Annotated in this window: 45 protein-coding genes and 2 tRNA genes (1 of these 47 only partly in view); 12 read left to right on the top strand and 35 right to left on the bottom strand. The window is 71.9% G+C overall.

Annotated features, from left to right (window positions below):
- The 15 genes from ACG83_RS15525 to ACG83_RS15455 form a co-directional block, all read right to left on the bottom strand.
- A protein-coding gene (locus ACG83_RS15525; protein ID WP_369812889.1) for an Rne/Rng family ribonuclease crosses the window boundary here: on the bottom strand, positions 1–3,727 show its 5' portion. 236 nt of this gene lie to the left of the window's left edge; the window shows 3,727 of its 3,963 coding nt (coding positions 1–3,727); the start codon lies at positions 3,725–3,727; the stop codon falls past the left edge of the window.
- Positions 3,728–3,957: 230 nt separating this feature from the next.
- Positions 3,958–4,719 (bottom strand): TIGR03936 family radical SAM-associated protein, encoded by a 762-nt coding sequence (locus ACG83_RS15520; RefSeq protein WP_054566913.1) that lies wholly within the window; start codon positions 4,717–4,719, stop codon positions 3,958–3,960.
- Complete coding sequence (locus ACG83_RS15515; RefSeq protein ID WP_054566912.1) at positions 4,703–6,739, bottom strand: TIGR03960 family B12-binding radical SAM protein; 2,037 nt, start codon at positions 6,737–6,739, stop codon at positions 4,703–4,705. Before ACG83_RS15515 ends, ACG83_RS15520 begins: the two co-directional genes overlap by 17 nt.
- 99 nt (positions 6,740–6,838) lie before the next feature.
- Positions 6,839–8,074, bottom strand: a complete 1,236-nt coding sequence (gene rodA, locus ACG83_RS15510; RefSeq protein ID WP_054566911.1) for a rod shape-determining protein RodA — start codon at positions 8,072–8,074, stop codon at positions 6,839–6,841.
- A gap of 111 nt (positions 8,075–8,185) precedes the next feature.
- Positions 8,186–10,492, bottom strand: a complete 2,307-nt coding sequence (mrdA, locus tag ACG83_RS15505) for a penicillin-binding protein 2 (RefSeq protein ID WP_054566910.1) — start codon at positions 10,490–10,492, stop codon at positions 8,186–8,188.
- Entirely contained in the window at positions 10,489–11,025 is a 537-nt protein-coding gene (gene mreD / locus ACG83_RS15500) for a rod shape-determining protein MreD (RefSeq protein WP_054567254.1), read from the bottom strand. Before mreD ends, mrdA begins: the two co-directional genes overlap by 4 nt.
- A 7-nt stretch (positions 11,026–11,032) precedes the next feature.
- Positions 11,033–12,025 (bottom strand): rod shape-determining protein MreC, encoded by a 993-nt coding sequence (gene mreC, locus ACG83_RS15495; RefSeq protein WP_054566909.1) that lies wholly within the window; start codon positions 12,023–12,025, stop codon positions 11,033–11,035.
- A 112-nt stretch (positions 12,026–12,137) separates the two neighbouring features.
- Positions 12,138–13,169, bottom strand: coding sequence for a rod shape-determining protein (locus ACG83_RS15490; protein WP_006542689.1), 1,032 nt, complete (start codon positions 13,167–13,169; stop codon positions 12,138–12,140).
- 542 nt (positions 13,170–13,711) lie between these two features.
- A complete protein-coding gene (ndk, locus tag ACG83_RS15485; protein ID WP_006542688.1) occupies positions 13,712–14,125 on the bottom strand; it encodes a nucleoside-diphosphate kinase in 414 nt (137 codons plus the stop codon).
- A gap of 199 nt (positions 14,126–14,324) precedes the next feature.
- Positions 14,325–15,674, bottom strand: a complete 1,350-nt coding sequence (locus tag ACG83_RS15480) for a folylpolyglutamate synthase/dihydrofolate synthase family protein (RefSeq protein WP_054566908.1) — start codon at positions 15,672–15,674, stop codon at positions 14,325–14,327.
- Positions 15,675–15,872: 198 nt separating this feature from the next.
- The gene (gene clpX, locus ACG83_RS15475; RefSeq protein ID WP_006542686.1) at positions 15,873–17,168 is read right to left on the bottom strand and encodes an ATP-dependent Clp protease ATP-binding subunit ClpX; all 1,296 of its coding nucleotides are present in this window, start codon (positions 17,166–17,168) and stop codon (positions 15,873–15,875) included.
- A 391-nt stretch (positions 17,169–17,559) separates the two neighbouring features.
- Entirely contained in the window at positions 17,560–18,204 is a 645-nt protein-coding gene (locus ACG83_RS15470; RefSeq protein WP_006542685.1) for an ATP-dependent Clp protease proteolytic subunit, read from the bottom strand.
- A gap of 72 nt (positions 18,205–18,276) precedes the next feature.
- Positions 18,277–18,918, bottom strand: coding sequence for an ATP-dependent Clp protease proteolytic subunit (locus tag ACG83_RS15465; RefSeq protein WP_035953188.1), 642 nt, complete (start codon positions 18,916–18,918; stop codon positions 18,277–18,279).
- Positions 18,919–19,215: 297 nt separating this feature from the next.
- Positions 19,216–20,694, bottom strand: coding sequence for a trigger factor (gene tig / locus ACG83_RS15460; protein ID WP_054566907.1), 1,479 nt, complete (start codon positions 20,692–20,694; stop codon positions 19,216–19,218).
- A gap of 55 nt (positions 20,695–20,749) precedes the next feature.
- Positions 20,750–20,822, bottom strand: a tRNA-Pro gene (locus ACG83_RS15455).
- Between the two features lie 48 nt (positions 20,823–20,870).
- On the opposite strand from ACG83_RS15455, the gene ACG83_RS15450 reads away from it, so the two are divergent.
- From ACG83_RS15450 to ACG83_RS15440, 3 genes are all read left to right on the top strand, one after another.
- Positions 20,871–20,941 (top strand) — tRNA-Gly (locus ACG83_RS15450).
- A gap of 973 nt (positions 20,942–21,914) precedes the next feature.
- On the top strand, positions 21,915–23,912 hold the full coding sequence (locus ACG83_RS15445) for a class I SAM-dependent methyltransferase (RefSeq protein ID WP_235497923.1): 1,998 nt from the start codon (positions 21,915–21,917) through the stop codon (positions 23,910–23,912).
- Positions 23,913–24,042: 130 nt separating this feature from the next.
- Complete coding sequence (locus tag ACG83_RS15440; RefSeq protein WP_235497922.1) at positions 24,043–24,870, top strand: L,D-transpeptidase; 828 nt, start codon at positions 24,043–24,045, stop codon at positions 24,868–24,870.
- A 28-nt stretch (positions 24,871–24,898) separates the two neighbouring features.
- Here the strand turns inward: ACG83_RS15440 and ACG83_RS15435 are convergent, their stop codons facing one another.
- From ACG83_RS15435 to ACG83_RS15425, 3 genes are all read right to left on the bottom strand, one after another.
- On the bottom strand, positions 24,899–25,927 hold the full coding sequence (locus tag ACG83_RS15435) for a M48 family metalloprotease (protein WP_054566906.1): 1,029 nt from the start codon (positions 25,925–25,927) through the stop codon (positions 24,899–24,901).
- 8 nt (positions 25,928–25,935) lie between these two features.
- Positions 25,936–26,487, bottom strand: a complete 552-nt coding sequence (locus ACG83_RS15430; RefSeq protein ID WP_054566905.1) for a BlaI/MecI/CopY family transcriptional regulator — start codon at positions 26,485–26,487, stop codon at positions 25,936–25,938.
- 172 nt (positions 26,488–26,659) lie between these two features.
- Entirely contained in the window at positions 26,660–27,367 is a 708-nt protein-coding gene (locus tag ACG83_RS15425; RefSeq protein ID WP_054566904.1) for a hypothetical protein, read from the bottom strand.
- A gap of 233 nt (positions 27,368–27,600) precedes the next feature.
- Between ACG83_RS15425 and ACG83_RS15420 the strand changes: the two genes are divergently transcribed.
- Positions 27,601–28,008 (top strand): molybdopterin-binding protein, encoded by a 408-nt coding sequence (locus ACG83_RS15420; protein WP_054566903.1) that lies wholly within the window; start codon positions 27,601–27,603, stop codon positions 28,006–28,008.
- 109 nt (positions 28,009–28,117) lie between these two features.
- Here ACG83_RS15420 and ACG83_RS15415 read toward each other — a convergent pair whose 3' ends face one another.
- Together ACG83_RS15415 and ACG83_RS15410 are read right to left on the bottom strand one after the other, a co-directional pair.
- Positions 28,118–29,134 carry a dihydroorotate dehydrogenase gene (locus tag ACG83_RS15415; RefSeq protein ID WP_076825393.1) on the bottom strand — a complete coding sequence of 339 codons (1,017 nt, stop codon included), beginning with the start codon at positions 29,132–29,134 and terminating at the stop codon, positions 28,118–28,120.
- A 40-nt stretch (positions 29,135–29,174) separates the two neighbouring features.
- On the bottom strand, positions 29,175–30,584 hold the full coding sequence (locus ACG83_RS15410; RefSeq protein WP_054566902.1) for an MFS transporter: 1,410 nt from the start codon (positions 30,582–30,584) through the stop codon (positions 29,175–29,177).
- A 205-nt stretch (positions 30,585–30,789) separates the two neighbouring features.
- Here ACG83_RS15410 and ACG83_RS15405 point away from each other — a divergent pair, with 205 nt between their 5' ends.
- Entirely contained in the window at positions 30,790–31,395 is a 606-nt protein-coding gene (locus ACG83_RS15405; RefSeq protein WP_054566901.1) for a TetR/AcrR family transcriptional regulator, read from the top strand.
- A gap of 143 nt (positions 31,396–31,538) precedes the next feature.
- On the opposite strand, the gene ACG83_RS15400 is transcribed toward ACG83_RS15405, so the two are convergent.
- From ACG83_RS15400 to ACG83_RS15385, 4 genes are all read right to left on the bottom strand, one after another.
- On the bottom strand, positions 31,539–34,367 hold the full coding sequence (locus ACG83_RS15400; protein ID WP_054566900.1) for an ATP-binding cassette domain-containing protein: 2,829 nt from the start codon (positions 34,365–34,367) through the stop codon (positions 31,539–31,541).
- A 183-nt stretch (positions 34,368–34,550) separates the two neighbouring features.
- A complete protein-coding gene (locus ACG83_RS15395) occupies positions 34,551–35,408 on the bottom strand; it encodes a DUF1206 domain-containing protein (protein WP_054567250.1) in 858 nt (285 codons plus the stop codon).
- A 208-nt stretch (positions 35,409–35,616) separates the two neighbouring features.
- Entirely contained in the window at positions 35,617–36,351 is a 735-nt protein-coding gene (locus tag ACG83_RS15390) for a dihydrofolate reductase family protein (RefSeq protein WP_152991421.1), read from the bottom strand.
- A gap of 10 nt (positions 36,352–36,361) precedes the next feature.
- The gene (locus tag ACG83_RS15385; RefSeq protein WP_235497921.1) at positions 36,362–36,742 is read right to left on the bottom strand and encodes a hypothetical protein; all 381 of its coding nucleotides are present in this window, start codon (positions 36,740–36,742) and stop codon (positions 36,362–36,364) included.
- A gap of 125 nt (positions 36,743–36,867) precedes the next feature.
- Here ACG83_RS15385 and ACG83_RS15380 point away from each other — a divergent pair, with 125 nt between their 5' ends.
- On the top strand, positions 36,868–37,758 hold the full coding sequence (locus ACG83_RS15380; protein WP_054566897.1) for an exodeoxyribonuclease III: 891 nt from the start codon (positions 36,868–36,870) through the stop codon (positions 37,756–37,758).
- A 632-nt stretch (positions 37,759–38,390) separates the two neighbouring features.
- On the opposite strand, the gene ACG83_RS15375 is transcribed toward ACG83_RS15380, so the two are convergent.
- From ACG83_RS15375 to ACG83_RS46040, 4 genes are all read right to left on the bottom strand, one after another.
- Entirely contained in the window at positions 38,391–38,963 is a 573-nt protein-coding gene (locus tag ACG83_RS15375; RefSeq protein WP_054566896.1) for an Hsp20/alpha crystallin family protein, read from the bottom strand.
- A gap of 538 nt (positions 38,964–39,501) precedes the next feature.
- Entirely contained in the window at positions 39,502–40,263 is a 762-nt protein-coding gene (locus tag ACG83_RS15370; RefSeq protein ID WP_054566895.1) for a DUF4230 domain-containing protein, read from the bottom strand.
- 171 nt (positions 40,264–40,434) lie between these two features.
- Positions 40,435–42,264 carry a PP2C family protein-serine/threonine phosphatase gene (locus ACG83_RS15365; RefSeq protein ID WP_054566894.1) on the bottom strand — a complete coding sequence of 610 codons (1,830 nt, stop codon included), beginning with the start codon at positions 42,262–42,264 and terminating at the stop codon, positions 40,435–40,437.
- Between the two features lie 244 nt (positions 42,265–42,508).
- Positions 42,509–42,991, bottom strand: coding sequence for a GlsB/YeaQ/YmgE family stress response membrane protein (locus tag ACG83_RS46040; RefSeq protein ID WP_063793093.1), 483 nt, complete (start codon positions 42,989–42,991; stop codon positions 42,509–42,511).
- Positions 42,992–43,751: 760 nt separating this feature from the next.
- On the opposite strand from ACG83_RS46040, the gene ACG83_RS15355 reads away from it, so the two are divergent.
- Positions 43,752–44,834 carry an ATP-binding cassette domain-containing protein gene (locus ACG83_RS15355; RefSeq protein ID WP_054566893.1) on the top strand — a complete coding sequence of 361 codons (1,083 nt, stop codon included), beginning with the start codon at positions 43,752–43,754 and terminating at the stop codon, positions 44,832–44,834.
- Positions 44,831–45,616, top strand: coding sequence for an ABC transporter permease subunit (locus ACG83_RS15350; RefSeq protein WP_054566892.1), 786 nt, complete (start codon positions 44,831–44,833; stop codon positions 45,614–45,616). Before ACG83_RS15355 ends, ACG83_RS15350 begins: the two co-directional genes overlap by 4 nt.
- Before the next feature lie 129 nt (positions 45,617–45,745).
- On the opposite strand, the gene ACG83_RS15345 is transcribed toward ACG83_RS15350, so the two are convergent.
- A complete protein-coding gene (locus ACG83_RS15345; RefSeq protein ID WP_054566891.1) occupies positions 45,746–47,749 on the bottom strand; it encodes a hypothetical protein in 2,004 nt (667 codons plus the stop codon).
- A 299-nt stretch (positions 47,750–48,048) separates the two neighbouring features.
- Positions 48,049–49,566 (bottom strand): lipopolysaccharide biosynthesis protein, encoded by a 1,518-nt coding sequence (locus ACG83_RS15340; protein WP_054567249.1) that lies wholly within the window; start codon positions 49,564–49,566, stop codon positions 48,049–48,051.
- 363 nt (positions 49,567–49,929) lie between these two features.
- On the opposite strand from ACG83_RS15340, the gene ACG83_RS15335 reads away from it, so the two are divergent.
- The 3 genes from ACG83_RS15335 to ACG83_RS45410 all read left to right on the top strand — a co-directional run bounded on the left by ACG83_RS15335 (position 49,930) and on the right by ACG83_RS45410 (position 52,875).
- A complete protein-coding gene (locus tag ACG83_RS15335; protein ID WP_054567248.1) occupies positions 49,930–51,630 on the top strand; it encodes a glycosyltransferase family 4 protein in 1,701 nt (566 codons plus the stop codon).
- A 16-nt stretch (positions 51,631–51,646) separates the two neighbouring features.
- Positions 51,647–52,570, top strand: a complete 924-nt coding sequence (locus tag ACG83_RS15330; RefSeq protein WP_054566890.1) for a HEAT repeat domain-containing protein — start codon at positions 51,647–51,649, stop codon at positions 52,568–52,570.
- A 143-nt stretch (positions 52,571–52,713) separates the two neighbouring features.
- A complete protein-coding gene (locus ACG83_RS45410; protein ID WP_158230723.1) occupies positions 52,714–52,875 on the top strand; it encodes a hypothetical protein in 162 nt (53 codons plus the stop codon).
- A 340-nt stretch (positions 52,876–53,215) separates the two neighbouring features.
- Here ACG83_RS45410 and ACG83_RS15325 read toward each other — a convergent pair whose 3' ends face one another.
- The gene (locus ACG83_RS15325; protein WP_083473272.1) at positions 53,216–53,899 is read right to left on the bottom strand and encodes a TetR/AcrR family transcriptional regulator; all 684 of its coding nucleotides are present in this window, start codon (positions 53,897–53,899) and stop codon (positions 53,216–53,218) included.
- Between the two features lie 128 nt (positions 53,900–54,027).
- On the opposite strand from ACG83_RS15325, the gene ACG83_RS15320 reads away from it, so the two are divergent.
- Positions 54,028–55,242: an MFS transporter gene (locus ACG83_RS15320; protein WP_054566888.1), complete on the top strand. Its 1,215-nt coding sequence runs from the start codon at positions 54,028–54,030 to the stop codon at positions 55,240–55,242.
- Positions 55,243–55,257: 15 nt separating this feature from the next.
- On the opposite strand, the gene ACG83_RS46700 is transcribed toward ACG83_RS15320, so the two are convergent.
- The 4 genes from ACG83_RS46700 to ACG83_RS15300 all read right to left on the bottom strand — a co-directional run bounded on the left by ACG83_RS46700 (position 55,258) and on the right by ACG83_RS15300 (position 57,533).
- Positions 55,258–55,392, bottom strand: coding sequence for a type II toxin-antitoxin system HicA family toxin (locus tag ACG83_RS46700; RefSeq protein WP_235497975.1), 135 nt, complete (start codon positions 55,390–55,392; stop codon positions 55,258–55,260).
- 96 nt (positions 55,393–55,488) lie between these two features.
- Positions 55,489–55,695, bottom strand: coding sequence for a type II toxin-antitoxin system HicB family antitoxin (locus tag ACG83_RS15315; protein ID WP_054566887.1), 207 nt, complete (start codon positions 55,693–55,695; stop codon positions 55,489–55,491).
- Positions 55,696–56,156: 461 nt separating this feature from the next.
- Positions 56,157–56,552, bottom strand: a complete 396-nt coding sequence (locus ACG83_RS15305; RefSeq protein WP_054566885.1) for a DUF2267 domain-containing protein — start codon at positions 56,550–56,552, stop codon at positions 56,157–56,159.
- 168 nt (positions 56,553–56,720) lie between these two features.
- Positions 56,721–57,533, bottom strand: coding sequence for an NUDIX domain-containing protein (locus tag ACG83_RS15300; protein WP_054567247.1), 813 nt, complete (start codon positions 57,531–57,533; stop codon positions 56,721–56,723).
- Positions 57,534–57,671 lie beyond the last annotated feature (138 nt).

The following is a 57,671-nucleotide window of genomic DNA, read 5'->3' as shown; positions in this document are numbered from 1 at the left end:
CGTCGAGGCCCTCGGCCGTCGGCGCCGCTTCCGGCCGCACAGCCTCGTGCCCCGGCACGGAGCCCTGGTCGGCGCCACCGGCACCGGCACCGTGCGCGCCGTCGGGTGACGCCGGCTGCGCCGCCGGGACCGCGGACGGCGTCGCCGTCTCCACGTGACCGTCAGGCGATGCCGGCACCGCGGCGGTGCCGGCCGCGGCCGCGACCATGGCCGGGCCGCCGCTCTTCGCCGCCTGCCTGCCCCGACGCCCGGCCGGAGCGCTCGCCTGCGCGGGCGGTGCGGGCACCTGCTGGGGTCCCGCGTGCGCGTGGGCGCCGTCGAGGTGAATCGTCACGCCGCGCCCACTGCAGTGCGCGCAGGGCTCGCTGTATGCCTCCAGCAGGCCCTGCCCCACCCGCTTGCGCGTCATCTGCACCAGACCAAGGCTGGTCACCTCGGCGACCTGGTGGCGGGTCCGGTCCCGGCCCAGGCACTCGGTGAGCCGCCGCAGCACCAGTTCGCGGTTGCTCTCCAGCACCATGTCGATGAAGTCGATGACGATGATGCCGCCGATGTCGCGCAGCCGCAGCTGCCGGACGATCTCCTCCGCGGCTTCCAGGTTGTTCTTGGTGACCGTCTCCTCGAGGTTCCCACCCTTGCCGGTGAACTTCCCGGTGTTGACGTCGATGACGGTCATCGCCTCGGTGCGGTCGATCACCAGTGAGCCACCTGAGGGCAGCCAGACCTTGCGGTCCAGCGCCTTCGCGAGCTGCTCGTCCACCCGGTACTCGGCGAAGACGTCGCCGGTGCCGACATAGCGGCGGACCCGGTCCCGCAGGTCGGGAGCGACCGTGTCGACGTACTCCTCGACCGTCGCCGCCTCGGTCGAACCCTGGACGATCAGCTCGGTGAAGTCCTCGTTGAAGACGTCCCGGATGACCCGGACCACGAGGTCGGGCTCCCCGTAGAGCAGCGATGGCGCGCTCGCCTTCTGCGCCTTGCGCTGGATGTCCTCCCACTGCGCGACCAGCCGCTCGACATCGCGCTCCAGCTCGGCCTCGCTCGCGCCCTCCGCCGCGGTGCGGACGATCACTCCACCGTTCTCCGGGGTGATCTTCTTGAGGATGCTCTTGAGCCTGGCCCGCTCGGTGTCCGGCAGCTTGCGGCTGATACCCGCGTTCTGCCCGTCCGGCACGTACACCAGGTAACGGCCGGGCAGGCTGACCTGGCTCGTCAGCCGGGCGCCCTTGTGCCCGATCGGGTCCTTCGAAACCTGGACCAGGACCGACTGGCCGGACTTCAGCACCTGCTCGATCTTGCGCGGACGCCCGTCGAGGCCGGAGGCGTCGTAGTTGACCTCACCGGCGTACAGGACGGCGTTGCGGCCCTTGCCGATGTCGACGAAGGCCGCCTCCATGCTGGCCAGCACGTTCTGGACCCGGCCCAGGTAGACGTTGCCCGCGTACGAGGTCGAGCTCGCCCGCGTCACGAAGTGCTCGACCAGGACGCCGTCCTCGAGCACCGCGATCTGGGTGCGGTCGCCGTGGTGCCGGACAACCATTCGCCGCTCGACCGACTCGCGCCGGGCGAGGAACTCCGCCTCGGTGACGATGGGCGCCCGGCGACGGCCGCTGTCCCGGCCTTCCCGCCTGCGCTGACGCTTCGCCTCCAGCCGGGTCGAACCGCTCACCCCGCGGACGAGGTCGTCGTCCTTACGGGTCTCACGGACATGGACCACGGTGTTCGGCGGGTCGTCCGCCATCGGCGCGGCCTCACCGACCCCGGACCGCCGCCGACGACGGCGCCGCCGGCGGGAGCCGCCGGCCTGCTCGTCGTCGGACCCGTCGTCGTCGGAGCCGTCGTCGGCGGAGTCATCCGCGCCGTCCTCGACGGTGTACGCGGCGTCCTCGTCCGCGTCCTCGTCGGCGCCGTGCTCCGCCTCCGCGTCCGCGGCGCCCGAGCCGTCGTACGACCCGCGCGTCCCGGTGCGCCGGGAGCGGCGACGGCCAGGCGTGACCTCGCGCTCCTCCGCCTCCGCGTGCTCCCGGTCCTGTTCGTCCGGTTCGCCGCCGTCGTCCTCGGAGGTCTCGCCGAACTCGTCCTCGCCTCGGGCCCGACCGCGACCGCGGCGGCCACGGCGGCGGCGACGGGTTCCACCGAGACCGGTCTCGTCGGCGTCCGACTCCAGGTCCGTGTCGGCGGACACGAAGGCATCGTGCTCGAACGCGTCCGGCTCGTCCTCCGGAGCCGCGTCGGTGGCGGTGAGCTCATCGAGGTCGGTGGCCTCCTCGGCGGCCACATCGTCGGGCGCGGAATCGTCCTGCGCCGCGATCGCGCCACCGTCGCCAGCCCGGCCCAGGCCGGTCGCGGGTGCCTCGTCGCTCGTGGGCTCACTGCGGCCTCGGCGGCGCGTCCACTCGTCGAGCGCGGCCACCTCGGGCTGCTGGAACATGATCATGGCAACCGGTCGGCGGGCCGGTGTCTTGGCTGCCGCAGCGGGGATCTCGACCTCGGCGCCGCTGGTCCAGGTCGGGGTGACCGGCCGCGAACGCCGACGCGCCGGACGCTGGGCCGTCTCCCCTGCCGTGGCCGGCTGCGGACCAGCGGCCGCGAACGCGTCCGCGGCCGCGGTGGCCGGAGGAGCGGTCGTGTCGCCACCGGCGCTGACCTCGTCGGGCCCGGCCTCGCCGGACCCCGCCTTCGCGGCCGGCCCAGGCTGGACCACCGAAGCGGTCACGGCGTCGGCCGCGGCCGGCGCCATGGACTCGTCGGCCGGGCCGCTCTCGCCCGCGGGCGCCTCGGCGCTGATCGGTGCGCCGGTGCTGACAGTCGGATCGGTACTGACGGGCGCTTCGGTACCGGCTGTGTCGGCAGCTCCGACCGGTGCGGCCGGCTCGGCGACCGCGGATGCCTCGGCATCCGACGCCGCCACCACGTCGGACCCTCCGCCCGATGTCGCCGACGGACCGCCGGCGCCCGGCTCGGACGGCTGGGCCGGTTCCACCGGCTCGACCTTCGTGGCAGTGCGACGAGCACGGGAACGCCGGGGCTTGGTCACGGCGGGGGCGACCTCACCGCGCTCCGTAGTGTCAGCAGACGCAGCGTCAGCAGACGCAGTGTCAGCAGACGCAGTGTCAGCAGACGTCTTGGAAGCCGCGGATGCCTCGGGAACCGCGGACGACTCGGACGCAGCAGCAGCAGCCGCGGCGTCGGTGGTCTCGCCGCCGTCGCTGCCCGCGGGCGGCTTGCTCGTGCCCGCTTCGGCAGTGCCCGATGACCGGGCTGCTCGACGGCGGGTCCGGGTCGGCTTCTCGGCCACGGCGACCGGTACGGCATCAGCGGTCGGACCCGCTCCGATACCAGCGGTCGGACCGGCATCGATGGCGGCGGTGGAGGAGGCGGACGTGGCGGCCGGGTCGGAAGCCGGGGCGGGTCCGGCGGCCTGGTCGGCTGCGGCGGCCGGGTCGGCGGAACCCACCACGGCCTCGCTGACCGCGCGGGACGCCCGCCGTGGCCGGGTGGCCGCGCGTCGCGCCGGCTTGGCTGGCGCCGCCTCCGGCGTCGGGCCTGCGGTGTCGTCGGCTGGCTGGGATGGTGCCGTCGGCGTCACCGCGGCATCGTCGGCCGGAACCGACGCCGCGGGCTCGGACGGCGAGATGGCCGCAGCGGCCTGGCCGGCAGGCGCCGCTGCGCTGGACTCCCCGGAGCCGGCCGGGACTGTCTCCGGCTCGGCTGCGGGTACGGGCACGGCCGCTTCCGGTGGCGGCCCAGCGGGCCGGCCGGCGGCACGTCGCCGACGTGTCGGCCGCACGGCTGCGGACTCGGACGCGGTCTGCTCTTCGGTGGTCTGGTCTTCGGCGGGCACGGGTTATAAAGCCTTTCGGGCTCCCGGGCGCGCTGCGTCAGCAGTCGCGACCGCGCAGAAGCCGCTGTCTCGGTCCGGCGGTTCGCACCGCCGGCAATCCTGCGACACCCTCATCACGCTTCGAGTCGACCTGCCGGCCGGGCAGCCTCATCGCGGTCCGGCGCCAGCGGGTCCGCCAGCGTTCCATCCTCGCGCAATCGGCCCTGTTCGAGCCGTGTCGGCTCGGGTGGCACCGGAACGCTGAGAACAGCGACCGCGGAAAGGGCGGTCAGCACATCGTCGGGTCGAACGGCGGGCGTCGTGTGCCGTACGACCACGTCCAGTATCGCACAGGTGTCGTTCTCTGCACGGCAAACGGCCCAGACCACGGCCCCGCGCACATCAACTTCACGCTTGCCGTCCTTGGTCACCCGCTCGACGACCAGCGATTCCCGCGCCAGGAGCGCAGGAACGGCCACGCCCAGCTCTGCCAGAGCCACGCCGGGTAGCCGAAGCTGCCAGCGTGAGGCGTCGACGCGGTCGGGAAGCGCCCGCCCCTGCGCCTCGACGCAACAGACCACATCGAGACCGGGCGGAAGTGCCGCGTCCAGCGCCTCGTGCACCCACCTCGGAGTGACCGGCGCGGAGAAGGCGATCTCGACGTACTCCGCCTCGCTGGCCGCACCGGTGGGCGCGGCACCAACCCAGGAGAGCCGGGGATGGGGGCTGAAGCCGGCGGAGAGCGCGACCGGCAGCCGCGCCCTGCGCAGGCCACGCTCGAAGGCCCGGGCGATGTCGCGATGGGAGAGGAAGCGCAGCCTTCCCCGCTTGGCGAAGCGCACCCGGATGCGTGCCACGACCGGGGGCGGCGGTGGGCCCTCAGGTTGACGAGGCACGGGCCGGCACCATGCTCGAGGGGGAGGCAACCGAAGAGGAAGCGTCCGAAGGTGAGACAGCCGAGGCTGTTGTGGAGGCCGCCGGGGCAGGGGTGCTCGCCACCGAGACCACCGGGAGCAACGTGCGCCCGGTGGGGCCGATCTCGTTCGCGGTGCCCATCGTCGGGCAGACACCGCAGTCGTAGCAGGGAGTCCACCGGCAGTCGTCGAGCTCCGCCTCGCGCTGCGCGTCCTGCCAGTCGGCCCACAACCAGTCCCGGTCGAGGCCGGAGTCGAGGTGGTCCCACGGCAGGACCTCGCGCTCGTCGCGCTCCCGGGTGGTGAACCAGTCCAGCGAGACGCCCAGCGGGCCCAGCTCCGCCTCGCACGCGGCCTCCCAGCGCGCGAACGAGAAGTACTCGCTCCAGCCGTCGAAGCGGCCCCCCTCGCGCCACACCCGCTCGATCACCCGACCGACCCGGCGGTCACCGCGGGCCAGCAGGCCCTCGATGATGCCCGGACGCCCGTCGTGGTACCGGAACCCGATCGCCCGCCCGACCTCACGATCGGCACGCACGGTGTCCCGCAGCAGCTTGAGGCGGTGGTCGGTCACCTCGTACGAGGCCTGACCGGCCCACTGGAACGGAGTATGCGATTTGGGGACGAATCCCCCGATCGACACGGTGCAGCGGATGTCCCGGTGACCGCTGGCCTTCCGGCCCGCCCGGATGACCTCACGAGCGAGGTCCGCGATCTCCAGCACGTCCTCGTCGGTCTCGGTGGGCAGACCACACATGAAGTACAGCTTCACCTGGCGCCAGCCGTGCGCGTAGGCCGTGCTCACGGTGCGGATGAGGTCCTCGGCGCTGACCATCTTGTTGATGACCTTGCGCAGGCGCTCCGAGCCGCCCTCGGGGGCGAAGGTGAGGCCGCTGCGCCGACCGTTGCGGGAGAACTCGTTGGCCAGCGTCACGTTGAAGGCGTCCACCCGGGTCGAGGGCAGGCTCAGCGACGTGTTCGTGCCCTCGTAACGGTCGGCCAGCGCCTTGGCGATCTCGCCTATCTCGCTGTGGTCCGCGCTGGACAGTGACAGCAGGCCGACCTCGGAGAAGCCCGAGGCCGCGAGCCCCGCGTCGACCATCGCCCCGACCGTCGCGATGTTGCGCTCCCGAACCGGCCGGGTGATCATGCCCGCCTGGCAGAAGCGACATCCACGGGTGCAACCGCGGAAGATCTCCACGCTCATCCGCTCGTGCACGGACTCCGCGAGCGGGACCAGCGGGGCCTTCGGATACGGCCAGGAGTCGAGATCCGTCAGCGTGTGCTTGGACGGGCGGGCCGGGATGTCGTCCCGGGTGGGCGTCACGGCGGAGATCCGGCCGTCCGGCCGATAGGTCACGTCGAAGAAGGCCGGCACGTAGACCAGGCCGAGGCGGGCCAGCCTGAGCAGCAGCTCACCGCGCCCGCCGGGCGAGCCCTCGGCCTTCCACGCCCGGGTGACGTCGGTGATCCGCAGGACGGCCTGCTCACCGTCGCCGAGCACCACGGCGTCAACGAAGTCCGCGATCGTCTCGGGGTTGAACGCCGCGTGGCCACCGGCCACGACCACCGGCGAGGTGTCGCCCCGGTCGGCGGCATGCAGCGGGATCCCGGCCAGGTCGAGCGCCGTGAGCAGGTTCGTGTAGCCGAGCTCGGTGGAGAAGCTGACCCCGAACAGGTCGAAGTCACCGACGGGGCGGTGCGCGTCCACCGTGAACTGCGCGATGCCATGCTCACGCATGAGCGCCTCAAGGTCCGGCCAGACCGAGTACGTGCGCTCGGCCAGGACGTCCGGCTGCTCGTTCAGGATCTCGTAGAGGATCTGCACACCCTGGTTCGGAATGCCGACCTCGTAGGCGTCCGGGTACATCAGGCACCAGCGGACGGTGGTGTCGTCCCAAGGTTTGACGACCGAGTTCCCCTCACCACCCACGTACTGGACCGGCTTCCGGACCCGTGGGAGCAGTGGCTCCAAGAGAGGGAACAGCGACTGTCCGGGCATGTCCGCGAGCCTACGGCACCACGCCGAGGCTCGGCCGGGCCCCGGCGACGCACCTTGTCGCGACCCGCAGGCCTGCCCGGGAGATGACCCGGGACGCCCTCAGAGCGCGTACGGGTCCGACCTGGAACGTAGACGGACATTCTGCAGCAAACCAACCGCGACCATGTTCGCGAACATCGACGAGCCACCGTAGGACAGGAACGTCAGCGGTAGCCCGGTCACCGGCATCACGCCCAGACACATACCGATATTGACGAAGATCTGGAAGGTGAACCAACAGACCACACCGGTGGCGATCAGCGCTCCGAACGAGTCCTGGGACTGGAACCCGATCGTGAGCGCTCGCCAGAGCACCACGCCCAGCAGCACGATCACCCCGCCGGCGCCGAGGTACCCGAGCTCCTCCCCCGCCACGCTGAAGACGAAGTCGGTCTGCTGCTCGGGCACGAACTGGCCCTGGGTCTGCTGGCCCTCGAACAGCCCGCGGCCAGTGACGCCCCCGTTGGCGATCGCGGTCATCGCCTGGTCGACGTTGTAGCCGCTGGACGACGTCGCCTTGTTCTCCGAGACGAACGAGGTGAGCCGAGCCTCCTGGTAGGGCTTGAGCAGGTGGAACTGCAGGATCGCGCCGCCGAACAGCACCCCGCACAGGACCAGCCCGAGAACCCAGCGCCGCGGGGCGCCGCTCACCGCCAGCATCCCGAGAGTCACGAACACCAGCACCATGACCGTCCCGAAGTCCGGCTGAAGCATGATCAGCCCCATCGGGATGACGGCGAGGCCCAGCACGAGCAGGACGTCACCATGCCCCGGCTCGCCGCGGCGGATGCCGGTGTGCCGGTCCTCGTGCTTCTCGCCGAGGATCATGGCCACGCCGACGACGAGCGCGACCTTCGCGAACTCCGACGGCTGCAGCTGGAACCCGGCTGGCAGCACGATCCACGAGTGCGCGCCGTTCACCGTGGTGCCGACGAGCAGCACGGCCACCAGCCCGACGAGCGAGCCCAGGTAGACGAACGGCGCGTACGCCCGCAGGATCCGGTAGTCGACCACGGTCGCGGCGGCGCCGAGCACCAGACCGATCGCGAGGTTCAGCAGGTGGCGTTTGAGGAAGGTCTGCGGGTCGCTGCCCGCTTCCTCCATCCGCTGCCGGGTTGCCGACCAGACCAGCAGGGCACCGATCAGGGCGAGCGCGACCACGCTGATCTGGAGCGGCCAGTCGAGGCGCCGCAATGGCGAGTGCCGCCCGGAGGCCCGATCCCGCAGCTGCCCGATCCGCCCCCGGACGAGGACCGGGGACGACCGCAGCGCGGTGGGGCCGGGGTCCTGCGTCATCGCCCCTCCCCTGTGTGGCAGTCGACGTCGGCGGGTTGTTCGTGCTGGTGGCGATGATCGGCGTGCGTGCGTGCGTGCACGCACAGGCGGCTGGCGCGCGAGCGCCCACGGTCACGGCGGGGAACGGCCCGCGCCGCCCGCGGCGGACGTCGCTGCGGCCGGCCCGGTTCCGCTGTGGGCGGCCGGCCCCGAGGCAGGCCACAGCGCGGGCAGCACCGCGCCGGCCGCGGCCGCCTCGGGGCCCGCCACGCCCGGTGCCACCGCACCCTGGACCACCGCACCCTGAACCACCGTGCCCTGCCCAGCCGCGCCCTGCGCCGACGGGGCCGGGCCGGCGGTCGCGCCCGCACCACCGCCGAAGCTTCCGTCCCGGCCCAGCTCAGGCAGGTCGGCGGGCGGCACGCCGCCGGGCAGTGCCGCTGGCTGGCCGACGCCGTAGAGCGCCTTGTAGATCTCCTTGGCGACGGGCGCCGCGTACTCCGCACCGGTCCCGGATTCCGGAATGCTCACCACGACCACGAACTGGGGATCGTTCGCCGGGGCGAACGAGGCGAACCAGGAGGTGTCGCCCTTGCCCTCGACCTCGGCGGTACCGGTCTTGCCTCCGACCGGTACGAGATCGCTGGGCCAGTCCGCGAACACACCCGCCGCGGTGCCACCGGCCTCGGTGGTCACACCCTGCAGGCCGCCCCGGATATAGGCGAGGATCTCCGGCGAGACGGGCAGATGGCCGGTGACGGTGGGCTCGACGAGCTTCGTCCGCTTGCCGTCCGGGGAGATGGTCGCCTTCGCGAGCGTGGGCTGGTAGAGCGTGCCACCGTTGGCGATGGCCGCGTAGGCGGTGGCGAGCTGCAAAGGGCTGACGGAGAGGTACTGGCCCTGGCCGATGGAGAACTGCACGGCCGCACCGGCGTTGTAGAGGTAGCCGTCGACGCAGGCCTCGGCCGCGTACTTGCGGTACCGCTCCGCCTTGACCGGGTCCGGTTCCTCCGGATAGCCGTTCTGCGCCCGCCGGCAGTACGAGTCCTTCAGCTCCTCCCAGATCTTCTTCGCGTCCGCCCGGTCGACGACGGCGCCCGAGGTCTCCCCGGGCAGGTCGATCCCGGTGCGGCTGCCGAACCCCATGGCCTCGGCCATGTGGACGAAGTACTCCTTCGGTTCCGGGTACGGGCCGCGGCCGTTGCGCAGACCGCCGTCGGCGACCCAGGCGTCGTAGGCGAACTTGTCGAAGATGACGTCGCAGGAGATGACCAGCGACTGGTGCAGCGTGATCGGGCCGGCCGACGACCCGTCGAAGTTGTGGAAGATCTGGTCACCGACCTGCAGCGTCGGCGCGCAGTCGAACTTCTCGTCGCCCTTGGCGCCCATCTGCTGCATCGCGACCGCGGTGGAGACGACCTTGAACGTCGAGCCCGCCGCGGCCGAGCCCTGGTAGGCACGCGACAGCAGCGGCGTGCCGTTCGCCGGGTCGGACAGCGCGGAGTAGTCCTTCTGGGAGATGCCGCCGACGAACACCGACGGGTTGTAGGTCGGCAGGCTGGCGAGCGCGACCACGCCGCCGGTACGCACGTTCAGGACGACGGCCGACGCCGCCCTGGCGCCACCGCCGAGCGACTCCAGCGTCTTCCCGAGCGCCTGCTCGGCGGCCCGCTGCACGTCGAGGTCCAGGTTGAGCACCAGGTGGTCGCCACTGACCGGGTCCGTCGTGGAGGCGGTGCCGGCGACCCGCCCGAACCGGTCCACCTCCAGGCGCTCGACGCCGTCCGCCCCGCGCAGCGCGTCGTCGTAGGTGTACTCCAGCCCGGAGACACCGATCAGGCTGTTGAGGTGGTAGCCCTTCTCACCGCCCTGGGCGTCGAGCTGGTCCTGGGAGACGGGCGCGAGGTAGCCCAGTTCGTGGGCCGCGAGCGAACCGTTCGGGTACTCGCGGACGGCCTGCAGATCCGCCGAAACCCCGGGGAAGCGGTCCGGATGCTCGATCACCGCGAGCGCCTGCGCCGAGGAGACGTCCTTCGCCACCGGAACCGGCTGGTAGGGGGAGCCGTTCCAGCACGGCGCCTTCACCGTGGCCGAGCAGAATCGGATGCGCTGCTCGATGTCGGCCCGCGGCATGCCGATCACGTTGGCGAGCCGGTCCAGGACGGCCCGGCCCTTGTCGGACTGCCGGTCGATGGTCGACCGGTTCACCGAGATGACCAGGGACGTGCGGTTTCGGACCAGCGGCTGCCCCTGGTCATCCACGATCATTCCCCTGGTCGCCGGGGTGACGACCTCCCGGACCCGGTTCGTCTCGGCGACCCTGCGGTACCGCTCACCGTCGAGGATCTGCAGCACCCACAGCCGGGCGCCCAGCGTCACCAGCAGGGAGAGAACGAGCACTCGCAGGATGAGCAGCCGGATCCGCATCCGGTCGTTCACAGCCGCCCCCGATCCCGGTGCAGGCGGCGGGAGGCGGCCGTGGCGATCGGGAACAGGAACGGGGTCACCAGCACCGCGTAGAGACCGGCGGCGGCGGCCCGTTCGAGGGCCTGGGCGCCGGTGAGCGCCGCGTCGCCCAGGATCGCGGTCGCCGCGGCGTTCCCGAGGGTGCCGAACACCGCCGCGGCTCCCACGGTGGCGAGCGGAACGGTGATCGAACGCTCCGCCGCGTTCATCACCAGGCCGGCGAGATACCCGACCAGGCACAGCACCAGGGCCGTCTGCCCGAGCACGTGGGTGGACATCAGATCGGCCAGCAGCCCGATGACGAAGCCGAGCACCGCGCCGAGCAGCGGGCCCTCGATCAGCGCGACGATCGCCAGCAGCACGATCACCAGATCGGGGCGGCCGAGCGGGGCGCCGAGCCGGGCCACCACCGACACCTGCAGGACGACGGCGACGGCCAGCAGCGCGACCGCGGCCGCGAAGGCACGCGGATGCAGCCGTTCCTCGGAGAACCCGCCATCCCACACCGCCGCGTCACCCCGCGCCCTGGGCCGCCGGAGCTCCCCCGCCGGCCGGGTCCTGCCCGGCCGGCGCCCCACCGCTCTGCGCCTGGCCGGCGGGCGCCTGCCCACTCGGCGCCTGGCCGTCGGTGGAGCCGGCCGCGCCGGAGCCCGGCACCGCGCGGGGCGGGAGCACCCGGTCACCCGGGTCGGCGGCGGGGCCACCGACGATCACGCCGACCAGGTCGAGCGTGCCGATCGAGACGAAGGGGCGGACCTCCGCGGTACGAGAGAGGCCACCGACATCCACCACCTCGGTCACCTCGCCGATCGGCACTCCCGCCACATAGTCGAGACTACCAAACGTAACCAATCGGTCACCCTTTTGCACCTGGTAAGAGGCGTCATAGAGGGTGAAGGTCAGAGTGGACGGACCCTGGCCACCAGCGACCGCGCCGAGCAGCTTGGTCTGCTCCAGGCGCGCGCCGATGCGGCTGCTCGGATCGCAGATCAGCTTGACGACCGCGGTGCTGTCGGTGACCGACGTGACCGTCCCGACCAGGCCGGCCGCGTTCACGACCACCTTGTCCACGGCGAGGCCGTCGCGGCGGCCGGCATTGATCGTCACCGTCCAGTCCATCCCGGTGACGTCACCGACCGCGATGACCCGCGCCGGCACGATCGTGTACTGCCCCTTGTCGGCGAGCAGGCGCAGATCCGAGAGCTCACCGGCCAACCGGTCGATCTCGGCGTCGTCGGAGATCTGCCGACGCAGCTGCGCGTTCTCCTCGGTGAGCCGGTCGGCGCGATCGTGGTAGCGGTTCGGGTGGGTCAGCGACGACACCGTTCGGCCGACCGGCCGGGTCACCGTGGTCACCGCGTTCTCGACCCCGCCCACGATCGAATGCAGCACCCCCCGGGCACCGGGCGCCGAGTCGCTGGTCCGGTAGTCGAGCGTGATCAGCGTGAACGCGAGGACGAGCAGGACGGCGATGACGAGACGGGAGCGCCTGGTGTCACGTCCCACGTCGGTCCTCCATCGCCGCCTGCCACCGCCACACTCCTGTCACCGCACTCCCATACCGCCGCACGCCGCCGAGGGCGCGGCCCGGTCCCCACCGGCCGCGCCGCGCGGGCCGTCAGCGCTTCGGCTCGGAGATGAGGACCTGCTGCAGCGCCTCGAACTCCTCGACGCACTTGCCCGACCCCATCGCCACCGAATGCAGCGGGTTCTCCGCGATGTGGATCGGCATCCCGGTCTCGTGCCGCAGCCGCTCGTCCAGCCCGCGCAGCAGCGCACCGCCGCCGGTCAGGACGATGCCGCGGTCCATGATGTCGCCGGACAGCTCCGGCGGGCACCGGTCGAGGGTCACCTTGACTGCGTCGATCACCGCGTTCACCGGCTCCTCGATGGCCTTGCGGATCTCCTCGGCGGTCACCACGATGGTCTTGGGCAGGCCTGTGACCAGGTCACGGCCACGGATCTCGGCACTCGGCTCGTCCGGCACCTTGTGCGCCGAGCCGATCGCCATCTTGATCTCCTCGGCGGTCCGCTCGCCGAGCATCAGCGAGTACTCCTTCTTCACGTAGGAGATGATCGCCGTGTCGAGCTCGTCGCCGGCGGTGCGGATCGACTGGCTGGTGACGATGCCACCCAGCGAGATGACCGCGACCTCGGTCGTGCCGCCACCGATGTCCACGACCATGTTGCCGGTCGGCTCGTGCACCGGTAGGCCGGCGCCGATCGCCGCCGCCATCGGCTCCTCGATGATGTAGACCTTCCGGGCGCCGGCCTGGTAGCCGGCGTCCTTCACCGCGCGCTGCTCCACACCGGTGATGCCGGACGGGACGCACACCACCAGCCGGGGCTTGGCGAAATGACGCCGCCGGTGCACCTTCTGGATGAAGTACCGCAGCATCCGCTCGGTGGTCTCGAAGTCGGCGATGACGCCGTCCTTCAGTGGGCGAACCGCCACCACGTTGCCCGGAGTACGGCCGATCATTCTTTTCGCGTCGGTTCCGACGGCGAGGATTCCCGAGGTCGTGGTGTTGATCGCGACGACACTGGGCTCGTTGAGCACGATGCCCCGGCCACGGACGTAGACGAGCGTGTTGGCGGTACCGAGGTCGACGGCCATGTCACGACCGAGGAACGACAGCGAACTGGACATCGTCGGGTGCCGGCCTTCCCGAGGGGCGCGAGGTGGGACGGATCCGGACGGCGCACGCGGACGACACCGACCGGCCCTTCTCCGACCAACGCGCGAAACGCGTACAGAGTTCGTCGAACGGGCGGGACGGCCCGGATGCGCCTCGTGTGGACCCGTTCACCGTGACCGCCGGTACGGCGATTACGGCGAGCCACCGGGCACGCTCCGGGTAGGTGAAAGCGTAGACCGCCCCCGACGACGTCGCCGAGCCGACCGGGAAGCGTGTCACCCCACACGCACCGGGGCACGCGCGGCACGCCGCCCGGCTTCACATCATCCGTGGACGGGTGGCAGGTCAGCGGCGGACCGCCGCCGATCGGGCACCCGGCAGGGACGAGACTTCCCCCGATCGGCGACGGAACACCCGAAGACACCGGGCCGACCAGGGCGGCCGGCGGCCGGGTGAGCACCTCGACGAGGCCACGCCCGTCCGGCGGCTCACCCGCGCCGGTGGAACCCCGCCACCCACCAGGGGTGAGGACGGGGCACCCGGTGCCGGCAGGTCAGCTCAGGCCGGGGAAGAACAGGTCGATCTCGCGCTTGGCCGACTCCGGCGAGTCCGAGCCGTGCACGAGGTTCTGGCCGATCTCCAGCGCGAAGTCACCGCGCAGCGAACCGGGGACCGCCTTCACCGGGTCGGTGGCGCCGATGAGGCCACGCGCGGCCTCCGTCGCCCGCGGGCCCTCCGCCACCAGGGCGACCAGCGGACCAGAGGTGATGAAGTCGACCAGCTCGCCGAAGAAGGGCTTGCTGGCGTGCTCGCCGTAGTGGGTCTCGGCGACCGAGCGCTCCAGCGTGCGCAGCTCCAGGGCGACGATCTTCAGCCCCTTGCGCTCGAGACGACCGATGACCTCACCGATGAGGCCACGGCTGACGCCGTCGGGCTTGACCAGGATGAGGGTGCGCTCGGAGGACACGGGACTCCTTCAGACTCGTTTCGTCATCTTTGACGCGGATGGCCGGACGGTCCGCGGCTACTGGCGCGACCGGTTGGCCCCTGGCAAACCTACAGGGTCCACGATCCGGACCGGCGCGCGCACTCCCCCGAGACCACCCGTCGGAGTGGCGCGACGGTGCGGCGGCTGCCGCGGTCAGCGGCCGGTCAGCGGCCGGTGGTCAGCGGCCGAGGAGACGGCGGGCCTCCCCCACCGTCACCAGTGAGCCGGTGACCAGCACTCCGGTGCCGCCCAGCTCGCCTTCCTCCTCGGCCAGGCGCACCGCGGCGTCCAGCGCGTCGTCCAGGCGCAGCGCCACCTCGACCCGGTCGGCGCCGAAGACATCCACCGCGACCGCCGCCAGATCGTCCGCCGGCATCGCCCGCGGCGAGGTGCTCTGCGTGATCACGACGCTGCTGAAGACCGGCTCCAACGCGGCGAGGATGCCATCCGCGTCCTTGTCGCCCAGGACGGCGACCACACCGACGAGGGACTCGAAGCCGAAGGCCTCGTCGACCGCGGCCGCGAGGGCCTCGGCACCGGCGACGTTGTGCGCGCCGTCCAGAACGATCGTCGGCGAACGCCGGACCACCTCAAGCCGGCCCGGCGAACTCGCCTGGGCGAACCCGGCGAGCACGGCATCGGCGTCCAGCTGGTTCTGCCCACCGCCGAGGAAGGCCTCGACTGCCGCCAGCGCCACCGCCGCGTTGTGCGCCTGATGCACGCCGTGCAGCGGCAGGAAGACCTCCTCGTAGGTCCCGCCGAGCCCGCGCAGAGTCAGCATCTGCCCGCCGACGGCGGCCCGCCGGCCGACGACACCGAACTCCAGGCCCTCCCGGGCGACCGTGGCGCCCAGCTCGGCGGCCCGGCGCAGCAGCACCTCCGCGGCGGGCAGCTGCTGCTGGGCCAGCACGAGCAGCGAGTCCGGCCGGATGATGCCGGCCTTCTCCGCCGCGACGGACTCGACCGTCGAGCCGAGCTCCGGATGGTCCAGCGAGACCGGCGTGATCACCGCGACCGGGGCGTCGATGACGTTCGTCGCGTCCCAGGTGCCGCCCATCCCGACCTCGATCACGCCGACGTCCACCGGCGCGTCCGCGAAGGCGGAGAACGCCATCGCGGTGAGCAGCTCGAAGAAGGTGACCCGCTCGGCGTGCCGGGTGTCGACGAGCTCGGCGTACGGGATCACGTCGTCGTAGGCGCGGGCGAACACCTCCGCGCTCGCGGGGGTGCCGTTGATGCTGATCCGCTCGGTGACCGTCTCCAGGTGCGGCGAGGTGTAGCGGCCGGGGCGCAGGCCGAACGCCTGCAGCAGGGCGTCGATCATCCGGGCCGTGGAGGTCTTGCCGTTCGTCCCGGTGATGTGGATCGACGGGAAGGACCGCTCGGGATGCCCCAGCAGGTCCACGAGATCCCGCATCCGCTCCAGATCGGGAAGCATCCGGTGCGGGAACCGCCCGGCGAGCGCCTTCTCCACCCTGGCGAGGCCGGCAGCGTCGTCCGGCGGGTTCCCCGTGCTCACGTCTGTCACGGTGCCGAGGTTATGGCATCACCGAAGCGGCCTCTTCGCCGCGGGAGACAGCCGCGCAGGTCGCCGGCCTCCGAACGCCGGCCGCCCCGGCGCGCCGCGGTCTGTTGCTCCGCGACTCGCCGGGGCGGATGTCCGCCGATCAGGCCGCCGGGTCAGACCACCGCCACGTGGCGAGGCCCCGCCCGCACGGCGCCGCGGTCAGGCCGACTTCTCCTGGCGGCCCGGGTTGCGCTTGGACGCGGCGACGTCCCGTGGCACCAGGGTGGGGTTGACGTGCTCCAGCACGACCTCGCGGGTGATGACCGCGCGGGCGACGTCCTTGCGGCTCGGGATGTCGTACATCACCGAGAGCAGGACCTCCTCCATGATCGCACGCAGGCCACGGGCACCGGTGCCCCGCAGGATCGCCTGGTCGGCGATGGCCTCCAGCGCGTCGGTCGTGAAGTCGAGGTCCACGCCGTCCAGCTCGAACAGCCGCTTGTACTGGCGGACCAGGGCGTTCTTCGGCTCGGTGAGGATGCGGATCAGCGCCTCGCGGTCGAGGTTGGAGACGCTGGTGATGATCGGCAGCCGGCCGATGAACTCCGGGATCATTCCGTACTTGAGCAGGTCCTCCGGCATGATGTCGCCGAAGACGTCCGAGGAGTCCGGGTCGTCCTTGCCGTGGAGCACCGCGCGGAACCCCAGGGACTTCTTGCCGATCCGGGATTCGATGATGCGGTCGAGCCCGGCGAAGGCCCCCCCCACGATGAACAGCACGTTCGTCGTGTCGATCTGGATGAACTCCTGATGCGGGTGCTTCCGACCACCCTGCGGCGGGACGCTCGCGGTCGTTCCCTCAAGAATCTTCAGCAGCGCCTGCTGCACACCTTCGCCGGAGACATCCCGGGTGATACTGGGATTCTCCGACTTGCGGGCGATCTTATCGACCTCGTCGATGTAGATGATGCCCGTCTCGGCCTTCTTGACGTCATAGTCGGCGGCCTGGATGAGTTTGAGAAGAATGTTCTCGACATCCTCGCCCACATAGCCCGCCTCGGTCAGCGCGGTCGCGTCGGCGATGGCGAACGGGACGTTCAGCATGCGGGCCAGGGTCTGGGCGAGCAGGGTCTTGCCACAGCCCGTCGGGCCCAGCAGCAGGATGTTGCTCTTCGCGAGCTCGACCTCGCTCTTCGCCGCGTCACCACTGGAGGAGCTGCCCGCCTGCACCCGCTTGTAGTGGTTGTAGACGGCAACCGACAGCGTCTTCTTCGCGGCCTCCTGGCCGACGACGTAGCCGTCGAGGAACTCGTAGATCTCCCGGGGCTTGGGCAGTTCCTCCCACTTCAGCTCCGAGGACTCGGAGAGCTCCTCCTCGATGATCTCGTTGCAGAGGTCGATGCACTCATCGCAGATGTAGACGCCTGGGCCAGCGATGAGCTTCTTCACCTGCTTCTGCGACTTACCGCAGAAGGAGCACTTGAGCAGGTCACCGCCATCACCGATGCGTGCCACCGAGGACTCAGTCCCTTCGTCCAGACGATGGTGTCGCCTGCGTGTCGGGGGCGGTGCGCACCGCCCGGTCGTCGCGTGTCTGCCTGTATCCGTCCTCGTGGGGACGGTACCCCGCGGGGGCGTCCGGTGAGAGCCCAATCGCTGGGCTCATACCGGTCAGCCTACGGTCATCGGAGGCGTCCCCGCTCGTCCACACAGCCCGTTCGGCGTCACAGCACGATCGGGTGTCCGAATTGAGAGGTGGTGATGCCAATGCGTCGCACCTGGCCCGCCACCGAGGAGCCTGCCGGGTGAAACCGGCAGACCCACCGGGGACCACAGCCATGGCCTGCCCGACCCCCGCCGGGCCCGCGGGAAGGCAGGCCCGGCGACGCCGCACGCGACCGGAGGTTCAGCGCGCTGCGGCGAGCCGCGAGGACTTCCGGGTCTTGATCACTTCGTCGATGAGGCCGTACTCCTTGGCCTCCTCGGAGCTGAGGATCTTGTCGCGCTCGATGTCCTTGCGGATGTCCTCTTCGTTGCGGCCGGTGTGCTCGGCGAGCATCCGCTCCAGCAGCGTGCGCATCCGCAGGATCTCGCGCGCCTGGATCTCGATGTCGCTCGACTGGCCCTCACCCTGCGCGGACGGCTGGTGGATGAGGATCCGGCTGTTCTGCAGCGCGAACCGCTTACCGGGCGTACCCGCCGCGAGCAGCACCGCCGCCGCCGACGCCGCCTGGCCCATGCAGATCGTCTGGATGTCGGGCCGGACGAACTGCATCGTGTCGTAGATGGCGGTCAGCGAGGTGAACGAGCCACCCGGCGAGTTGATGTAGATCGAGATGTCGCGGTCCGGGTCCTCGGACTCCAGGAACAGCAGCTGCGCCATCACGTCGTTCGCCGACGTGTCGTCGATGGGCGCGCCGAGGAAGACGATCCGCTCCTTCAGGAGCTTCGAGTACGGATCCATGCCGTACTCGCCGCGGGACGTCTTCTCGATGATGTTGGGGAGGACGTACCGGCTCTGCGGCCCGTAGTAGCCCTGTGATCCGTACATGGTGACTGCCTCCGAGGAGAGCGGGTGACGAGGGTCGGGACTTCTCCGGCGGCTTGCGGCCGTGGGGGTACGTCAGCTCACCGGGCCTTCGCTGGGAACCTGGCGGGCCCGCTGGACGACGTGGTCCACGAAGCCGTAGTCCTTCGCTTCATCGGCGGTGAACCACCGGTCGCGGTCGGAGTCACGCTCGATCTGCTCGACCGGCTGACCCGTGTGGAACGCGATGCGCTCCTGCATCATCCGCTTCGTGTACAGCATCTGCTCAGCCTGGATCGCGATGTCGGAGGCCGTACCGCCGATGCCGCCGGAAGGCTGGTGCATCATGATCCGCGCGTGCGGCAGCGAGTAACGCTTGCCCGGCGCACCCGCGCAGAGCAGGAACTGGCCCATCGACGCGGCAAGGCCGAGCGAGACCGTGGCGACGTCGTTCTCCACGTACTGCATGGTGTCGTAGATCGCCATGCCGGCGCTCACCGATCCACCGGGCGAGTTGATGTAAAGGAAGATGTCCCGCTGGGGGTCCTCGGCGTTGAGCAGCAGCAGCTGCGCACAGATCGCGTTGGCGATCGAGTCCTCCACCACCGAACCAAGGAAGATGATCCGCTCGCGGAGCAGCCGGTTGAACACCTGCTCGTCGAAGCCGGGACCGCTCTGGCCGGGAGAGCGCAGACTCGGGCCCGGGACAGCCAGGCGAGGGGCGGCGATGTCACTCACAGTCGGATCCTCGGCTTCCTTTGGCGGCATCTGATTGACCGGCTCGACACTATCTGTGACCCGAGCCGGTTCCGGTGCTTCTCCCTCGATGTTCGCGCTGGGCGTGAGGCTGGGCCAGTCCGGCATCCCTGTGCTCCGAGCACCTACGGACCCGAGCCGAAGCCCACAGCGTGCCCTGCGGTGTCCACCTGTGGTTCCCGGACACGCGGACGGCCCCCGGTACCCGGTCCATCAGGACCGAATTCCGGAGGCCGCCCCACAACGCCGCGTCAGGCCCGGAAACGCCCGGGCCCGCCACTACTTCGAATCGCCCGCGTCAGCCTCGGCGTCGCCCGCATCGCTCTGAGCGTCCGAGTCGGCGTCAGCGGCCGCAGCCACCGGACCCGCCGCGCCCGTCGGAAGCTCCTCGGCGTCAAGCTCGTCGGAGATGTCCACGACGTCGTCACCCTCATCGGCCGACGGCCGACGAGGCAGGTGCAACTCCACCGGGTTTCCCTCGGAGTCGACGACCTTCACGTTCTCCAACAGCAGGAACAGCGCCTTCGTCCGGAGCACGTCCGCCATCAGGGCGGTCAGGCCCTCACCCTGCGCCAGGTGCTGAGCGTACTGATCCGGCTGCACACCGGCCCGCTGCGCCCGCATCAGAATCTGCTCCATCAGCTCGCCCTGGTCCAGCCCGATCGACTCCGCGTCGATCACAGCGTCCAGGATGAACTGCGACCGGATCGCCTTACCGGCCGAGTCACGCACCTCGGAGTCGAACTCCTCCGCGGACTGCCCCAGGGTCTCCAGGTAGGCCGCCCGGTCCGTCCCCATGTGCTCCAGCTCGTGCGACAGGCGGTGCTCACGCGCCTCCAGCTCGCCCGCCAGCACCGACTCCGGAACCGGCACCTCGACCAGCTCGACCAGCTTGTCGAGCAGCTTCTCGCGGGCCTCGCCCAGCTGCTCCTGCTTCCGGACGGTCTCCAGCCGGGTCCGAACATCCGCACGCAGCTCGTCCAGAGTGTCGAACTCGCTGGCCGTCGTGGCGAAATCGTCGTCGAGCTCCGGGAGCTCCTTCTCCTTCACCCCACGGACAACCGCCGTCACCTGGGCCGTCCGCCCGGCGTACTCGCCGGCGAGCAGCTCGGTGTCGAAGGTGCGCTCGTCGCCGTCCGAAGCACCGGTGATCGCCTCATCGATGCCGTCGATCAGGTTCCCGCTGCCCACCTCGTACGACATCCCGGTGGCCGTGGCGTCCTCGATGGCCTCACCGTCCACCGACGCGGACAGGTCCAGCGACACGAAGTCGCCCTCCTGCACCGCACGCTCCACCGGCTTCAGGACCGCGAACCGGTCGCGCAGAGTACCGAGGTACTCCTCGACCTTCTCGTCCGACACGACCGCCGGCTCGACAACCAGCTCCAGGTCACCGAACTCCGGCAGCGTCACATCCGGACGGACATCCACCTCGGCGGTGAACACCAGCTGAGCGCCGTCGGCGAACTCGGTGATGTCCACCTCCGGCCGCGACAGGACGTCGACCTCCTCGGCCTGGACAGCCTCCGAGTACAGGCGCGGCAGCGCCTCCTGGATCGCCTCGTCAAGGATCACACCCCGCCCGAGGCGCTGGTCGAGGATGCGCGGCGGAACCTTGCCCGGGCGGAACCCGCTGACACGCACCTGACGCGCCAGCTTGCGGTAGGTGGCATCGACGGACGGCTTGAGCTCGTCGAAGGGCACCTCGACGGTCAGCTTGACCCGGGTAGGACTGAGGGTCTCCTTGGTGGCCTTCACGGCGCGGCGGTCTCCTGGTACGACGTCGGACGGGGTGATGCGCCGAGAGTATCGGTCGGGGCGGGGAGACTCGAACTCCCGATCTCCTGCACCCAAAGCAGGCGCGCTAGCCACTACGCTACGCCCCGAGGCGTTGCATCCCCATCCTACGGGGTAAGCTCGTCCTCATCACCAACGCGGGTGTAGCTCAATGGCAGAGCCCCAGCCTTCCAAGCTGGCCATGCCGGTTCGATCCCGGTCACCCGCTCGAGCTGGGATTCCTATGCCCAAAGCCGTTGGCTTTGGGCCTTTGGCCGTTATTTTGTCGGGGGGCGTTGCCCCCCGGAGCCCCCCTGCCGCTGGCGGGGTGGGGGCCCCGGGCGTTTGGAGTGTGGTGGGTGTGCTGGGGTTTCGGGGGCGAGGCCCCCGGACCCCCCAAACCCCCTGAGCCGCTGGGGTTTCGGGGGTGGTGCCCCCGGGCCTCCGAACCCTTGGGGCGCTGGGGTTTTCCGGGGTGGTGACCTTGGGTCCTCATTGGCCGTTTAGGCGGTGGGGGCCTGGGGGTGAGGGCCCTGAGCTGGTGGGTTTCGGCGTGTGGGTCGTGTCGGTGAAGCCGGTTCGGGGGTGGGGCGGCTTGCGTTGGGCTCCCGTGCCCGGGGCCTGTTTCCTGAGCTGGTCTTGTGCCCTGAGCTGAAAGTTCGGGTCGGTCGTCGGTTCGGGGGTGGCGGAGCCGGGTTTCTCGGCACTGGAGAAGCGTCCAGGCGGATCGGTTCGACACTCTCCGAGATTTGCCGGGTTCGGAGCGTCGCCATAGTCCAGGCGGCCGGAATCGCCCCGGAACGACTGGGTGGGCGACGAACCTCCCGACTCGGGGGCTCCCCGCCGGATGGTCGGGCGCACAGGGTCGCCGACTCGGTGGCGGACCACTGGAGTGACCGACCATCCCATGGCGGATGGTTGTGCGTTGATTGCCGCCGATTTTGCACATGTTGGGGGTTCTCGACGGTGACCTTGGGGCCGAGTCGATACTGTCCGTGGTCGGTCGCATCGCCTTTGTGATCCCGCGGGTCGGCGGGGTGACTCCGGCCGTCCGGGCACTTCGGGGTGCTTCAGTCGCTTCGGGTCGCGTCGCCCGTACGGGCGATCTGAGGGTTTTCGGGGGCCGGGCAGGTCAGGGGGCCGCACGGGCCCCTGGTGGGTGGCGCGTGTGCAGGTCCTGGTGGGGCGGTGGCGGCCGTAGGGTGCGCGGTGTTGCTCTCGTTGCCCTCGCCCCGGGAGGCGTCATCAGCGAAGGAACACGCACCCTCCGCGCGTGGCTGCCGATCGCCGCCTGTGCCGGAATCGGCCTCAACAGCCTGCGGCTGCGTGCGCGGGTGCGCGCGCTGGCGGTGATTCCGCCAGCCGAGCAGGCCGTGCATCCCTCGCACCGGTTCCTGGTCGCCGGCGGCGTCCGGCTCGACGAGGCACAGCGGCGGGCGGCGAGTGCGTACGCGCTCCGGGAGGGCCTGTCCGTCCTGGATCTGGTGCCTGCCGAGATGGCCGCCCATGAGGTGCTCGACCTGGCGCGGATGGTCGATCCACGGGCCGACCGGCCAAGCCTGCTCACCTCGGGGCGCGGTGCCTTCCAGGCCCTGCTCGTCGAACAGGACGTATGGGAACGCGCCGGACTGGATCTGCCGACGCCGACCCGTGTCGAGCTCGTCGCGGCCACCGCGACGCTGCGGCTTCATGCGTGGACCGCGACGGGGCTGGCGATTCTGCCGGGGCTCTCGGCGGGTGCGGGGTCCGCGACGCAGCGGCTGGAGATCGAGTTCGCCGCCTACCCCTGGGCTCCCGGTATGCCGTTCATGCCGCTCGCCCGTGACCTCGCGGTGGTAGCCGGCATGGCCGCAGCGCCAGCCTGGGCGCTCGGCGCCGCCCTGCTCGGATGGGTGCAGCCCCTGATGGTGAGTGCGGGGCGGATTCGGCTCACGGCGGGTGAGCTGGCCCGCAGCCCGCTCACCCGCCGGCTGCCGATGCTGCGGTTTCTCGTCTCACCGGTCGTCGCCAGGCGGACCGCACCGGCAACCACCGCTGGCACGAGCGTGACCGACGCCACAACCACCGCCCCTGCCACCACTGCCACTGCCACCAATGCCACTGCCACTGCCGTTGCTGCCACCGCCGCCGCGTGGACGCCTCGGCCTGGGCCACCGGTGCCGGAGCCCGCGGTGCTGGCGGCGAAGAGGCGCCAGTACGCGGCCGACCTCGCCGCCGGCGTCGACAGGTTCCTGGAACCGCCGTTCACGGCCTGCCCCTGGTGCGGCGGAGCCGAGCTGGCACTCGAACTGCTCGGCGCCGACTGCTTCCAGGCGAAGCCCGGCGTGTTCCGGTACGACCGGTGCCGCGACTGCGGCCACGTCTTCCAGAACCCACGGCTGACCCTGGCCGGGCTCGAGTTCTACTACCGGGACTTCTACTCCGGTCTCGGCGCCCGCCTGGTCGAGGAGCTCTTCAGCCGCAACACCGCCACCTACCTGGACCGGGCCCGCATCGACATCCCCGCGCCGCGGCGCTGGCTCGACGTCGGCGGGGGCTTCGGCCACTTCTGCGCGACCGCTCGGGAGGTCTGGCCGACGACGTCCTTCGACGGCCTGGACATCGGCGAGAGCATCGGCCAGGCCGAACGCCGGGGCTGGATCGAGCATGCCTACCGGGGCCGGCTGCCCGACCTGGCGGCCACCCTGCGCGACCGTTACGACGTGGTCAGCATGTTCCACTACCTGGAGCACACCCGAGACCCCCGGGAGGAGCTGCAGGCCGCCGCGCAGGTTCTCGCCCCGGGCGGGCACCTGCTCGTCGAGCTGCCGAATCCGCACTGCCCCACCGGCCGTTGGTTCGGCACGTACTGGCCCGGCTGGCTGGTCCCCCAGCATCAGCACCTCCTCCCGGCCGACAACCTGACCGCCGCTCTGGACGACCTCGGGCTGAAGGTTCTCGACGTGCGGTTCGGTCCAGCCCACCAGGGCGGGGACGCCCCGATCGCGCTGTGGGGGGCCTGGCAGCGGGCCGCCCCGCCACCGACCAGCCCGTGGCTGGACGTCGCGAGCCCCGCGGCGGCGCGGGTGCGGCGGGTCCTGCTCGGCGCGGTGACGGCCGCGGTGATGCCGGCGGCGATCGCCTGGGATGCGGCGAGCCGCCGCTATCTCACCGCCGGCCGGCGTTCGAACGCATACCGGGTGCTGGCCGCGCGGAGGTGACGGATCGGAGTCGCCACGCGACAAAGCGGCTTCCCATGATCCCGTGACCGGCGAACTACCCTCTGCTGGCGAAGCGGCCGTGTCAGTGAGGGACCGGCGCGGCGCGCGTCTCGGGGGGTGGCACGGAGCCGTGGCTGGACGGGGTGTCGCTCGGGTGCTGGGGGTACTGGCCGCGGCAGTGAGCGTGTTCGCGCTCGCCGGCTGCGGCGGGCAGGTCACCGGCGAGGCCCGCGGGCCATGGCCCGTTGCCCGGCCGGGGCCGAGCATCGTCCCGCCTGATGCGGGGCGCGGCGGTGACGAACCGGGCCACGCCGACGATCCGCGGCCGGCCGACGCCACGATCCTGGCCCTGCCCGCAGGCTGGGCCTGGGTCGCCTACGCCACGGTGCCCCGCCTGGAGATCTTCGCGGATCGCCGCGGCGGCGAGCCGCGCTGGACCCTGGACAATCCCAATCCGCGTGGCATCACCCTGGTGCTCGGCGTGGAGGAGAGGCAGCGCGACTGGCTTCGGGTCCGGGTGCCCGTCCGGCCGAACAACAGCATCGGCTGGGTGCGGGCAGCCGACGTCCGTCTCACGACGACGCCCTACGAGCTGCTGGTCGACCGCCGGGCGCACCGGCTGACCGTCTTCCGTGACGGGGCGGTCGCCGCGAAGCTCCCGGTCGGCATCGGCACCGGTTCGACACCGACGCCACGCGGCGTGTTCTACCTGACCGAGCTGCTGCGCCCGGCGGACCCGAACGGCCCCTGGGGACCGTTCGCCTTCGGGCTTTCCGGCTTCTCGGACGTCATCACCCAGTTCAACGGGGCCGACGGCATCATCGGGCTGCACGGCACCAACCGCCCGGACCTTGTCGGCTCGGACGTCAGCATGGGATGTATCAGGCTGCGCAACGATGACCTGCTGCGCCTGGTGGGTCTCGTCCCACTCGGGACGCCCATCACGATCGTGGGCTGAGCGCGCTGCGCCCACCACCCGCGGGCGTTCAGGGCTCGACGTAGTCGAACACCCGCCGGTAGGGCAGATCCAGCAACGCCTCGATCGAGACTCCGCAGGAGGCGAGCGCGAGCGCTGCGGGCAGGGCGGCGAGCAGGAGCCGGTTACGCCGCTGCGGGGCTGCGAGCAGCGCCGCGACCCGCCGCGGAACAGGGCCGGGTCGTGGGCCGCCACCGGCCGCGACCGCCCGCAGCTTGGCGGTGCGTGGCTCGCGGAGGCGACCGGGGAACAGCCGCCGGCCGGGCCGCCTTTCGGCCGCGCCGACGACGGCGGACTCTTCAACCGCGGCCTGCTCGACGACAGCCTGCTCGGTGGCGGCCAGCGCGGCCGTGCCGACGACGTGCGCGACCGAACGGCGATCACCCACCACGCTCGCCGCCTGCTCGTCGGCCCACCGTTCGATCGCGTAGTCGATCACGGTGACCATCGGCCACAGGGGCGGTAACGCGGCCGCCGCGAGGCGTGCGCCGAAGGAGAACCGGTGGTGCCGACCGGCCAGATGCGCCCGCTCGTGCGCGAACAACGCCTGGTGCCGGCCCGCGCCGACCGCGGTGAGCATGCCCTCGGTGACGACGATGCGCCCCGGGACGCCGGGAAGGGCGAAGGCGTCCGCGCGACCATCGGGGATCACCACGATCTCACCGGTGCCCGGCAGCGCGGCAGCTTCAGCTCGGGCGGCCCGCACGGACCTGAACTGACTCCGCCCGGTCACCAGCACCGAGATCATCGCGACCGTGACCAGCAGCAGGCATGCCCAGGACGCCCACAGCGGCATCTCGCCGGACTGCCAGGACATCACCACCGGTTGGTGCGCCGGCGACAGCCCGACGACCCGCGCCACCGCCGGCATGCCGAACGCGACCAGGCTCAGCGTGCTCGCGGCGGCGAACAGGCCCGCGGCGGCCGTGTAGCCGAAGGCCACGGCGCGCGGTGGCAGCAGGTCGACCAGGATGCGCCCGGCGACCACACCCGCGGCCGGAGCGAGAACGACCGAGACAAGCAGTTGATCGACGGCCACGGCTCGCCCTATCGGCTGGGCTCGGAGCCAGGCGCCGTGCCGGCCCCGCCACCGTCGCCGTGGGCCTGCAGGTCGCCGCCGGCCAGGGGCACACCACCCGGCTGGGCGGGGGCGGAGGCCAGCAGGTCCCGAACCAGCGCCTCGTCCGTGGGGGAGAGCGCCGCGATGAAGTGGGTGAGCGCGCGTCTGTGGTCGGCCTGGCCGGCGAGCAGCCGGTTCATCCGCCAGGCGACGAGCGTGGCCGGATCGCCGGGCGCCGAGTACAGGTAGGCCCGCCCATGGCGCCGACGAGTGACCACGCCCTTGGCATGAAGCCGGGTGAGCGTGGTGACCACCGCGCTGTAGGAGAGCCTCCCGGAGTCCGGAAGGAGGTCGCGTACCTCACCGGGAGAGAGTTCCCCGGAGCTGTGCAGCACGCCAAGCACCTCCTCCTCCAACGAACCAGGTGGCCGGCGCCGCGCGGCCGGCACTGCCTCGGCCGGCACTGCCTCGGGCAGCACTGCCTCGATCGGCGCCGCATCGGACGGCTCCGCGTCGGTCGACGATGTCGCGTCATCCATCAGAACGGCTCCCCAGCGGTACTCGGGGAGCCGAAACGATGCGTCGCCCGGGCGGCACCCCCATGCAGCGCATTTCCCCTCCGCCTCACATCGCACCACGATACGAGCGGTTGGGCGAAACTCCCACGAACGGGCCGGGTGGGACACCGAAGGCCCACGACCACCACACCGCTCAGCCAATGACCTCCCCGGTGTTCCCGGTATCCGCGGGAACATAGACGGCACGGCCGGTACGCAGGTCAAGACACAGGTCACCGCCCGGATCACACGCCGCGGGCCCCGTTCGGTCGGCTCCCCCGCGGTGATCGTCCCTGCCGACGAGATCGACACCGCGAGCACACCCGGGCTCCGGGCCACGGCCCGCCTCCCAGGGACGCAGACCGAAGCGGACTCGGCAGGTACCGGTCACCGGCGGTGGGAACGTCGCCCGGCACCGGCTCCCGGCCACCTCGACCGCGGCGCAGGCGACCGGGAGGCCCGCCAACCCGTCGTCGACCGGCGCACCGGGCCGGTAGGAGCACATGAACAGCGGCCGGGCCGGTGAGACGGCCAGTGCCCGCCCCGGTGACGCTGCCGGCCCTGGTGACGCTGCCGCCCCTGCGCACGGCCGTAGCACGAAGAAGAGCGTCAGGGCCGCGCCGTCGAGCCGAACTCCTCGTGCGACGACCCCGGCTCCCGGCACCAGCTCGCCGAGATCGAGGTCGAACCGGTAGTCCAGGTCCTGCGGCTCCGGCACTCCCCCGGCCCGGACGGGCCCCTCATCCGCACCGGTCGCGGGCACGCCGACGCCGGGCACGCCGACGCGGGACGCGGCGCGTGCGGTCAGCGGGTCGACGGGACCAACCGGGCCCCGCCGGCGGGAACGGCGACAGGCCACCATTCGATGAAAACACCGTCCGGGCCAAGGTTCGCGGCGAACCCGCGTCCGGCCACCTTCGGGCACCCCGGAGCTGGTTTCTCCGGGCAGCTCCCGGTGGGCCGGCCAACCAGCCGCGCCCCGCATGACATCAGCCAGGCCGAACACAGCGTGAGGCGTGGTCCGGACGGACGCGTCGACGTGTCAGGCCGGCTCACGGAATCGCAGGGGATGTTGCGGGCGGATATGGTGCCGGCATGTCGACCTTCAGGATCAGCGAGGTCGCCGGCCTGCTCGGCGTGAGCGACGACACAGTGCGTCGCTGGGCGGACGGCGGACGGCTGCCCACCGTTCGAGACGGCGCGGGCAGGCAGGCGGTCGAAGGCGCGGTGCTCGCGCAGTTCGCCATCGACATGGCCGGTGAGCTCCCGCTGAGTTCGCCCTCCATCGTCGGCGCCTCCGCCCGCAACCGGTTTCCCGGCATCGTGACCAGGGTGCGCCGCGATGAGGTGATGGCCCAGGTCGAGATCCAGTCCGGCCGGCACCGGGTGGTGTCGCTGATGAGCCGCGAGGCCGCCGACGAGCTCGGGCTGGAACCAGGCGTCCTCGCCGTCGGCACGGTGAAGGCGACCAACGTGGTCATCGAGCTGCCCGAGCGGCACTGACGGACGTCGTCCGGCACCGGCACAGTCCGCCGGATGGCCGCTACCGGACGCGCTCCGACCGGTTCCCTCGGCCAGGTCCCGTCAGCCAGGTCCCGTCAGCCAGGTCCCGTCAGCCGGCCGCGGCCTGGGCTGCCGCGAGGTCCTTCGCGTCGATCCAGTCACTGAGGATGTCGCCGAACACGGTCGGGTCCTCGCCCCTGTTCCAGAAGGCCGTCGCGCTCTGCACCACCCGTGCGCCCGCGGCCAGGTAGTCGACGACGTCACGGCCGTTCTGGACGCCCGCCACACCGATGATGTCCATCCGCTCGGGCAGGAGCTGGCGGAGCTGTCGCACCTGGCCGAGCCCAACCGGCTTCAGCGCCGCACCGCTCAGCCCGGCGAGCCCGACATCGAGGACAGGACGCAGCCGATCGTCGAGGACCAGCGCGTTCGGGAAGGTGTTGATCGCCGTGACGAAGCTCGGCCCACCCGAGACGCCGGATCGGCGGGCGAGCAGCCCCGCCAGCTCGCCCAGCGCCTCCGGGTCGGAGAACGGCGAGAGCTTGACCCCGTAGGGCGGCGCCGGGCGTGACGCCGCGGCGAGAGCCGCCTCGACGGCCGCGCAGATCGCCTCGGTCTGCCCCGGGTCGAAACACGCGATCCGCTTCTGTTGCCCGCCATCCCAGACGTTGGGGCAGGCGAGGTTGAGCTCGATCAGGTCCGCTCCCGCGTCGGCGGCGACGCGGGCCAGGTCCGCGTATTCGTCGGCGGCGAAACCCGCCACGCTGACCACCAGCGGCTTGGCGTGGTTGTGCGCGGCGTCGACCATGGCCGGAAGCTGCTCGCGGTAGTAGGAGATGCCGCGGTTCGGCAGCCCGAGGGCGTTGAGGGATCCGCCGGGACCCGACCAGTAGACCTCGCCGCTGTTGCCAGCCCGAGCGTCCCGGGTGATCGATCCCACCACGACGGCGGAGGCCGCGCTGCGGGCGAGCGCCGTGACGTCCGCCAGCGTCTTGCAGGTACCGGCCGCGTTCATGATCGGATGCTCGAAGGCCACCCCCGCGACCACGAACTCGGCGGTCACCGGAGCCGCCGCCGGCTGTGTGTCCTGGCCCGCGGACGCGACGTCCCTGTCGTTTTCACCCATCTGACCAGCGTAACGACCCGCCAGGACGGCGCTGGCGAGGTCAGGTCACCCGCCGGTGCCCCACGCCCACCGGCACGGCCCCCACGACGGAGCCCGTCCCCACCACCTCTGCCGCCCCCAGCGCGGGCCCCGCCGCGACAACCTCGTCGGGAGCCGACACGACGCCCCGGACCTGTCGCCACAGCAGCGGCAGCACGGCCGCGACCGCGACCGCCGCGACGGCGGTGAGCAGGAACGGAAGGTGCACGTTCGCCGAGTACAGGGCGCCGGAGGTCAGCGCCGCGAACGCCGTGGCGGCGGTCTGCGTCGTGGTGAACAGGCCCTGCGCCCGCCCGGTACCCACACGCCCGGCCTCCTGGGCCAGCAGCGACTGGGCGGCCGGGAAGCTGACCGCCAGGGCGATCGCCTCGACGCAGCACACCAGCATGATCAGCCAGAAGGAGTCGATGAACGAGTAGCTGGCGACGGTGCAGGCCATCGCCAGCGTCGCGCCGGTCACGAGCCACCGGCGGTCGCTGTGGTCCGCGAGCCAGCCCGCGGGCAGCGCGCACACGATGTACGGCAGCGAGAAGAGGGTGAAGCTCAGCCCGATCATCTCTGTCGAGACGTCGCGGTCGGCCAGCAGGAGGCTCCAGCAGGTCTCGTAGGTTCCGACCGACAGCCCGTTCACCGCCGCCACCAGCAGCAGCCCGCCCACTCCGGCCCCGATCAGGGCGCGGAGTGACCCCGAGCGCGGCCCCGCCGCGGCAGCCGCGGCGGGGCTCGCGGGATTCGCGTGGCCCACGGGGGGCAGAGCGTCACCGCCGGCGGAGGCTCTCCCGTCCGGGCGGAGCAGGATGAGCACCGGCACGGCCGCGACCGCAGCGGCGACCGCCGCGCCGAGGAAGAGCAGGTCCATCTGCCGCTCACCGGCGAGGCCACCGAGCATCGGGCCGATCGCGGTACCGGCGATCTGGCCCGTGTAGACCGCGCTGACGGCACGCCCGGTCAGGTCCGCCGGCACGGTCGCCGCGACCGCGGTGAGAACGGCGACCTCGAACGCGCCGGCGCCGGCGCCCTGCAGCGCACGCACCACCGCGTCGCAGCCGAGGCCCGGGGAGACGATCAGACCGACGCTGCCCACCGCATACAGGACAAGGCCCCCCAGCAGCACCGGGCGATGCCCTCGGCTGGCCGTGAGCACTCCCGCCGGGTACTGCGACAGGAGCGAGCCGACGAAGAACGCCGCCATCACGACGCCGACGCCGCTGACGGAGACGTCGCGCTCCTCCAGGTAGAGCGGGAGCAGTGGCGCGATCGCGAAGGCTCCCAGCCACTGCAGCATCGTGGCGGTGGCCAGCGCCACGACCAGACGTCCCACGGATCCGTGGGTCAACGAGGCCTGCCCGGCCCCGTCGTCGACTACCAGGCCGGCCGGCATGCCGACCCGGCCGTCCCTCAATCTGCTCATCGCTCGCGTCCCCCGCCGTCCCCCGCCGGCCCGACACCCACGCCAGGCCCGGTGGACTCGGGCACCGGCCCGGACCTGGCGGGTGCCCGGGTCCCCGCCCGGCTCACCCCCACGACTACTACCGTCCGTCCAGACGGTCGGTCAACCCGCCGGGATCGTGATGAACACGCACGTCAAAGCGTCTTTGCTTGGTCGGTGGTGCACAATGGCGGTCGTGCCAGCCTCGGACCCGGCCGCCACTCGGCAGCGCCTGCTCGACGCGGCCTGGCGGGTCCTCACCCGCCACGGCGATCAGCCGCTGAGCCTCGACGCGGTGGCCCGCGAGGCCGAGGTCTCCAAGGGAGGCCTGCTCCACCACTTCCCCACCCGCGCGTCACTCATCGACGCCCTCTACGACCGGTGGAACGACGAGTTCGACGCGGAGGTGACCGGCCGCGCCGTTGTCGACGACCGGCCGGGGAGCTGGGTACGCGCCTATCTGGACGTCAGCACCGAGGGCAACGGCCAGCCGGGAGAGGCCGCCGCGGAGGTCGGCGTCCTCGCCGCGCTGATCGCCGACCCGAATCGCCTGCGCCAGTTCCGCGAACGCTACGACACCTGGCAGAGCCGGATCGTCGAGGACCGCATCGACCCGGCCCTGGCCACGCTGGTCCGCATGGCCGCCGACGGGATGTGGCTCGCCGACCTGCTGGGGCTGGCGCCGCCCACCGGCGATCTGCGCGGCCAGTTGCTCAGGATGCTGCGCGAACTCACGGTGCCGCCCGGCCAGCCGTCCGCGACGCCGCCGGTCTCCGAGGCTACCGGCGGCTGAGGCGGCTGACGGCTGGCAGCTGGCGGCTGGCCGCTGGCAGCCGAAGCCGCCCACGCACAGAACTGCCCGCGGCTGAGATCGCCTCAGCCGCGGGCGGTCTCAGCCACCGCTGACCCGTAGCCGCGACATCGGTGCCTGTCGGATCAGGCCGCTCCCCCGCTGCCCCACGGCCCCACCGGCGGCCCCGCCGGGGGCATGGCCGGTGGCCCCGCGGGACGCGGCGCGGCTGCAGGTGCCTGCGCCGTGGGCCGGGTCACCTTGGGGTCGATACGGCGCAGGGTCGACGACGTCGCGGCCAGCGCGGCGGCAGCGAGCAGCACACCGATGGTGATGTCGAGCAGCCAGATCCCCGCGCTGTGCTCCCACAGCGCATCGGCCGGGTCGGACCGCAGCACCTCGTTGCCCAGCTTGGAGACCTCGTTCAGGTCATCCGTGGACGCGAGCGCCGCGAAGCCCCACCGGGCGGGTACGAACCAGGAGATCTGCTCCAGGCCCGCCCGGCCGGAGACCGAGACGAGGCCGCCGGACAGGACGAGCTGCCCCATGGTCACCAGAACCAGGACGGGCATCGTCTTGTCGGCGTTGTCGACGAGGGTCGACACCAGCAGACCGATCATCATCGACGCCACCGCGGCCACGATCACCGCGATCAGGCACTCCGCCAGCGGCGCCCCCAGCAGGGCTGCCTGCGCCGGAGCCCGCCCGAGCAGGCCGATCAACGTGAAGATCACACACTGCAGGGTGGTGATCACCGTCAGAACGATGATCTTCGAACCGAGATAGGCGGTCCGGGACAGCCCGATCGTCCGTTCTCGCCGGTAGATATCGCGTTCCTTGACGATCTCGCGGACCGAGTTCGCCATCCCCATGAAGCAGGCACACAGCACCAGGACGACGAGCACCTTCATCGCGTCCGAATTGGGCCTGTCCGGCAGTGGATCGAGTCCGTCCGGCGCTGGGATGACCCGCGGGATGATCCCCAGCAGGAAGGGGAAGGCGAAGATCAGGCGCAGGTAGGAGCGGTCCGCCAGCACGACCTTCAGGTATCTGCGGGTCAGCGTCGCGAGCTGCGCGGACACCGGCTGCTGGCGCACGCTCGGCAGTGCCGTGGGCGCCTTGCGCACGGCCGGCGCGACGATCGCCGAGGGCACGAAGTACTCGGAGCCGCGGAAACGGGCCGCCATCTCGGCGCCGGGCGTGCGCTCCAGCTCCCGGAACACCGCCGCGAAGTCGCGGAAGTCCTCCTTGCCGAAGAAGCGCAGCGCCCCGTCGGCCGGGCCGAAGTAGGCGACGTGCCCACCCGGGGCCAGCACCAGGATGTAGTCGCAGAGATCCAGGAACAGCACGCTGTGCGTGACGACGATGACCGTGCGCCCGCCCTCGTCGGACGAGCCCGCGCCGCCGCCCTTGGCGAGGCCCTTCAGCGTCTCCATCACCGACTGGTCGTTCGCCGGGTCCAGACCCGAGGTGGGCTCGTCCAGGAACAGCAGCGACGGGCGGGTGAGCAGCTCCAGCGCCACCGACGTCCGCTTCTTCTGCCCGCCGGAGAGCCGGCTGACCGGGGTGTTCGCGTGCGCGGTGAGGCCGAGCTCGCCGATCACCTCCCCGACCCGCGTCCGGCGCTCCTCGGCGGTCGTGTCCGCCGGGAAGCGCAGCTCCGCGCCGTACTCGAGCGCCTCCCGCACCGTCAGCTGGGCGTGCAGCGGGTCGGCCTGCGGGACGTACCCGATGCGCCGGCGCAGCTCGTCGTACTCGGCGTACAGGTCACGGCCGGCGTAGCGGACCGAGCCGACGTCCGCCGGGCGGAAGCCGGTGAGTGCGTTGAGCAGGGTCGACTTGCCCGCACCGCTGGGGCCGACCACACCCAGCAGCGAACGCCCCGGCAGCCGGAACGTCATGTCGTGCATGAGCTGCTTCGTCCCGGCGAACACCGAGACGCCCTGCACCTCGAACGCGACGTCACCGGAGTCGACGTACTCGACCAGCGAGTCGCCTTCGAGCTGGTACAGGTGGTGACCGATGGCGATCACGTCGCGCTGGCCGACCGGCGCCCGCATCACCCGCTGGCCGTTGACGAAGGTGCCGTTGGCCGAGGCGAGATCGACGATCTCGACGCCGGCGGGACCGACCCGCAGCTCGGCATGGTTGCGCGAGGCGAGCAGGTCCGCGACGGCCACGTCGTTGCCACGGGAGCGCCCGAGCCGGATCGTGCCGGGCCGCAGCGGATGCACCCGCCGCGGCGCATGCACGATCGCGCTCTGCGACGTCGACGGATCCACCGGGAGCGACCCCGTGCGCGGGCCGGGAACCGGGATCCCTCCGGTTCCCGGCCCAGCGCCGGGAACCGGCGAAGGCCCGGAAGCCGGCGAGGCCCCGCGGGCGGGGGCTGACCAGCCAGGAGGCGCCGCGGGCGGAAGCTGCGGGCCCGCGGGAGCGGGCGGCAGGCCACCCGCCGCCGCGGCCTGGCCGGGGTACGGAACAGGTGCTGGCACCGGCCCCGGGCCCGAGGGCGGCGCCGGACGATGGGCCGGCCCGGCGCCCGGCCAGGCGGGGTTCACCGGCCCGGGCTGAGCCGCACCGGGTGAGCCCGGCGAACCGACGGGAGCAACCGGAGCCACCGGGCCCGCGGAGGCCTGCTGACCGGGCGCTACGGGACCCGGCTGACCCGGCGCCGCGGCGGCCGGGACCAGCACGATCTCGGGCCCGTCGGCCGCTCCGAGCCTGATCCGCACCTCATGCGCGCTCACGAAGAGATCGGCCGCGCGGCGGCCGTCCTGCCAGAGGCCGTTGACGCTCAGATCCTGCACCCGCCAGCCGCCGGCGACCGGTTCGAGCATGAGATGACGGCGGGAGACCCGACCGTCGTTCACGACGACGTCCGAGGTACGACCACGACCCACCACGCACGGCGCGTCGCCCGCCAGCATCGTCCGACCTGCCGGGGTGATCACGCTCAGCGTGGTCCGGTCCACCGGTTGCTCCCTTGCCCGCCACGAATGTTCCGCCTACTTGATCACACCGATTCTCTACCCAACCCCGACTTGTCTGGAAGGTGACCGGGCACGAAACCCACCACCGGAACCAGGGCCCACCACCGGAACCAGGGCGGTCGGCTCGACTGCCACATCTCGCCGAGGTCCACCGCACGAAGGATGTCAGAGTCTGCGGTAACGGGCCTCGATGAACGAGTAGGCGCCGAACAGGGCAAGCCCCGCCGCGCAGCAGGCGAGCAACACCTGGCCGTAGGCCTGGTCGGCGATCGACCGGAGTGTGCCGTCGAAGCCCTTCGCCTCGCCGGGGTCGAAATCGACAGCGGCCTTCACGACGAACACTCCGGCGAGCCCGAACACGACGCCGCGCGCGAGGTAGCCGACCTGCCCGATGCGCCGGGCGGCGCGCAGCAGCGCGGGCCGCATCCGCGCTCGCATCAGCTTCTCCTCGAACCTGGTGGTCACTCCTTTGGCGAGCATGCCGACGCCGACGCCGACGACCACGAGGCCGATGGCTCCCACCAGCCATCGCCCGCCGCTGTGGGCCATGACCCGTGCCGTGTACGGGGCGGGCTCCCCGGAGCTGGAGCTGGCCCCGTCCGAAGCGAGAAACGTGATGGTGCTGCCGGTGATGACCAGATAGATCGCGCCCCTGATGACGGACACAGCCCGCTTCACGGCCCGCTTCTTCGTGTCGGCCTCCTCGCGATGCCCGACCGCACCCTCCAGCAGCCGCCACAGCGCGTAGCCGGCGAATCCCACCGCGATCAGGACGAGCAGACCGGTTCCGAAGGGCTTGTCCGCTATCTCGCGCAGCGCCCCCTGCCGGTTCGCCCGCTCATCGGGGTTCCCGCGGGCGATCTGGATCGCGAGAACCCCGATGAGCAGGTAGACCACACCGCGGGCCGCGAAGCCCAGCCGAGCGGTGAGGTCCGTCGCCCGGCTGTGCCGGGTACGGTGCGCCGCGCTCTCGCCCGCGGATACCACCTGGCGCCCCGCCTGCGTGACGCTGTGTACGGACACGATCGCCTCCCGACGGTACGGTTCGGTTCCGGGCACAACGCCCGTACGCCGCATGCCCGGCGGGAAGGCCACAAAACAGCAACAGGACCATGGCGATCACCTCATGGGACAGTCACGACGTCCGAGCCGCGGAACTGCAGGCGGGGACCAGCGCCGCGGTCAGCCGGAGTGCGGGCCGGGCGCGAGACCGGCACGCAGGACCAGGCGCTCAGCCCTGCGACGTCAGATAGCGCAGGAGGACGACGTCACCGAGCTGGCTGACCTCGGCGAGCGCAAGCCGGTGCGCCGCGTCGAACGGAAAGCTGCCCGGGCCGACGAACGTCGGGGCGCCCGCCTCGCCGACGAAGAACGGTGCCACCACCAGGTGGAGCTCGTCCACCAGGCCAGCGGTGAGAAACGCGGTGTGGATCGTGGTGCCCCCCTCGACCAGCAGCCGCCGAACCCCGCGGCCGGTCAGGTCCCGCAGGAGGCTCGCCAGCGGAGGCTCAGGGAGATCGACCACCGTCGCCACCGCCGCCAGGGGCGAGGCCGCGGCGCAGCCGGACGCAGCGGCCGCACCGGCCGCACCGGACGCGCCGGACGCGCCGGACGCGCCGGACACGCCGGCGGCCGCCCGGTAGACGACCCTGTCCGCACCGTCGTGGAAGATGCGGGCCGCCGGGTCGAGGTCGCCTTCGTGGGTCAGGACAGCCCGCAGTGGCGTCGGCGGACGCCCCGCCGCGGTCCGCGCGTCGCGCCGGCGCTGCGAACGGACGGCGAGCCCGGGGTCGTCGCGCCGCACGGTGCCTGCGCCGACCAGGATCGCGTCGCATCCGGCCCGGACCTCGTCCACCCGGTCGAGATCCGCGGGGCTCGACAGGATCAGCCGGCTCGGCGAGCAGTCGTCGATCCGGCCGTCCAGCGACATCGCGCAGCTCAGCACCACGTAGGGACGGGCCGGCACGCCCAGGGCGCTAGTCGTCCCCACGGTCATCGCCGACCGGATCGTCGCCGTCGACCGACGTGCCGCCGCCGGCACCCGCACCGCCGCCGGTACCCGTGCCGCCGACCGCACCGCCGCAGCGGTCGGCGACCCAGTCCGCGAGCTGGGCGCGCGGGCTGAGCACAGTGGGATCGTCCGCGACGCGGCCGGCGAGGCTGCGGATGTTCTCCTCGGGCGCGAGATCCCGGACGACGAGTGCGACGAGGCGCGCCGCGTCCGGGTTCTGCTCGATCTCGCTGGGCTCGACCCTGATCTGGGAGCACAGCACGGTGGCCCCGGCCGACCTGGTCTCCTCCGAGACCTGGTCGCAGCCGACGAGCCCGGCCGCGCCGGCGGCGACCGCGATGGCCATGCCCAGACCCGACCTGCCCGGGAGCAGGCTCCTGTGAGGAGCCGAAATCCGCATCATGACGTCGAGGATGTCACGATGCGGTCCAGGCGTGGATCTGTCGCAGGTGAGGACTACCGTCTGACAGTGTGCGGATCGCGACCTGGAACATCAACTCGGCCAAGGCCCGGCAGTCCCGCCTGATCGAATGGCTCGACCGTGCGAGTCCCGACGTGGTGTGCCTGCAGGAGACCAAGCTCGCGGACGACGCCTTCCTGGAGCTGTTCGACGAGGATCTCTTCCGCCGTGGCTATCGGGTGGCCCACCACGGCGACGGGCGTTGGAACGGGGTGGCGATCCTGTCCCGGGCGGGGCTGGACGACGTTCAGCGCGGGCTCCCGGGCGATCCGGGCTTCCCGAAGCCCGAGCCCCGGGCGATCGCCGCGACCTGCGGAGGCATCCGGGTCTGGTCGCTGTACGTGCCGAACGGCCGCACGGTCGACGACCCCCACTACGCCTACAAGCTGGCCTGGCTGGCCGCGTTGCGCGACGTGGTCGGCGAGCTCGCTCCGGCGGGGCCGGTGATGACACTGGGCGACTTCAACATCGCGCCGACCGATGCCGACGTGTGGGACATCGCCGCCTTCGAGGGCGCGACGCATGTGACCGAGGCCGAGCGTGCCGCGCTCGGCGAGCTGCACGGCGCCGGCCTGGTCGATCTGATGCGCGCGAGATGGCCGGAGGAGACGGTCTACACGTACTGGGACTACCGCCAGCTCTGCTTCCCCAAGAACTACGGGATGCGCATCGACCTGGCACTGGCGACGGCGGATGTGGCCGGCCGCACCCGCGCGGTGTGGGTCGACCGGGCGGCCCGCAAGGGCACCGGCACCAGCGACCACGCCCCGGTCGTCGTCGACCTGGACGAGGCGCCCGACGGCGACGTCGGGCCCATGGTCCCGCCGCCCTCGGCACGAGGGTCGTCCTCCCGCGGCTCGTCATCCCGCGCGGGAGGCGCCCAGCGCCCGGGTGCGTCCTGACAAGGTCGTTCCCGTCACATCCCGGGCAGACGACCGCCGGCGACCGCGACCGGCGGTTGACCGGCAGAACCGATCGGAACCTGAGCACGCCAGAACCCGCACCGACGCCGAGCAAGGCCTAAGGATCCTGGTCGTTCTGGAGTCGTTCTGGAGCCTGGCACAGACCGGCGCCGATCAAGGCCGTCAGTCGGTGGACGGGGAGGTTCGCGCTCCATGAACGGCGGCCGGGCCTCCGGGCGGCCCGGCGGCCCGGTTTGGCAAGTCGCAAGAGTGAACGATTCTGGTCGTTCCGACGACCAAGATTCTTCTTTCTTGCGGGCCGCCAGGCGCATCTGCGCCCCCGTTGCCCCTGTTGAGCGAATTGCCGGTGCTACCAAGCGGCGCGGGATCATCTCGGGTGGCCGTGCAGGGTTCGCACTCCGCCAGCATGGCTCCGCCAAGCCCATGCTGGGAGCCCGGATACGCCGCATCACAGGATTCCGCTACGAGCTCTCCGGCAGCCAGCACCCTCAACATGTCGACCCCCGCCTGCGAGGCAGGCGGGGGTCGGTAGGACCGACACGGCACTCGCGCAGGGGCGCGTCGCCCGGCCGGCCGGAGGCACCGGCCGGCCGGGCACGCTCACGGACCGGTCAGGAAGCGGCGTGCTCGTCGCCGTGCGCGGCCTCGGCTCCCGCTCCAGCGTCGTCCCGCACGGTCGGGAGCGCCCCGACCACCGCCGCCGCGGCCACCGGGATCCGGGTGCTGCGCGGCGCGGCTGCCGCGCCGGCGAGCCGGACGGTCAGCACACCGCGGTCGTAACGCGCGCTGATCGCTGTCGCGTCCACGTTCTCCGGCAGCGCGAACTCGCGACGGAACGAGCCGTGCCAGCGCTCCCGGTGAACCCGACCGTTCACGGTCTCCTCCTCCTCGGAGGAACGCTCACCGCGGACGACCAGCGCCCCGCGGTCGATCTCCACCATCACGTCCTTCTCGACGTCGACGCCCGGCAGCTCCAGGTTGATCAGAACATCGTCTCCGTCAACCAGGACGTCGGCCGACGGCACGACGTTCTGCGGCCGGGCAACGACGCCCTGCGGCCGGGGCACGGCGCGCAGCGGACGGACAGCACGGTCCCGCGAGCCCCAGGAGCGCCGGACGATCTCGTTGAACTCACGGTCCATGCGCTCGAACGCGGCAAACGGGTCCCACAGGTAGGTGCTCATTGTCGTGTGACTCCCCTCCGGGCGGGACCTCTGGCGAAGCCTCGCGTTGTCAGGCCTTCCGGCCCGCCCTGACACGTTCCTGAGTCTAGGTGGCTCAACCTTACGAACGCAAGTGCGCTCAGGAACCTGCATATCGATGGTGACGGAAACCATCCCACCATTCGCTCTGTCCTGTCGAACGTTGGTCCTCCGACCGGAATCCCCGATCCGAGCGCAAACTTCGGGACCGCACCCGACCGGCGCACCCACCCCCGCCTGCGCGCTGCGCCTGCGCGCCCGCGACAGCGCCGGCGTCACGGGGGCCCGGCTTCCGTGACGCCGGAGCGGGCACACCGCGGTCAACGGCGTTACGGCGTGGACGGGCGGCAAACCTCACGGGCCGGTGAGAAAAGCCACGTAGGGCTATCCGGCCGGTCGCGGCGGGCCCCGCCGCCGGGTACGCGAACGGCCCCAGAACCCGTCATACGCTGGGGTTCTGGGGCCGTCGACACCGCCTGGAAGGGCTCCCGCCGGAGAAGTGGGCGCCGCCCCGAAGGTGCTAGCGCGGATCCGTCGCGTAGTTCACCGTGACGTCGGTGAAGCCGAGCGCGCCGAGCAGGCCACGGAGCATGGCCGTCGTGTTCGTCTTCGCGAGCTCGAGCACCTGACCGTCAGTCTGAGCCGCCTCACCGATCTTCGTCGAGGCGACCTTGTAGAGCTCCGAGTCGTTGCTCTGGCCGCCGAAGAGGCCACCGACCCGGTCGAGCGCACCGCGCTGGCGGGCCACCACGTAGCTCTTGTCGAGATCGAGGTGTGGCTCCGACAGTGTGGGCGCGGGCAGGCTGATGGTCACGGACCGCCGGTCCGCGGAGACGACGACGGCGTCCTCACCAAGCGCGCCGAAGTCGACGACGGCGTCGACACTGCCGACTCCGACGAACAGGGTGCGTTCACCGCGCAGCGCCGACGGGATCCAGCGGCTGTCGTCCTCGAGGTCGACCACGACCTCCAGGTGGGCGCTCCCGGCGTGGTACTCGCTGAGGTCCTCGAGCGACCGCAGCACCGCCGGTGAGCTGCGGTCGATGGTGCGCTCCGCGAAGGGGTTGGGGATCGAGGGCCGCCAGCCGGTGACAGCGGCGGCTCCCGCCAGCACGAGCACGGCCAGCACGACGTAGGCGATCAGACGTACGGGGCTGAACCGGAACCGCGGCCGCCGTGGACCACGCAGGCGCCGCGTGGCTCCACGTTCCTCCCGCGAGCCGGAACCACCCTCGTCGGGGGCGGCTGTTCCCTGCAGGAGGGAACCGGACTCATCAGTCATGGTGGGACATGTACCCGGCGAAGATCTCGTAACGCCTCAACACCACGATCGCTCAACCGACAGTGCGAAATGACCGTTCTGCCCTACTTAGTCCCCCGGCGGCGCGGAGGCGGAGACGCCGGCGGAGGTTTGCGGCGCCCCAGACCGTCCGCTCACCGTCCCCGGGCCGGCTCAGCGGGTGGTGCGGGCGATGACGATCGCTGTGCGGTCATCGCTCGGACGTCCCGGAGCATGCCTGCGCACGACCTCGAAGACGTCGTCCAACAGCTCGGCCGGGCCGCGGTCCGCGAGCCGCAGCAACTCGGCGACCAGCCTGTCCAGACCGAACTGGTGGTTCGCGCCGTCGCGGGCCTCCACCAGGCCGTCGGTGTAGACGAACAGGACGTCGCCGGGCTCCAGCCACAGGGTCTCGGTGCGCCACGCGCCGCCCGAGGCGACCAGGCTCGACATCATGGGGCCGGTCGCACCGAGGCGGGTCACCTCGGCACGGCTGCGGAGCTCCGGAAGGCGCTCCGCACCCATGCCCACACCGTCACCATTGGCCACCCCGGCTGCCGCGGGCGCCTTGGTGCCGGTCCCGGCGGCCTGGGTGCCCGGCGACGGCCCGCTCTTCCCTCCGTCTTCGCCTGCCACGCTCACGGCGCCGCCGGCCGCGGGTACGGGTGCGGGTTTCTGATCGCCTCCGGTCGACCCCGTCTCGTTCCCGGGCCGCCGCTCCCCCGGCCGCGCGATGGGCCCCGACTCGAGCCCGGTCGCCGCTGCCTTCGGACCATCCGGGACTCTCGTCCGGCGCAGCAGCAGCGCGTCCGGATGGCCCGCGTTCGCGATCCGGACCTCCCCGGTCGCGGGGTCCACCACCGCGACGATCGCGGTGGCGAACATCTCGTCGGTCTCCCCGAGGCTGTTCACGACCCATTCGATCGCCGGACCGGGATCGGCGCCCCGGGCGAGCGCGGCGTCGAGCAGCTGCTTGAGACGCAACGCGAAGACACCGGCCACCGCGCCATGGCCGGAGACGTCGCCGACGACGATCCCGAGCCGGCCGTCGGCGAGCTCGAAGGAGTCGTACCAGTCACCGGCGAGCTCGCCACGGGCGGGATCAACCCGCCCCCGCAGCAGCAGCCCGGGCGCGTGCAGGACCGACGGGGTGAGGGCATCCCGCAGCGCGATCACCGCCGGACCCTCCTGCGCCAGTGCCTCCCACGAACGCTCGTTCTGCCGCACCAGCTGGACGAGCTGCGCGCGCATGGCGTCGATGTTGCCCGCGAGCTCCACGATCTCCGACGGCCCGACCTCCGGGATCCGCGTGTCGTAGCGGCCGGCGGCGACGGCGTTCACCGCCCGGCGCAGCGCGTCGATGGGCCGCAACAGCCACCTGCGCAGCACATTGAGCACGGTGAGGACGACGCCGAGAATGACGATCGCGGCGGTCCCCAGCGAGCTGAGAAGCAGCACGGCGGAGCTCTCCACCCGCCCGGACGCCGCCGTCTGCTCGGTGTCGATCGCCGTACCGAGGTTCGCCACGCTGGTCTGCAGCTCGCTGAACCGCACCCGGCCGCTGACCGTCTCGATCTCCCGAGCGCGCTGGAGGTCGCCCGCCTTCGTCGCGGCGACTTCGGGCTCGGCGACCTCGCTGCGCCAGGCCTGGTAGGCCGACTCGACGGCGACGGTTCCCTCGATCAGGTCCGGAAAGTCCGCCAGCAGCAGCTGCAGGCGGTTCATCTGGCGGGGGATGGTGAGGTCAGCCCGGGTGTATCGCTCGAGCAGGGACTCCTGCCCGGTGATCACGTACCCGCGGACCGCGCTCTCCTGGGCGACGAAGTCAGCGAGCAGAAGAGCGGTGGTCGTCGCCGCTGGGTCGAGGCGCTCCCCCCGCTCGGCCGCGGCGTCACTGGCCCGCAGCGCGGCGAAGACCGCGAGTGAGAGCATGACGACGACGGCGACCGTGGAGATCACGACGAGCACACGGATACCGCTCCGCAGACTCGCCGACCCAGCCACTCGTCTCCTTCCGGTCGCGCGCCCGCGCCTCACGGCGTTCGGTGAACGACCCATCGCCCCACGAACGACGACCGTCACCCCGCAACCGCCGGCAGACGATCACGACGTATGCTCCTGGCGGGCACTGGGCGTCCAACGGACACGTGGCCCTCCCTGGGCATTGTCGTCCAGGTGCGATGGCGCCCATTCAGGGGCTGGGTGCGCGGCCCTCAGTCCGGTGGCGAGCTCAGTCCGGGGGGCGAGCTCAGTCCGGGGGCGAGGCGGAAGCGGCCGGCGGCTGGGCGCGCGCGGCCGATGGCTGCGTGGCGGTGACCGATGGCCGCGTCGCAGCGGCCGACGGTCGGGTGGCCGCTGCCGGTTGCCGGGCGAAGGTGGCCGGCACCGGCTGTGGGGCGGCCTGTGGGGCGGCGTCCCGGTGTTCTGACCACGGCCGTACCCGCGGAGGACGTGGACCGCTGCGGTAGGTGTGGAGCCGGAAACCCCATCCGATGAGGACGGCCAGCGCCGCACCGAGAACGGGCCCGCCGAGCTCCCTCCGGATCGGATGCGTGGTAAGCCCGCCGTCCCCCAGCAACGCCCGCCCCACCGCGGCCCCCACCAGCGCCCCGAGAATCCCGAGGACGGCCACCGTCCGCAATGCAAGCGGCCGGGAGCCCGGGAGAACCGCGCGAGCCGCGACGGAGACCGGTAGCCCCACCGCGATCGAGGTCAGCACGAACCAGAGCATCGACCGCCCCCCACCGACAAGAACTCCACTACGGAGCGTGACCCATCGCGGGCCAAGGTCGCGCTGAGATACCCGGCGACGCTGCCCGAAAACCAGCCGCCGCGCAGCCGCCCGACGATGCACAGCCGATCCGGTGTGCTGTCACGCGCTGACACCATGCCTGGCCGCCGGCAAACAAAGCGCTGACGAAAAGTCACCGGAACCGATCCGTCGAAACCGACCGCCAAACCTGTTTTCCCAGGGTTTGACCGCCCGCTTCCCGCGACTATGTCCGGGTTCGCACGGGAAATGACGTGACGCAGGTCAAACCCGTCACAGGCTCAACAGGACACCGCCTGGAACGTTCGGCTACCGTGCGTTCGTTCGACGATTCGAGAATGGAAAGCAGCGCCCCACCTATTCGTTGGAAGACGCCTTCGCGTTCCACCTTCCATCGGCCCACAGTGCGGGCGCACCGCCACGCCCCGCCCGGGCACCTCGCGCATCGCGCGACGGCGTTACCAGCCCCCGGCGGCAGGCGGCGCCATCCGACATCCACTTCCAGCCGTGCCAAGGAGGTCAGTCCGACGATGCCGACCACCGCACCCGCAACGCCATGACGCGAGACATGCCCGCGGAGCCGGTGTTGTACCGGCCCGTCACGCCTGGTCCGACGCCGGGCACCATCACGCCCGATGCGCCTGCCGCGCCCGGGGCGTCCGCAGCGCGGAGGGTGCCGGCCGCGCCCGGCGTGTCTGCCAGACCGCGGATGCCTGCAGGGATGCCTGCCGCGCCCGGCGTGCCTGCCGCGCCCGGGGTATCCAGTGCGTCCGACACTCGCGTCATGCCCGCCGACGCGGCGGTGTGGACCCGCGGCCTGACCAAGGAGTACGGGCCGCGGCGGGTCGTCGACCACCTCGACCTGTTCGTCCCGGCCGGCGCCCTGTCCGGATTCGTCGGGCCGAACGGAGCCGGCAAGTCGACGACGCTGCGCATGCTGCTGGGGCTGGTCCGCCCGAGCGCGGGCGAGGCCTTCGTCCTCGGCGAGCCGGTGACCTCGCCCGAGGGCTACCTCGACCGCACCGGCGCGATGATCGAGGGCCCGACGTTCCACCCGGGCCTGTCCGGCCGGCGCAACCTCGAGCAGCTCGCGCTGCTGCGCGGCGTCGGGCGCGGCAGCGGCCTCGGGCATCGGCGACGCGCCCGGCGCGAACGGATCGACGAGGTGCTCGCACAGGTCGGGCTCGCCGGCCGGGCTGACGACCGCTTCGGCACCTACTCGCTGGGCATGAAGCAGCGGCTCGGCATCGCCGCGGCCCTTCTCCCCCGCCCGAAACTGTTGATTCTGGACGAACCGACTAACGGGCTGGACCCCGCCGGAATCCGGGAGATCCGCACCCTCCTGCGGGATCTCGCCGGCACCGGAATGACCATCTTCGTCTCAAGCCACCTGCTTTCCGAGGTCGAGCAGATCTGTGACCACCTGGTGATGATCCGCAGTGGTCGCATGCTCTTCCAGGGGCATGTCGCCGATCTGCTGGCAGCCGAGGACCCGCGCATCCTCATGGTGCCCGAACGTGACGATGACGCCGAACGCCTCGCCGCGGTCCTGGGCTCCGCCGGTCTGCACACCGAGATCGAGATGGCCGACGAGGCGCGCTCCCTGCCGACGTTGGTCGAAAGACATCCGGTGGTGGTGGCGCACGCGCCCGACGGCCTGGCCGCGGGCATCAACCGGCTGGCCATGCGGGCCGGGATCACGCTGCGCTCGATCCGAACGCATCGCCCGAACCTGGAGGAGACGTTCCTGCGGGCCACCGGCGACGTCGACGGAGATCTCACCATGCGAGGAGGCGCCACGTGATCAGTTCTTTTCGATCGGAATGGGTACCGCTGCTGCGCCCGCGCTTCCTGTTCGGCACGGTGAGCGCGGTGGCCGCCGTCGCCGCGCTGGGTGCGCTGCTGACGATCTTCTCCGCGGGCAGTACTGACTTCGACGGCGATCCGGTGACGGTCGCGATGCTGGCCGCGCCGTCGGGGATCAGCGAGGGCCTCGAGGCGGTGACCATCCTGCTGGGGGTCGTCGCACTGTCGGTGACCGCGGCGACGCTCGCCGGCGAGTACTCCCGCGGCACGCTGCGCAACCAGCTCGTCGCACAGCCCCACCGGCTGCGCCTGCTCGCCGGCAAGGTGTTGGCGCTTGCGGTCTTCGTGGTGGGGGTGGTCCTCGCGGCGGCCGTCGTCGCGGTGGCGCTCTCGTTCGCGCTGGCGCCGGTGAAGGGCATCCCGACCGATCAGTGGGCGTCCCTGTCCGGTCTGGCCGCGCTGGGGAAGAGCCTGGTCAACGTGTCGCTCGGGTCGCTGGGGTATGCCGTCGTCGGTGCGCTGGCCGCGGTGGTGCTGCGCTCACCGGCCGCCGCGATCGCGGTCGGACTGGCCTACGCGCTGCCGGTGGAGATGCTGGTGTCGCGGATCTACAGCCCGGCCGCGGGCTGGCTTCCGATGCACCTGATGGAAGTCTTCTCCGTCGGCGGCACGGGCTACGCGACGCCCTACCTGCAGGCCGGCGTGCGGGTCGGCGTCTTCTGTGCGGTGGCCGCGCTGCTCACGGCCCTGATGTTCCGCCGCCGCGACGTCACCGCCTAGTCTCGTCGGAGGCCTGAGGGCCTGGCCTGGCCTGGCACCGCCTGCCTGGCCTGGCGACCGGCCTGGCGACCGGATCGGCCCGGCGGCCGGACCGGCCTGGGGTCCTGACGGCGGCGGCGTGCCCGCGGTTCAGCCTTCGAGCAGGAAGTCCAGGTTCAGGCCCAGCAGCCACTGGTCGAGCTTGAACGGCGGATAGGGCCAGCGGATGCCGTCGAGAACCATCTGGTTCACCGGCAGCCACAGCGTCCGCCGCTGTGCGTCGACCGCGCCGCGCCGCAGCCCGACGTAGCGGGTCGACGGGCCGCGCAGCCGGTCAAGCCCCACATCGACGGGGTCGAGCGTGCGGAACGTCATGCGGCTTCCGCTGCCGGCGGGACGTACCGCCGTCACTAAACCGTCCAGCCCACCCAGCAGGACGGCTCCGGTGACCGGATCGATCGTCAGGCTGCGCACCAGGCCGCCGCGGTCGGTGCCGGGAACGAGGAAGTCGGCCGGATTGTCGCGGCCCCAGCTGTCCACCGGCCAGTTGCCGGTGGCCGGGGTCCGGCTGACCAGGCCGCGCTCCCGGCCGATCCTGGGGTAGACGGCGAGCTTGTCCGCGCGCAGCCCGTCGGCCTTCGTACGGGCCACGTAGAGGGTGCCGTCCGCGCCGAACGCGGCGGTCTCCATCCGGGATCCGTCCTGCACGGCCCGCACGGCCGTGCTGCGGGGCGTGATCCGTCCGGTGGAGGCCTGGTAGGAGAACTCCTGGATCGGGAAGGGCTGCGTGCGGTGGTTCGTGTCCCGCACATCGCAGATCAGGACGAACCGCTCGTCATCGGGCTCACTGGTCGGATCGGCGGCGACCTCACGCGGATTGACCACCAGCTCCACCCCGAGCGGCCGGACCTGCGGGTACTGCCAGAACGCCCGGACCCTGCCGTCCAGGTCGAGGACCAGCAGCGCGCCGTTGTCGGTGCCGCCCTTCCCGGTGCCCAGGTACTGGGCGACCACCAGGTGGCCGCTGCGAGGCAGCCGGGCGATGGACGTCATCCCGCGCGCCGAGCGCGGCTGCCCGTTCGTGCCGGCGGGGAAGGCGGTGGCCGCGACCCAGGGCTCCGTGCTGCCCGCCAGCGCGTCGCCGGTGCGGGACAGGTCGGGCTCGTAGCCCCAGGCCCCGTCCGCTCCGCCGCGGCGCAGCTGCCCGAACGCTGGTAGCTGGCCGTAGGTGCGGACATCCCAGAAGTAGTAGGGCATCAGTGAGACGAAGACGGCGCGCTCGCCCTGCTCGCCCGCCGGGGCGGGCACGACGATGACGTCCGAGATGTCACCGCCGCCGATGCCGTGGAACAGCGGGTCGGTGCGTGGCTGGGTCTGCCGCCCGGTGGACGACGGGACCACCATCCGGGTGAAGCGGCGCGTGCCCGGCTCGAAGAGCCCCAGCTCCATGCCGGTGCCGGTCAGCGCCGACTGGTCGTCGGTGAACGGGGTGGTGCCGATGAGGACCGTCCCGTCGGCGGCCACCGCCGACATGAAGGCCGCCTGGCCGGGCCCGAACCCCCAGCCGGGAACCTCGACCACGCCGATCGGGGACGAGGCGTCCAGCCCGCCGAAGCTGCCCGGCGCCCCGAAGATCGTCAGCATGCCCGTGGGGAGCTTCGAGGCCGTGGTCGGCGCGGGGGTTGATCCGTCCGCGCGGACAGGCAGATCCGGGTTGCCCGGCCACCACTGCTGGCCGTCGGAACCGCCGCCGGTGAGCCGCCACGCGGCCGCTCCGCCCGCGGCGAGCGCGCCGAGCCCGGCCGCTCCGGTGATCAGACCGCGCCGGGTGAGGGGGCGACCGCCCGACCTGTCAGATGCGGCGGGCTCGCCCGGGCCGGCCGGGCGGCCTGAACTTCCAGGCCCACCGCCCTCGCCTGACCTGTCAGCCGCGCCGGAGCCGGCTGGTCCGCCGGCCTGGCCGCCCGGCCCTGGCCGGTTGCCGCCGGAGCCCGCCGGGCGGCCGGTCTGGTCCGGCGGCGGGCCACCCCAGGTCCGCGGCGCATGCTGGGACGTCGAACCGTGAGGAGCCCGCGGCCAGCCGGGCGGGTGGGACGGACCGCCCGGGCCCAGGATCTTCGTCGCGTCCGGGTCGATGTTCGCGGGGTCGGGCATCAGACCTGGTCGGTCCCGGGCGGCTGGGCGCGGTCGGGCCCAGGACTGGTCAACGCCACATGTACTCCGTTCGGACGGCCCTCCGCGGTGGCGCCGGGCCGTCATTCGGATCCGGCCGCGACCAGCAGGGAGGGTCGGTGCGAGGGTCGATCAGATCTGACTCTGGTACCGCGATACCCGGTGAGCCCTGCCTCTCACGGCGCGTGGTCCGGGATGGGGCAGATCCGGCTCGACGACGGAAAGGCTCAGTTATGCCGCAGATATTAAAGAACATGAGGTGGACGAAATCCGCACCGAAGTCACCAGGCGCCCGCGGACCGCGCCTCTCCCGCCCCGGAAACGGGCGGAATCCGGCTCGAGCCCGGACCTAACGCACCCTCCGCCGCCGCGCCGGACGTCCAGGTCGACGGTGCCGGTGGCGGAGACGGAGGCGGGGGGACCGCCGGGAAAACGGACATCGGCGCAGCCGCCGCCGGAACCCCGGCGGCAGCCTCGGCCGCGGCACGGGCGTCGGCGCGGTGCACGAGATGAACCAGCACTCCCGCCGCGAAGGCGGTGACAGCCTGGCAGCCGAGCATCGCCACCGCGGTGCGCATCGCGTCACCGTCCGCCGCCCCGATCGCGGCCGCGGTGACAGCGGCGCAGACCGCGAGGACCACGACCACCCGCCGCTGGGCGGACCCCAGCAGGTAGGTCGCGAACATCAGGGTCAGGGCGAGGAAGGTCATGCCGAGCGCGAGGATCGACAGCGAGGAGGCGGCACCGGTGAGCTCCGGGCCGAACACGAGCGACAGCAGGGGCTTCGCCGCGACCGCGCCGATGGCGGCGAGCGCGAGGCCTGGTGCCACGACGAGCCCGCACGCCACGGTGAGCGCGGCGGTCGCGCCGCGGCCCTCGGCCCGGCGCCGGGCCGCCTCGGGCAGCAGGAAGTTCGCCACCGCCAGACCGATGAACACCGGCACCTTGCAGGCGGTGGCGATCGCCGCGTAGGCGCCGGCGCCGTCGTGGTCCAGCCAGCCGACGATGACGACGTCCATGTTCTGCAGCAGGGCCAGCGGGACCAGCGCGCCGAGCGCCACCCAGGTGCTGGCGAGCAGCCCCGACCGCCGGAGGATCTGCGCCTCCGGGATCGCGAGCGGGCCGGTGGCGGCGAGCGACGCCGACCGGGCGGCCCGCCGCGGGAGTGCCACCACGGCTCGGGGCACCTTCGCCAGGCCCTTGCGGGCGTGGTCGGTGGCCAGCGCGGTGCCCAGCACGAGCCCGAGCCCGGCGCCGTTCACCCCGAGCCCGGCGACGACGAACACGATGATGAGGCTGACCCGGGTCGCCGCCTCGACGATGAAGTTGCCCGCGAGCCGGCGGTAGGCTCCCCGCGCCTGGAGCACTCCGCGCTCGATGCACAGCAGCGTCCACACCGCCGCCCCGATGACCGCCTCGGCGACCGCGAACGGATGCGCGTAGGAGAGCACCGCCGCCACCGGCCGGCAGATCAGCAATGCCACCACCGTGGCGACGAAGACACCGAACAGACACTGGCGGCGCAGGTCACGGATCCAGCCCCACTGGTCACGCCGGCTGTCGCCGTCGGCGGCCGTCTCCTTCTGCACGACCGCGATGAGCAGCGCGTTGCCGACCACCGAGAGCACCATGAAGATGCTCACCTGGACGACCACCGCCCCATAGGCGGCCGGGTCGAGAACCCGTGCCAACACCAGGTTCATCAGCAGGTTGATGCCGTTGGCGAACGCACCGGCGACCGCGAGGGCCGCGGGGCCGGCAATCAACCCGGCGATGGTCGCCCGAGCACGCGTCACCATGATCGCTCCCTGGTCCCGGTCGGCGTCGGCCGCCCGGCTCCCCTCCACCGGACGTGAGGCGGATCACTGGTCATGATGACAGGAAATGCCGCAATGGTACGGCCCTGACCCCACCGGAGGTATAACGCGGCACCTGGAAGCGGTGTCAGCAGCCAGGCGGACACCGACCGGCGCGACGTCACCGACCCGGCCGGAAGGCCCGGCCACCCGGTACCGCCGCCACCGATGCGGCGCGCTGTGAGTAACTTCTCGGCCGAGGACACACCGGTCACACCGGACGCACCCGACGCACCGCACGTGCCGGGCGTCCGGGGCGTGCGGGCGCGTGCAGGGCGCGCCGGACAGGACGACGGGAGCGATCTGGTGACGACAGCTGCACCGCGGCCCACCCAGGCACTGGCAGGCCGGCACCTGGTCTTCCTCAACTGGCGGGACAGCGTGCACCCGCAGGCCGGCGGGGCCGAGCTGTTCTGCCACTCGATCGCCGAGCGGTTCGCCGCGGCCGGTGTCCGGGTCACCCTGCTCACGTCCCGCCCGCCCGGTGCCGCGGCGCACAGCATGGTCGACGGAGTCGCCGTGCGCCGAGGCGGTGGCACCTTCGGGGTGTACCCGTCGGTCCTGGCGCGGCTTGCGCGGATGGTCCGCTCCGCCGACGGCGTCGACGCGGTCGTCGACTGCCAGAACGGGATCCCCTTTTTCAGCCCGTTGGTGCTCCCCGCCCGCATCCCGGTGGTGCAGGTCCTCCATCACGTCCACCAGAAGCAGTTCCCGCTGTACTTCCCGGGCCCGGTCGCCCGGGTCGGGCAGCTCCTGGAGGCCCCGGGCAGCCGGTGGGTCTACCGGCGCCGGCCGGTGGCCGTGGTCTCTCCGTCCACCCGGGACGAGGCCCGTGGCGTGCTGGCCCTGCCCGGCGCCCGGTTCCTCGTCCCCAACGGCGTCACCGTGCCCGGCGGCGTCACCGGCCCTGACGGCGTGACCAGCCCGGTCGACGTGACCGGACCAGACCGGGTGACCGGACCAGAGCACGCGGATGATCTCGCCGGGCGGGCCGCCGGGCCGACCATCGTGTGCGTCGGGCGGCTCGTCCCGCACAAGCGCCTGCACCTGCTGATCGAGGCCGTCCCCGCGCTGCTGCGCGCACACCCGGACCTGTCCGTGCACATCGTCGGCGACGGGCCGGACCGCGCCCGCCTCGCCGACCTCGCGGCCCGACTGATGATCACTCAGGGCGACGGCGCCTCGGACGCGACGCTGCGCTGGCACGGATTCGCCCCCGCCGAGGTGCGCGACGCCGTGCTCGCCTCCGCGTGGCTGACGGTGAACCCGTCCCACGGCGAGGGGTGGGGCCTGTCCGTGCTGGAGGCGAACGGGCTGGGCGTGCCCGCCGTCGCCTTCCGGGTCCCGGGGCTGCGCGACTCCGTCCGCGACGGGGTCACCGGCTGGCTGGTGGACGATCCAGCGCAGCTCGGCGACACCATCTCGGCCGCACTGACCCGCCTCGCCGACCCCGCACAGGCGAGGACCGTGCGCGCCGCGGCCCGCGCCTGGGCGGACGGCTTCAGCTGGGACACCAGCGCCGACCTGCTGGCCGGGATCATCGCCTCCGAGCTCGACCGCCTCGGCGGCGCCCGGTCCGCGGCGCCCGCCGGGCCGGGTGAGCCGCCCACCAGGACCCGCGGCCGGCGGCTCAGCGGCGCGCCGCGCCCAGCCCACCGGGCGCCGGGCATCGGGCACCGGCCGGCCCGCGACCGGCGGCGCCCCGACGACCAGCTGACCCTGGTCGAGTTCGACCTTGCAGCCAGCTCCGACCTGCCCGTGCTGCGACGGACCGACCTGCTGTTCGAGCTGACCCCGCGGACCGAGCCCGGCGGCGACACGGCAACCGATCCGGCAACCGAGGACGACGGGCGGACCCGGCGCTTCGCCGCGCTCTTCTACGGTGCCGACAACACCGGCGCCCGGACGGCGCTGGCCCGCCGGGGGCTGCGCCCGGCCAGCCGCCCGCGCCCGGCCACCGGCGAGGATCTCCTGGTCGCGGCCGCGCACCCATTCACGCGCGACTGACCGCGGACCCGGTCGAGTGGCCGCGCCAGAGGTCAGAAGCACGCTGGAGCGCAACGAGTGCGTGCGGCGCTACACCGCGTCCATGCCCAACGACGCGTTCGCCCGGCTGGTCGACAGAGTCGCCGGGAACGCCAGGTCAGGTGCCCCCTGGGCGGAGGAGCTCCTTTACCACTGGGTGGACACGGAACGCTCCGACACCAAGCGGACCGTGCTGCTCCAGGAAATGGTCCGCAGCTCCTTTCTCGGCTGCCCGTTCGAATGCCTCACCCGGCTGGCCGCCGTCCCTGAGACCAACGTGAGCTCCCTCTCCGCCGAGTTGCTCGTGATGGCCGGCCCGGCAGGAGAACAGGCACTCATCCGCGCCCTTCCGAGAATTCGCGGTTACCAGCTCTCCCTCGCCATCGGCGCGCTCAGGGACGGTTCCGTACCGCTCGACGCCGACCTGCTCAGCGAATACATCCGTCACCCCAACCGGTTCGTCAGACACACGACGCTGGGCCTGCTGGGGCGGCGTGGCGACTCGACCTGTACCCCACATCTCCTCGAGGCGCTGGCACGACCGGACCGGTCCACCTGGGAGTCCGCTCTCCTGGCTCTCGGGGTCGTCGGGGACGCCCGCGCGGTGGACGCCATCCTGAACCGGCTGCGGACCCATGCGGCCCGGAAGTCCGGCCTCGAGACGCCCTTCGTCGAGCTCGAGCTGAACTTCCTCGGCCAGCATGCCCATGAGCGCCCTGACGCATTCGCTACCGCACGTGAGATCGTCGTGTCCACGTGGGCGAAACGCAATGAGGAGGAGACCTACTGGATCACACGGTTTCTCCCCCAGGTGGCACCGCACGCGCGGGAACCGCTCCAGCCCCCGACCACCGAAGCCGTCGCAACGCTGAAAGCGCAGATGATCGAGCACCAGCGCCGCGGCGCGCGCATCGTCGCCTGATCCGAGACCGCTGAAACCCACCGTGTCGGTCTCGGATGAGACACCTGTCCGCCGGGTGGAAAGCACCCGGCGGACGGCACTTCGTCCTACCCTTGGCCGGTGGACCTCTGGTCGGTTGATTCGGCGCCGCAGAATGGGTGCTGATGGTCGTGCTGACGGTGGCCCTTGTCGTCCTCGACCCGTTCCGCACCCTCATCGAGGGCATTGCAGTGGCAGCGGTGGCGATATCGGAGAAGAAGCCAGCCGCCATCGTCGGCGACGAACCGGTCGCAGGCCCAGAAGACATCAGTGGTGCACCTCAGTAGCTCCTTTTGCACCCGCCCCGCCGACCCACGGGGGATCCCGCACCTCCACCCAGCTCCAGCGATTCATGCCAATAGCGATAAAAAGGACAGAGAGTCGTTGGACGATCCACAAGAAATGAGGGCTTCGGTCGCTGCCGCAGCCCTGATCCTCAACTCCTGCCTGGTCGCAACGGTTACCGAGACACGGACCCTGGGGAGCCGCTCGAGGATCATGGAATTTTGGTCGTCCTGACGACCAAAATCCTCGACTCTCGTCTGGCAGCAACTGCCGCCCGATGTTCGCCAGCTCGCGGCACCCATCGAGGTACGCGCGTCGGCACTCTCGCTCAGTGGGAGCGGGTCAGGGCTTTGACCGGGCTCCGTCCAGAAAGGCGCGGACGAGCGCCGCGGGCATCGGGTCGTCCAGTGGCAGGTGCCGGACCAGGAGCCGGAAGTAGAGCGGGCCGAACAGCTGGTCCAGGCCGATCTGGATGTCGAGGTCGGGCCGTAGCTCGCCGCGGTCGATCGCGCCCTGGATCAGGACGGTGCCGGCGTCCCGGCGGGGCTGGATCCACAGCGCGCGCAGCTGGTCCGCGAGCGCCGCGTCGGTCTGGGCCGCGCCGATCAGCTCGGCCATGATGGCTCCGGCGCGGCCGCGGAAGGCGTCCACCATCAGGGCGATCTGTGCGGTCAGGTCGCGGGCGAGGTCACCGGAGTCGAACATGCCCATCTCGGGCCGGTAGCGGTGGAAGTAGGCGTCCACCGCCACGGCACCCCGGCTGGGCCACCACTTGTAGATCGTTACCTTGCTAACCCCGGCGCGGGCCGCGATCGCCTCCATCGTCGCCGCGGCGAGGCCGCCCTCGATCAGCAGATCCGCGGCGGCGTCGAGAATCGCCAGCCGGGCCCGCTCACTGCGCGGCCGGCCGGGCCCAGGCCGGCCAGCCCCAGACCGCCCCGCCCCGGTCTGGTCCAACCCGGGACGGCCCGACCCGGGACCGACGGGTACCGCCGGGTCACCCAGCGCCGCTGGTGTACCGCGCACTGGGGCTGACCCGGCGCCCCCTGGACGGGCGACGGGTAGATCGTCGGTCACATCGGCAGCCTATTTCATGAACGCTACGTTCAGATATAAGCTTTCATGAACACGGCGTTCACTATCGAAGGTTGATCATGGCCGAGTCGACCGCGTCCTTCCACGACGTCCGCGCGGACCCCCAGCGCCTGCGCGTCGTGGCCCTGTTCCTGGCTGCGGCCTGCGGGCTGACCGTCGCGAACATCTACTACTCGCAACCGATCCTCGCCGAGCTGGCGGGTGCGTTCGATGTCAGCCAGGGCACCACCGCGCTCGTTGTGACGATCACCCAGATCGGCTACGCGCTGGGTCTGCTGCTGATCGTCCCGCTCGGCGACCTGCTGGCGAACCGACGTCTCGCCGTCTGCCTGGTCAGCGGCACCGCGGTCGCGCTGGTGGCAGCGGCCGCGGCCCCGTCGCTGCCCGTCTTCATGGTGGCGGCGCTGGTGATCGGGTCGACATCCACGGTGGCGCAGGTGCTGGTGCCGTTCGCGGCCCACCTGGCCCCGGCCGGCCGGGAGGGCCGGGTCGTCGGTCAGGTCATGAGCGGGCTGCTGCTCGGGATCCTGCTGGCCCGGACCACCTCCAGCCTGATCGCCGCGGCGCTGTCCTGGCGGTGGGTGTACGGAATATCCGCGGCGCTGATGGTGGCGGTGGCCTTCACCGCGCTGCGGGTGCTGCCGGAGCGCCGGCCCGCCCCCGGCCCGCGGTACCCGGCACTCATCGCCTCGCTGGTCGAGCTGGTGCGCCACGAGCCCGTGCTGCGCCGACGGGCCTTCTACCAGACGCTGATGTTCGGCGCGTTCAGCGCCTACTGGACGTCCATCGCCTACGACCTGCACGAACGCCACGGCCTGGGCCAGGTCGCGATCGGTGTCTTCGCCCTCGTCGGGGCCGGCGGCGCGGCCGCGGCGCCGATCGCGGGGCGGCTGGGCGACCTCGGACGGACCCGGGCGGGAACCGGCGCCGGCCTGCTGCTCGCCGCCGGCGCGATGCTGCTCGCCCTGGTCGCCGAGAGCTCGGTGATCGCGCTGGCCGCGGCCGGCCTGCTGCTCGACTTCGGCGTGCAGGCGACGCAGGTCCTCGGGCAGCGCGAGATCTACACGACCCGGCCCGAGTCCCGCGCCCGGATGAACGCGGTGTACCTGGCCACCATGTTCGCCGGCGGGGCGATCGGCTCCGCGCTGTCCGGGGCGATCTACGACGCCCACGGCTGGTCCGGGGTGGCGATCTTCGCCGGAGCTCTGCCACTGGTCGGCTTCGCCCACTGGCTGCGTACGCCCACCAGCCGCATGGCACCGATCACGGCGTAGGCGGAGCGTCGGAAACTACAGGAGCTTCTGGAGATCCTCGATCGTCAGACCGGTGTCCGCGAGAATCTGGCGGAGTGTTCCTTTCGGGATGTCACGCCCGGCATGATCTGGAACCGTGACATCGATGCCCGCCCGGTCGGGGTTACGCAGCCGATGATGACTGCCCTTGATCCGAACGAGCTCGAATCCCGCCCTTCTGCAGAGCCCTGACGACGTCCTTGCCCGGAAGCGACGGTACCGGGGGCATCAGGCCACATCGACCGTGATGGCGAGTTCCTCCGGCGCACCGTCGTCCTCGATGACCATCACGATCGCGTCCTTCAGGTCCGCCACCGCCTGGTCGCGGGTGCCACCAAACCCGTTGCAGCCGGTACGGCCCACGTAGGCGTGTGCACACCAGACGCCGTCCTCGTCCTGCGCGACGGTGTAGGGGATGTGCACCACTCGGCTCATGGCCACCACGGTACGCGACTCGACCCATCTCGACCGCAGAGAGAAACGACGGGAGTACATAAGGTGGAATGCCGGCTGGGGATGAGGCAGCGCGACGCGAGCGCCAGGGACGAGCTCGCGTACGCCGCCTGGGCCCGGCTGGATGAGCAGACCAGGACAGCGGTGCTGGCCCAGGCCCGGGCAGGGCTGCTGCATCCGGATCCGGATGTCCGCCAGACGGCGTCCGCCTGGGCGGACGCGGTGCTTCGCCGGCCACCCTACGGGCTCCTCACAGCTTTCATCGCGGTCTTGTTCCTGGCGATAATCAATGCTGCCGGTTCCGGCATGAGCAGCCCTGCCATTTTCTCCGACCGAAACAATCCCAAGCGCCGCCGGGAGGCGAGGATGATTCGCCGGGCGTTCGCCGGTGGCACTGGAGCCGGCGCTGTCAGGCCGCCCGCCCTGCGGCGACGGCGGCCTCCTCAGTAGTGGATGACCGGCTCGCGGCCCAGCAGCTCGTCGTAGCCGTGGGGAAGCTGCCCGGCGACGTCCTCGAACTCGTTGGGGCTGACCGACGTCTTCAGGGCGGCGACCACGGCGCGGGCATGCTGGCGGGCATGCGCCCGGTCGCAGCCACCGCCCTCCCGCTCGGCGACGCGGCGGTAGAACTCGTCGAGCCCGAAGCGCTCGCCGCGGCCGGATGGCGGCAACGCCCTGGCGAGCGCGGGCGGTAGCTGCGAGGCGAGGTCCTTGGTCTCGCCGCCGGACAGCCGCTCGCCGAGCACCGCCAGCGTGGCCCGGATGGCGGTCTCGGCGTGCTCGACACTGTCCATCCGGCCGGTCTCACGGACCACCGAGACGAGTTCGTCGCGTTTCATCAGCTGCGCCCCTCTTCGTACTCTCCTGCCCGTCCCGCGAGCTGATCGCCGGAGGCAGATCGGCGGATCGTGGGCGACATCCCCCACGTCGGCAGCTTTCCCGGTACCGGATGGCTCCACGCCGATGACGATGCGCCACCGATCGATGATCGGATCAGGACACCCGGATCAGGCCTCGGGCAGGTGTGGGCGGCGCATCGCCGGGTGGAGGATCTCGGCTGCCCCCCGGCGGTAGAGGGCGGCCGGCCGGCCGCCGTCTCGGGCGGTCGAGCGGCCCACCGGCTGCAGGAAGCCGGGTGTTCCGGTCACCTTGCGGTGGAAGTTGCGCGGGTCGAGCGGGGCGCCCCAGACGAGCTCGTAGACCCGGCGCAGCTCGGCCACGGTGAACTCGACCGGGCAGAACGCGGCCGCCAGCGCGGTGTACTCCAGCTTCGACCGGGCCCGTTCCAGCCCGTCGGCCAGGATCGCCGCATGGTCAAACGCCAGAACCGCATCGGGACCATCGTCGCCGCCGGCTCCGGCGACTGATTCCGCGCCGGCCGGGCCGCCGCAGGACAGGCCGGTCCCGGTCCCGGTGCCGGTGCCGGTGAGCGCGGCCAGTGCGGCGACGGGGACGAACTCGGCTGCCGCGGCGTCCGTACCGGGCCGCGGCTCGGGCAGGTCGGGGGCGAGGGCCAGGAAGGCGATGGTCACGATGCGCGCCCGCGGGTCACGGTCGACGGCACCGTAGGCGGCCAGCTGTTCCAGATGCACGCCGGACGTCGGCTCCGCCAGCCGCAGGCCGGTCTCCTCGGCCAGCTCACGGCGTGCCGCGGCCACCAGTGTCTCGTCCGGGCGGACGAAGCCGCCCGGCAGCGCGAGTGCGCCCTCGAACGGCGCCAGGCCGCGCCGGATCAGCAGCACGCAGAGCTGGTCCGCCCGGATGGTGAGGATCACCAGGTCGACGGTCACCCCGTAGGGGACGTAGCCGTCCGCGGGCAGGCGGGCGGCCGTGGGCGGCTGGGCAGGCGCGGACGACTCGGCGTTCGTGGACGGCCTGCCGGTCGCCGCGGGCTTGTCGTCGTCGGTCACGCAGCCGACTGTACCGGCAATCTCGTCATATTGACGAGAACCGGCTCA

The organism is Frankia sp. R43 (assembly GCF_001306465.1).
Taxonomy (GTDB): Bacteria; Actinomycetota; Actinomycetes; order Frankiales; family Frankiaceae; genus Parafrankia; species Parafrankia irregularis.
The sequence above is the reverse complement of the archived record's forward strand: the minus strand, read 5'-3'. Positions and strand labels throughout refer to the sequence as shown.

Bases quoted from the DNA above. Each gene is read 5' to 3' on its own strand.
- ACG83_RS15345 (WP_054566891.1), bottom strand. From the start codon at position 47,749: ATGCCCGACCCCGCGAACATCGACCCGGACGCGACGAAGATCCTGGGC.
- ACG83_RS15415 (WP_076825393.1), bottom strand. From the start codon at position 29,134: ATGGGTGAAAACGACAGGGACGTCGCGTCCGCGGGCCAGGACACACAG.
- ACG83_RS15515 (WP_054566912.1), bottom strand. From the start codon at position 6,739: ATGCCCGGACAGTCGCTGTTCCCTCTCTTGGAGCCACTGCTCCCACGG.
- ACG83_RS15490 (WP_006542689.1), bottom strand. From the start codon at position 13,169: ATGTCCAGTTCGCTGTCGTTCCTCGGTCGTGACATGGCCGTCGACCTC.
- ACG83_RS15305 (WP_054566885.1), bottom strand. From the start codon at position 56,552: ATGAAACGCGACGAACTCGTCTCGGTGGTCCGTGAGACCGGCCGGATG.
- ACG83_RS15340 (WP_054567249.1), bottom strand. From the start codon at position 49,566: ATGGTGACGCGTGCTCGGGCGACCATCGCCGGGTTGATTGCCGGCCCC.
- ACG83_RS15375 (WP_054566896.1), bottom strand. From the start codon at position 38,963: ATGAGCACCTACCTGTGGGACCCGTTTGCCGCGTTCGAGCGCATGGAC.
- ACG83_RS46040 (WP_063793093.1), bottom strand. From the start codon at position 42,991: ATGCTCTGGTTCGTGCTGACCTCGATCGCGGTGGGGCTACCGGTCTCC.
- ACG83_RS15410 (WP_054566902.1), bottom strand. From the start codon at position 30,584: ATGAGCAGATTGAGGGACGGCCGGGTCGGCATGCCGGCCGGCCTGGTA.
- ACG83_RS15370 (WP_054566895.1), bottom strand. From the start codon at position 40,263: ATGACTGATGAGTCCGGTTCCCTCCTGCAGGGAACAGCCGCCCCCGAC.
- ACG83_RS15385 (WP_235497921.1), bottom strand. From the start codon at position 36,742: ATGGCCATCGCGGTCGCCGCCGGCGCGGCCGGGCTCGTCGGCTGCGAC.
- ACG83_RS15355 (WP_054566893.1), top strand. From the start codon at position 43,752: ATGCCTGCCGCGCCCGGCGTGCCTGCCGCGCCCGGGGTATCCAGTGCG.
- ACG83_RS15405 (WP_054566901.1), top strand. From the start codon at position 30,790: ATGGCGGTCGTGCCAGCCTCGGACCCGGCCGCCACTCGGCAGCGCCTG.
- ACG83_RS15430 (WP_054566905.1), bottom strand. From the start codon at position 26,487: ATGGATGACGCGACATCGTCGACCGACGCGGAGCCGTCCGATGCGGCG.
- ACG83_RS15420 (WP_054566903.1), top strand. From the start codon at position 27,601: ATGTCGACCTTCAGGATCAGCGAGGTCGCCGGCCTGCTCGGCGTGAGC.
- ACG83_RS15320 (WP_054566888.1), top strand. From the start codon at position 54,028: ATGGCCGAGTCGACCGCGTCCTTCCACGACGTCCGCGCGGACCCCCAG.
- ACG83_RS15470 (WP_006542685.1), bottom strand. From the start codon at position 18,204: ATGTACGGATCACAGGGCTACTACGGGCCGCAGAGCCGGTACGTCCTC.
- ACG83_RS15315 (WP_054566887.1), bottom strand. From the start codon at position 55,695: ATGAGCCGAGTGGTGCACATCCCCTACACCGTCGCGCAGGACGAGGAC.
- ACG83_RS45410 (WP_158230723.1), top strand. From the start codon at position 52,714: ATGGTCGTGCTGACGGTGGCCCTTGTCGTCCTCGACCCGTTCCGCACC.
- ACG83_RS15425 (WP_054566904.1), bottom strand. From the start codon at position 27,367: ATGGTGGCCTGTCGCCGTTCCCGCCGGCGGGGCCCGGTTGGTCCCGTC.
- rodA (WP_054566911.1), bottom strand. From the start codon at position 8,074: ATGACGCAGGACCCCGGCCCCACCGCGCTGCGGTCGTCCCCGGTCCTC.